Raw genomic sequence first — 57,671 nt, 5'->3', positions numbered from 1 at the left:
ACCTTCGTTAGAAAGTTTGGTTGCAATTTGGTCATGTTGCTTTTGAACCTTGTCTAAGTCTTTTTGTAGACGACCCAACTCCGCTTTAGGGTCAATTAAGCCCTTCATTGGAACGAATACAGACACATGACCGACAACACTTGATGAAGACAATGGCGGTTGTTCAGCATCGCTCAAGAACGTAATACTTTCAACCTTTGCCAATGCTTTAAACAAAGGCTCAATACGAGCAATCTGCGCTTTTTCAGCATCAGTGGTGTTTTGAAGCAGAACAGGCAACAAGCGAGCATTACCTAGACCCATCTCACCACGGATGTTACGTACCGCACCAATCAAACCTTGCAGCCATTGCATATCTGCTTCAGCTTGCTCGTTAATTAACGCTTGGTCAGCAACAGGGTACTGCGCCAACATAATGGTTTCGCCCGAAATGTTTAACTTCGGTGCAAGGGTTTGCCAGATTTCTTCCGTTAAGTAAGGCATCAACGGATGAGCCAAACGTAAAGACGCTTCCATTACCGCAAGAAGAACACGACGAACTTCAGCTTTACGCTCAACCGATACATTTTCGTCATTCAGAACAGGCTTGGTTAACTCAACATACCAGTCACAGTATTCATTCCAAATGAACTCGTAAATCGCTTGTGCAGCCAAGTCTAAACGGTAGGTTGCAAATGCGGTTTGCACCGCTTGTTCCGCTTTTTGTAGACGGCTTACGATCCACTGTTCAGGCAATTCCCAAAGGTCTTGACGTACTTCTTGACCGATGACTTGCTCTTGGCAGTTCATCATCACAAAACGAGTCGCGTTCCAGATTTTGTTGGCAAAGTTACGGTAACCTTCAACACGTTTCATGTCGAACTTAATGTCACGACCAGTGTTGGCAAGTGCACAGAACGTGAAACGAACCGCATCCGTACCGTAAGATTGAATACCTTCAGGGAATTCTTTACGCGTTGATTTTTCAATCTTCGCCGCTTGTTTCGGGTTCATCAAACCAGTGGTACGTTTTTGTACGAGGGTTTCAAGGTCAACACCGTCAATCAAGTCGAGTGGGTCAAGCACGTTACCCTTAGATTTAGACATCTTCTGACCTTCGCCATCACGTACCAAACCGTGTACATACACAGTTTTGAATGGTACTTGTGGCGTGCCATCTTCATTTTTCATGAAGTGCATCGTAAGCATGATCATACGAGCAACCCAGAAGAAGATGATGTCAAAACCTGTCACCAATACATCAGTCGGGTGGAAAGTATTTAAGAAATAGTTTTCTTTGTCTTTCGCTTCGTCACCTGTCCAACCTAAAGTTGAGAATGTCCAAAGACCAGAAGAGAACCATGTATCCAATACGTCTTCGTCTTGGTTGAGTTCAACGTCAGCAGGGATGTTGTTTTTCGCACGAACTTCCGCTTCGTCACGACCTACAAAGACATTGCCTTGTGCATCGTACCAAGCCGGGATACGGTGACCCCACCACAATTGACGCGAGATACACCAGTCTTGAATGTTGTTCATCCACGCCATGTACATGTTGCTGTACTGCTCAGGAACAAACTTGATACGACCGTCTTGAACCGCTTCAATCGCAGGTTTCGCAAGTGGCGCAATCTTTACATACCATTGGTCTGTCAATAATGGCTCAACAATCACACCTGAACGGTCACCGCGAGGTGGCTTCAATGTGTATGGTTGAATTTGATCTAACCAGCCTTCAGCTTCTGCTTGTTCAACCAGTTTTTTACGTGCTTCAAAACGCTCTAAACCAATATAGTCACTAGGCGCAGGAATGGTTTTCGAAATTTGCTCGCCGGCTTTTTCGATATATTCAAACTCAGCCAACACTTCAGCATTTTTGTTGAAGATGTTGATGATTGGAAGTTCACAGCGTTTACCCACTTCATAGTCGTTAAAGTCGTGTGCAGGGGTGATTTTTACACAGCCTGTACCGAATTCTTTGTCTACATATTCGTCTTTAACAATCGGAACCGCACGACCAGTAATTGGCAGGATGATATTTTGACCGACCAAGTGCGCATAACGTTCATCATCAAGGGCAACCGCAACCGCTGTATCACCCAACAATGTTTCAGGACGCGTGGTTGCAACCACGATGTGATCTTTACCATCGTGCGTGCGAAGTGACTTATCTTCAAAGAAATATTTGAAGTGCCAAAGTGAACCTTGTTCTTCTTTATCAGACTCAACTTCTAAGTCAGAAAGGGCAGTTTGTAATTTAGGATCCCAGTTGACCAGGCGTTTACCACGGTAAATCAAACCTTCTTCATGCAGTTTCACGAACACTTCTTTCACTGCGTTTGATAAACCTTCATCCATGGTGAAGCGTTCACGTGACCAGTCTACAGAAGAACCCAAACGACGAATTTGACGGGTAATGTTACCGCCAGACTGTTCTTTCCATTCCCAGACTTTTTCGATGAACTTTTCACGACCCAGGTCATGACGGCTAATACCTTCTGCACCCAGCTGACGCTCTACCACCATTTGCGTTGCAATACCGGCGTGGTCCGTACCCGGTTGCCAAAGCGTATTTTTGCCAGACATACGGTTGTAACGCGTCAAGGCATCCATGATGGCATTGTTAAAACCATGACCCATGTGCAAGCTACCAGTGACGTTTGGCGGCGGAATCATGATACAGAAAGACTCGCCTTTTTCAGACGGCTTAAAGTAACCACGCTCTTCCCACGTTTGGTACCATTTTTTCTCGATCTCGGTCGGATCGTAGGTTGTAGCAATATTTTGCGCTGAATCAGTCATAGTTCGAACAGATCAAAAGTGAATAAAAAATTGTATCTATTGTAGCAAAAAAAAACACAGATGAGGCAGCTAAAGAAAATGCAAAAAATAAGCATTTGGCACATACACAATTCGGTTCTATGATGAGAGTATGATAAAAACAGCGCAGATGATCGCAGAACAATTCTAAAAGGAGATAATGATTATGAGTTACTTGATTTCTTTAAAATTAAAAGCAGACACCCACCACAGATTCCGCCAGATTCACCAGCAGCTGAATGAAGGTAAAACCGAAAGCCTGGCGAAACCGCTGGGTGAAGTGCTGGCAGATATTTCCTGTGAAATTGTTGATCAGGTTTTTGGTGAAATTTCGCGTTTATCTACCTCGGGTGACAGGGAGTCAGACAAGGTGGTGCAGCAGATTTTAGATACGGTACGTAAGTATATGCCGTGGTCCGTGTCATTTTTTGGCAATGACCGCCTCATTCCAATGGTCAATTATTTGATTGAAATGGCACATGAAAAAAATGATCAGCACTATATTTCCTATCGGGTTGACCATGTGCTGGTGGTGGAACTGTTAGGTTGTGTGGAACAAGTCAAGAGTGGCAATAGCCAATATGTTTCGCCTGCCTTGAAAGCGTTTACCGAAATGGTCGATCAAGGTGTGACCTATTTGGTGCGTGAACCTAAAAAAATGTTGAAATTCAATTTGGTGGTTGATAAAACCTTAAACGGTGTAATTAGTTTGACCACACAAATGGGCTATAAACGTCTGGAAAAACTGGGTGCTTATTACGATGCACAAGAGACGCATCGTTACCTTGATCATTTTCTGATGTTTTTGAACCAGGAGCCTAAAAATGACAGATCAAACCATTCTGAAACCTAATTCAAAACAGGAACGACAACATGGCGCAGCAGGGCAGTTTAAGCAATAAAGTGGTATGGATTACCGGTGCATCTTCAGGTTTAGGCAAGGCACTTGCTCAAGAGTGTGCTTTACAGGGGGCGCAGGTGGTACTGACCGCACGCCGTGTAGATGAACTGGAAAAAGTCCGTTTAAGCTTGACCAATCCTGACCGGCATATTTGTGTCAGTGCCGATATTAGCAATGAAAATCAGGTTCGCCATGCCTATGAACAGGTGCTAAACCAGAAAGGGCGGATTGACTGGCTAATCAACAATGCCGGTTTAAGCCAGCGTGCCTTAATTGCCGACACCACCATGCAAACCGAACGTGCCATTATGGAAGTGGATTATTTCTCGCAGGTGTTTCTGACCAAAACGGTTTTGCCGACATTTCTAAAACAAAAGTCCGGTCGTATTGCCTTTGTTTCCAGCGTGGCAGGCTTGCTGGGCACTCAGTACCGTGCTTCATATTCAGCAGCAAAAGCGGCCATTCATATGTGGGCCAACAGTTTGCGGGCCGAAGTGGCACAGGACGGGGTTGATGTTTCGGTGATTTTCCCGGGCTTTGTCAAAACCAACGTGTCTTTCAATGCCTTAGATGGTGCCGGTAAACCGCAAGGACATCAGGATGAAGCGATTGAAAATGGTTTAGAGCCAGAAGTGTTTGCCAAAACAGTGGTGAGTGCGCTGCTGAACGGTGAAGAATACATTGTGGTCGGGGGAACCAAAGAAAAACTGGGTGTCTGGATGTCGCGCTTATCGCCAAGCACGCTGTATAAAATGATCCGTAAGGCTAAAGTGAAATAATTAAAGCTCCCTCCTTTTTAAAGGAAGCTTTAAAGTCCCCCTTTGCAAAAAGGGGATTTAAGGAAATTCAAACCTTATTTAATTTACTTAACCCTGAACTGCAGTCCCATATGCAAACACTTCTACCATCCCGCCTTGCATGCCCAGCTCTGTAGTACTGAGACGTAAGCCCATAATCCGGGTTGCGCCCATTTTTTCCGCTTCCAGCTTTAAGCGGACAATCGCTTCACGGCGGGCACGTTCAACTATGCTTTCATAACTGGTTAAGCGGCCACCCAAAAAGTTCTGGATATTGGCAATGACATATTTAAAGTAATCATGCGAAATGACCACATTGCTACTGATCATTTGTCCTGGCTGGGAAGACGTTTTAAAGCGGCTATTATCCAGGGTGATATAAGCCAGGCGCTGTTCATTTTCCGCCAGTGAATCCAGGTGCTTGCGTTCATTGTATCTGCCGAAACCAAAACCTATTGCAAATAAAATGGCAAAAACAACGATCTGGAGAATCAAGCCATCCATCGCTTAAACCTGCGCCTGAAATGGGTCGGGAAGTTTGGGAAGGTTTGGCTCCACCACAACTGCGGTGCCATATACAAATAGCTCAGATGCACCTTGGGCAATATTCGAGGTTGAAAAACGGATGCCAACCACGGCATTGGCACCCATAGCTTTTGCTTTCTCAATCATGCGGTTCATGGCTTCCTGACGCGACTCTTCCAGCAGCTCGGTATAAGCGGTCAGTTCACCACCGACAATGTTTTTTAAGCCTGCAAGCAGGTCACGACCCACATGTTTACTGCGCACAGTGCTGCCATAGACCACATCAATTTGTCGGCTAATAGTATGACCCGGAACGGTTTCTAAATTACTCAGCAGCATGTTTTGATATTCAAATGAAATAGGATTTATTGAAGATAGAAAATCATGTTTAAAAAAGCAATAAAAAAGCCTGCATGGCGCAGGCTTTTTTATGAATCCAGATTTATTGAGCGCTGTTTGCCGCTTTGCGTTCAGCACTAGAAGGTGCCTGTTGAACCGCATCACCGGTATTGGCTTTCAGGCCACCACCGAGGGTTTTATACAGTTCAACCTGATTGTTCATGTTGGCCTGTTCAAGCAACAATAAACCCTGTTCAGCTGCATATGAGGCACGTTGTGCATCTAGTACCGTCAGGTAGCTGTCAATACCGGCACGGAAGCGGGCATTCGACAGTCGGTAAGTGGTATTGGTTGCATCCACCAGACGGCGCTGCGCTGCCAGACGGTCACCAATATTTTGACGCACGGCCAGGGCATCATTCACTTCGCGGAAAGCGGACTGAATGGATTTTTCATAATCAGACAAGGCAATTTGCTGGTCTGTTTCTGAAATCTTGATGTTGGCCTTACGTGTACCCCAATCGAAGATTGGCAGGTCGATACTCGGGCCAATCGACCAGACAAATCCACCCGATTTAAACAGGTCGCTCAAGCTGGTCGATGCATAGCCTGCGTTGCCGGTCAAACTGATGGTCGGGAACAGGCGTGCTTTAGCTGCACCAATATTGGCACCCGCCGCAGACAATTTATATTCCGCAGCACGAATGTCGGGACGGTTATTTAACAGGTCACTTGGTAAGCCTGCAGTTAAAGCACTGCTGCTGGTAATACGTGTGATACGTTGCGCAGGCAGCAGATTCACAGGAACTGGTTGACCGACAAGCAGGTTCAGCAGGTTCTGAGCCTGGGCAATCTGGGTCTTGTAATTGGCAACATCGTTACGGGCCGTTTCGACAGAAATCTGTGCCTGACGAACAGGAACTTCACTGTCGATACCGACATCGAAACGTTTCTTGTTGAGGTTATAAGACTCAAGCTGGGCTTTCAGCGTTTGCTCGGCAAGTTTTAAATTTGCATTGGCAAACGAATAATTCAACCAGGCTTGAGCAACCTGGCCAATTAATGCAATTTGAGTCGCATCACGCGCACTTGCAGTCGCTAAATACGTATCTAGAGCATTATCTTTTAGGCTGCGTACACGGCCCCAAAAGTCCAGCTCATAGGCCGTCACACCCAGACCGACATTGTAGCTGGTCATGGCATTGCTGTTGAGCGTGTCTTGACGAAGTACACTGCCGCTGGCACCAATGGTTGGAAGCTGGTTGTTCTGGGTAATCTGATACTGTTGCTGCGCACGCTGAATGTTCAAGGTCGAAGTACGCAAATCACGGTTATTGGCCAATGCCAGATCCAGCACTTGAAGCAAGCGTGGATCGGCAAAAAAGTCTTTATAACCTTGTTCAGCAATTGAAGGTCCGGAACTTGCGGTTAAATAACCCTGTTCTGGAATATTTGCTTGAGCTACGGGCTCTGGGCCACGCATGCTTTGACATGCAGTCAAAGCAAGCGCAAGTGCAGATACCGCAATGCTACGACCTGTAATAGACCATACCTTTTGCATCACGATGCTTGCTCCTGATTATTTCGGTTTTTAGGTTTGTATTTAAAGATACTTCGAATCCAGACATAGAACACAGGAATAAAGAAGATACCCAATAAGGTTGAACTGATTACACCACCCAGTACACCATAACCGACCGAGTGTTGGCTACCTGCGCCTGCGCCTGAAGCAATGGCAAGCGGAAGTACACCAAAACCGAAGGCAAGGGTGGTCATAATGATTGGACGTAAACGCATTTTCGCTGCATGAAGTGTGGCTTCAAGTAAAGGTTCGCCTTTATCTTCCTGCAGCTCCTTGGCGAATTCGACAATCAGGATCGCATTCTTCGCGGCCAAACCAATGACCGCAATAATTGCAACCTGGAAGTAAATGTTATTCGACAAGTTTGGATCTTTCAGCACAATCATGCCGAGGAACGTTAAGCCAATTGCACCCACAATACCCAAAGGAATCACCAGCAGTACCGAGAATGGAATAGACCAGCTTTCATACAAGGCAGCCAGGCACAGGAACACGATTAACATCGAAAGTCCGTATAGACCCGCAGTTTGCGAACCCGCTTCACGTTCTTCCAAAGATAAACCTGTCCATTCATAGTCAAAACCGCTCATGCCCATTTGTGGCAGTTTGGCAATGATTTCTTCCATGGCGAGCATTGCATCACCAGAGCTGACGCCCGGTGCAGGGGTACCCTGAATGTTGACCGATGAAATACCGTTATAACGTTCAAGACGTGGCGAACCATAGGTCCATTCACCTGTGGCAAAGGCAGAGAACGGCACCATTTGTCCCAGATTGTTACGTACATACCATTTGTTCAAGTCTTCCGGCATCATACGCGCATCAGGTACGGCCTGAACATAGACTTTTTTCACGCGACCGCGGTCAATAAAGTCATTAATGTATGAACCGCCCCAGGCAATACTCATGGTGCTGTTGATTTCAGAAATGCTGACGCCCATGGCGCTGGCTTTTTCGTTATCGACATAAACCTTGTATTGCGGCGTATCTTCCTGGCCATTTGGACGTACACCGGCCAGACGCTTGTCTTGCGCCGCCATACCCAGAATCATGTTACGGGCAGTAATCAGTTTTTCGTGACCATTACCGGCAGCATCTTTCAACTGCAAGTTAAAGCCCGCAGAAACACCCAGTTCCGGCATTGCAGGAAGCTGCAACGGCATCACGTAAGAGGCATCTTTGGCAATCACGTTCAGGGCCATACCACGCTGGATGATGGCGCCGATTTGAGATTCAGGGGAGGTCCGTTCGCTCCAGTCTTTTAACTTAATAAAGGCTAGACCGGCATTCTGACCGACACCTGTGAAAGAGAAGCCCGCAACGCTGAATACAGAATCGACATTGGCTTTTTCACCTTCCATAAAGAAGCCAGTCATTTGATCAATAACTTTCTCGGTACGGTCCAGTGTGGCGTTCGGTGGCAATTGAACCAGTGTCATCACCACACCCTGGTCTTCATTCGGCAGGAATGAGCTAGGCAGGTTCTTGAACATGAACAATAGACCCGCAATCACCACAGCATAAATAACGCCGGCAATCACTTTATGAATCAGCAGTTTGCCAACCCACTTCTGGTAACCGCCTGACATGCGGTCAAAGCTATGGTTAAACCAGCGGAAGAAGCGCGCGAACACACCATTGCTTTCCGGTTTGTCTTTATCATGCTGTTTGAGCAAGGTTGCACAAAGGGCAGGGGTAAAGGTCAGGGCAATCGCCAGGGATAAAATCATCGCGGTGACAAGCGTGATCGAGAACTGGCGATAAATGACCCCGGTCGTCCCGCTAAAGAATGCCATGGGTACGAATACTGCAGTCAATACGGTGGTAATACCGACCAGGGCACCCGAAATCTGTTGCATCGACTTTTCAGTCGCGGTAACCGGATCGAGGTGTTCTTCCTGCATGACACGTTCCACGTTCTCAACCACAACAATCGCATCATCCACCAGCAGACCAATGGCCAGTACCATGGCAAACATGGTGAGCGTGTTAATCGAGAAGCCAAACAGGTTGATGATGGCAAAAGTACCCAACACTACCACAGGCACGGCCATGGTTGGAATCAGGGTGGCACGCCAGTTCTGCAAGAACAGGAACATCACCAGGAATACCAGCACGACCGCTTCAATTAAGGTGTGAACCACACTTTCAATTGAGAGTTTGATGAATGGTGTTGTATCAAACGCCAACTGGTCTTTCAGATCGGCTGGATAGTTTTTGCGCAGTTGTTGCAGGCGTTCTTCAACGGCTGTTGCCGTGTCGAGCGCGTTTGCACCGGTCGCCAGTTTAATTGCGACACCGCCAGCAGGTTTGCCGTTGAATTTAGAGGTGAACTGATAGTTGTCAGAACCCAATTCAACTTTGGCCACGTCGCCAATGGTGACTTTTGCACCCGAACCGGCATTTTTCAGGAAAATGGCACGGAACTGTTCAGGTGTCTGTAACAGGCTTTGCGCATTTACAGTGGCATTCAGTACCTGACCTTGAACAGCAGGCGCGCCACCCAATTGACCTACGGCAACCTGAGCGTTTTGAGTGCGCAGGGCAGCCACCACATCACTTGGGGTCAGCTGATAACTGCTGAGTTTTGCAGGGTCCAGCCAGATACGCATGGCATAAGATCCACCAAACACCTGTACTTCACCCACACCAGCCACACGGCTTAGCGGTTCAGAAATATTGGAGTTGACGTAGTCCTTAATGTCGGCGTCAGTCATTGAACCATTCGGTGAATAGAATGCCAAAACTTGCAGGAAGCTTGCACCCGATTTGGTCACCTTGAGGCCTTGACGCTGTACATCTTCAGGCAAAAGAGCCGTTGCGGACTGCAATTTGTTTTGCACCTGAACCTGAGCGATATCGGGATCGACCCCTTGTTCAAAGTTCAAGGCAATGGAAGCCTGACCGTTACCGGCACTATTTGATGAAATATAGCGTAAGCCGTCCAGACCATTCATTTGCTGTTCAATAATCTGGGTCACTGTATTTTCTACAGTTTCAGCAGATGCACCTGGATAGGTTGCAGCAATGGTTACCGTTGGCGGTGCAATGGTCGGATATTGTGCAATCGGCATTTTGCTGAGGGTCAAAATACCCGCCAGCATAATCACCAATGCAATCACCCAGGCAAAAATCGGGCGATGAATAAAAAAGTGAGCCATTCAGTCTACCCCTTATACATTTGAAGTAGATTTTTGTTCAGTTTTAGGTTGGGCTTGAGCGGCAGGTTGGCCTGCTTTATTTGCATCTGCTGCAGGTTGACCTGCACCTTGAGGCATAGCAGCTTGAGGCTGGTAAGGTTTGGCAACCACAGTTGCGCCTTCTTTCACCTTGGCAATACCATCCACAATCACTTTTTCACCCGTTTGCAAACCTTTGGTCACAATCCAGTCTTTGCCTTGCACGCCAGCCGTTTCTACCGGACGTGTTTCAACCACACCTTTTGCATTCACGATCATGGCAATTGCCTGGCCTGTTGGGGTACGGGTAATTGCTGCCTGAGGAATCAGCATGGCATTCGGAATCACCCCTTGTACGATTTGGGCAGTTGCATACATGCCTGGAAGCAATAAATGGTTCGGGTTCTGGAACACGGCACGCAAAGTCACGGTACCGGTTTCCGGATTCACGCTGGCATCGGAGAATGCAAGACGACCTTCAACCGGGTAATAGCTACCATCTTCAAGCTTAAGCTTCACTTTCGTATTGTTGCTGCTGCCCAAATCACCTTGACTCAACTGTTGACGTAAACGCAGCAGCTCGGCACTCGACTGGTTAATGTCCACATAGATTGGGTCTAGGCGTTGCACCGTCACCAAAGGTTCTGCCTGGCTTGCTGTAACCAGGGCACCTACAGTGACGCTTGAACGGTTGGTCTGGCCTGAAATAGGTGAACGAACAGTAGAGTAACCGAGGTTGATTTCTGCATTTTTAAGTTCAGCCTGGGTTGCCGCGACATCCGCTTCAGCCAGTTTTACTTGTGCAGCAATATCATCATATTCTTGTTTTGAAATGGCATTGGTGCCGACAAGTTGACGGTAACGTCCTTCTTTCACGCGTAATAGGCTTAAGTTGGCTTGTTGACGGTTGAGCGCAGCACGTGCACTGGCAACAGTTTCACGGTTGGTTCGCGAGTCAATTTCATACAGCGCCTGTCCTTGACGCACATAACTGCCTTCAGTGAACAGACGTTTAAGAATGACGCCACTGGTTTGTGGACGGACTTCAGAAATTTCAAATGCCGTCATACGGCCAGAAAGTTCTACCGATTGCTCGACGCTTTGTGGTTGAGCAACAATGACACCGACTTCAGCCGGTGGCATTTTTTGGGCTGCTGCAGCTTGCTGCGCATCCTTAGGATCTTTGCTACAACCAACAAGTGCAATACTTGTTGCTAATGCGCAAGCGGTAAGGGCGGGTGCCCATAGCTTTGCAGACATCATTGTTCCACCTCGATTAGATTCTTCTCTAAAAACTAATTTATTTTCTCTCTACTCAATTTGGCATACAGCAGATAAAGTAGTGTGATCCAAATAAAACTTACGCTCCAACCCGCCAAGACATCAGAGGGGAAATGCACGCCCAGATAGACTCTGGAAATTCCCATAACAGACAGCCACATAAAAGCACAGATGCAAACCAGTATGTGCTGTGGATGTTTTTGACTGAGATAAATTGCAAGACAACCCAAAGTTGCGGCATAAATGCTATGTGCACTGGGAAATGCAGCACCATAGCTTTCGACCAGATGATACATTTCAGGTGGGCGAGGTCTTGAAATTACATATTTAAGCAGCCAAACCGTGGCAGTACTTCCGAATAGTCCTATGCCAATAAAAACAACATTTGTAAATTTTTTATACCATGCCTGATGTAAACACCAGAGCATGGTTAAAAATAACACAAATGGCATACCGCCTATAGTCGAAAGCGTGATGAATATTCTATTTAGAGGCACGCTACGATGCTGGCTCAGCCATTCAACCATCACCCAGTCAAAGTGATGCAAGGATGGTGTAACCAACATTAATATGCTGAAAATAAATAAGAAAAATCCTACACCAAGCAACAGATAAGGCATGTAAGCAACCTTTTTATGTTAGCCGATTGAAGCATGACTAATGAATGGTTAAAGTGTACTCATCAGTACACTTTATTTCAAGTATGTGTAAATTATGCTTTTCTTTTTACCGATTTTTTAACGCGAAGTAAAACAAAAACAGCAAATTACTTCAGTGCCGATTTTTGCGATGCTGAAAATTCATCTACTTCTAATGGGGTTTTCGGTGGCCAAAAAAAGTCACTTGGCCGGGTCAGGAAGTGCGTGAGTACCAGTTTGGCCAACGGTTTCCATTGCTCAAAACGAACTCTGCGGGCACGCAGGGCCACAATAATGGTCAAGCTGAAACTCACAAATAAGTTAGTCAGGCCAATCAATAACACCCCTAAAAATGAAACAACAATCAGGCCAATTTCAGGACTACCGTTAATACAGATCAAACCTTGAATAAAGTTGGCTGAAGCAAAGGCGATATGGCGAATATCCAGGGGCAACCCTAAAATAAAACCGATAGTGCCCATACTGCCGAGCATGATCCCGAACAGGAAGTTCCCAGCCAAGGCCCCTAAATTCCGTTCAATATAGGCTGCGAATTTATTCAGGCGTTCTTGTCCCATTAAACGCTTTAAACGGATATGCGCCTGTAAGCGCGGACCGACTTTGCGGTACACCGCCATGTTGTCAAAATAACCGGCAATCAGGCCAGAAAAGAACAGGCACACCCCGGCAATCGCTGCATGAGGAATGGCCAGTGAAGTAAAGGGATTTAATGAATGTAAAGTTTTGGTGGCCTTGGCATGCGTTAAAAGCGGCTCATCCATGCCGTACTGCCAGAGCAGCGTAATTAACGCTGCGGTTGGAATGGCAATGGAAATATTGCCCAGAATGGCAATGAACTGGGTGCGGATAATATTAATGATCAGTGCGGCAAGTTCAGCAATCTGTGCGGTTTTAGAGCCTTTGGTCTGTTGTACTGTTGCTGCAAGCGCCGCGGCAGTCATGGCGGGCTGTTTGGTAGCAACGGTAAAATGCAAGACATGAATCAGCATAAAGCCGAACGAATAATTCATGCTAAACACCAGGGCCTGCATGATGGGTGCCATGGCCAGTCGCGCAGCCAATATTTTTAGGGTGGCCATGGTGGCAATAATGACACCGGCACCCGCAGCCGATTTATACATCGACCAGAAACCCTGCTTGTCGGTACTGACATAGTGTTCACCGGTTTTGCTGGCATTCTCGGTGACCTGTAACGCAATCAGTTCGCTATTGGCGGCTAAAAGTGACCGCACACTGCGCTCGCTATAAATGGCATGGGTGATATCGACCAGCAATAAGCCTAAAGATTCATAGCGCAGCTGGTCTTCATCCATAATCAGATTAAGCAACAGTTCAATACGGTCCAGACATTGTTCCAGTAATGACAGCAGATAGGTCAGGCTTAAACTTACGCCAATTCTTTTGGTGGCACGACGAATTTTTAATACCACATCCCGACATTGCTCAATCATCACCAAAGCTTGAGAAGCGTCCGGAGCAGCAATTAAGGCCATCGGGTCGGTGTTTTGATGCAGTGCCTTGTAATGCTGGATAAATTCATTGATTTCCCGGTTTTGTACCAGGAAAGGCGATTCATATTCGGTGAGTTCCGGATGGGCGTTAATAAATTCCGGATACAGCCCAATGCCACTAATCCGGTAAGACAAAACGGTAATGGCCTTAATCAGCTCGCTTTTAATTTTAAGCTTGTCTTGCTGATAGCTGTGACCCTGATTAATCAAGGAAAAGAGTTTTTGCCAGTCTTGATCGGCAATACTATCCAGCCAGTATTTGTCACTGCGCTGATAAAAAACACGCCGTACTAAATCTTGCAGCTGGCTTTGATCATTAATCAGGGGAAGAAAATGCGCACCCAGTCGCTGAGCGAGCTGATTCCAGAAACCATCCAGAGACAAAATGCCGGTATCGGCATATAAACTGGTTTGCTTGTACTGGTTAATGAGTTTCAGGATAAAATTCTGAAATGTAACGACTGCATGGGGCGTAAGCAGCAGCGCTTGTATGAAAGCGTGAAATTTGCTGTTGATTTCGTCGAGATTGCTGGAATCATCTGGTCGAATACGGCTCACCAGCTCGATCAGCAGTGAGTCATCAAGAACAGCCTGACTGGATTCAAGCTGCTCCTGCATTTTTAAAAATAGATCATTAAAATTTATATGCATAGGCGAGGGGTAAAACTATATTTTTCAAATCCCGTTATTGAATCCGGTTAAGGGCAAGCTGGGCCAAATTAATCAATGCCTGGCGATATTCACTCTCCGGAAGTGCATCTAATGCTTTGAGTGCAAACTGGGTTTCTTCAGTGGCACGTTGGCGGCAATAATCCAGCGCACCACAGCTTTGTACAATCTCGATCACCCGTTCCAGCTGGTTAAGACCGCCAGTGGCAATACTACGACGAACAATTTCATGTTCTTCATCGGTGGTTTTTTGCAAGGCAGAGATTAAGGGCAAAGTCGGTTTGCCTTCCATTAAATCATCACCAATATTTTTACCTAATGTTTCCGCATCGGAAGTATAGTCTAAAATATCATCAATAATCTGGAAAGCATTGCCAAAGTGACCGGCAAAGACGCGCAAGGGTTCACGGTATTGGGGTGTGCCCGATAAAATGGCAGCGCCTTCAGTGGCCAACTCAAATAGGCGCGAGGTTTTACCGTGAATAATGTCGAGATAAGTCTTTTCAGTGGTTTCTGGCTGATGCTGGGCTTGCAGCTGCAACACTTCACCTTCGGCAATTTCACAGGTACCGGTAGAAAAGTCTTTCAGCAAGGTCATATCGTTCAGGTCGACCAGCAAATCGAAAGCACGGGAAATCAGGAAATCGCCGACCAAAACCGCAGTCTGGTTATTCCATGTGGCATTGGCTGTAGGGCGACCACGGCGCAAGCCTGATTCATCCACTACATCATCATGCACCAGGGTTGCGGTATGCAGCATTTCAATAATGGCTGCCAGTTTACGCTGACGTTCGATATCGGTCGCGCCACAGGCTTTTGCCGCCAATAGGCACATAATCGGGCGCATGCGTTTACCGCCCGCTTCAACCACGTGTTTACTAACTGCCATTACCAAGGCAACTTTTGAAGTAATCCCTTCATTGATAAATGTGTCCATCGCAGCAAAGTCTGAAGCAACAGGAGCGAGAATGTCTTGCTTAAAGTCGATGGCCATATGAAGAGAAACCTCTAAAAATTGAATTGCTTATTATAGTGTAACAACTATAACTCAGATAAAGCGAAGATCTTAATATAGTTGTTTAAATCCTGACTAGGCAAATGGTTTTAAATTTAGTCGAATTATTATTATCAAACCAGATATATGTCTGAACTGGCATTGGGTATTTTATATTAGCGAATTGATTTTAAAAATCTATTACATTTACAAAATGTCAGCTCTACATCGCTCGGGAGCATTTTTTTAATGCGCCTTGATTGTTTATAAAATAAACCGCGGACAAAGTACAAAAAAACGCTGAAATGGCTTGTTGTTTGATTTATTATCACTTAATATGTTTGCCCTTATATATCCCCCCAGTGGCGTTCGTTTTAAGATCGATATATTCCTTTATCGGCACGACGACACGGGCATATTTGGAGTACATTATGTACGCAGTAATCCAAAGCGGTGGTAAACAACACCGTGTGGTTGAGGGTGAAACCCTTAAAGTAGAATTATTGAAAGCTGAAACTGGTACAACGATTACGTTTGATGACGTATTAATGCTTGTAAACGGCGAAAGCATTCAAATTGGTGCTCCAGTTGTTGCTGGTGCGACAGTAACTGCTGAAGTAGTTAGCCACGGTCGTCACGACAAAATCCGTATTGTTAAAATGCGTCGTCGTAAACATTACCGTAAACAACAAGGTCACCGTCAATGGTTTACCGAGTTGAAAATTACTGCTATTTCAGGCTAATTACGAGGATTATGAAACATGGCTACTAAAAAGGCTGGTGGATCGACACGTAACGGTCGTGACTCAAACCCTAAAATGCTAGGCGTTAAAATGTACGGTGGTCAAGCTGTGACTGCGGGTAACATTATCGTTCGTCAACGTGGTACAGAATTCCACGCTGGTGCAAACGTAGGTATGGGCCGTGACCATACTTTATTTGCTACCGCTGACGGCGTGATCAAATTCGAAGTGAAAGGTCAATTTGGCCGTCGCTACGTATCTGTTGAAACTGCATAAGTTTTAATGGTACGAAAAACCCACATTTAATGTGGGTTTTTTTATGGTTGTGAATCCATTAAAAACAATCCCGGTTCTCCATCATGATGTAGAAATGGCTACATTGGCTATTAATAACAATACAAAACTTCTTATTTTCTCAATTATTAGAAATAAAAATTGGTTTAAGATGGACGCATTGAACAAATTGCGATACCGCAAATAAAAAAGGTGATGATATGAAAATGCTTCGTAAAACCCTGTGTGCGATGACCTTGGGTGCTGCAACACTTGCACCGGTAATGAGTACAACTGTTTTTGCTGCACCTGTAGCAGCATCGGAGCAGCAAGCAACCAACAATCTGGTCAAGCAGTTAAGTAATATTCGCACATTGTCTGCTAACTTTGAACAAACCACAAAAGCGACTTCTGCTGGTAAAGCCCCGCAGAAAAAAGGCTTGACTGGACAACACATGAATCAAACCTTTAAAGGGGTGATGAAAGTTGCGCGTCCGGGTAAATTCTTCTGGGAAACCACCAGTCCATCCAAACAGACCATTGTGACTTCGGGTAAAACCGTATGGATTTATGACCCTGATTTACAACAAGCCGTCCGTCAAAGTTTAGATGAACAGGTGGCAAATACGCCTGCGTTATTATTGTCGGGGAATACCAGTCAGATTATGAAGTCTTATCGAGTGACTCAGCCCGATAAAGGCAAGACCTATTACACTTTGTACCCTAAAGTGAAAGACAGTGCATTCCAAAGCCTGACCATTAGTTTTGGCGCGAACAAGGCCCCAAGTTTGATGATTTTGCAGGATTCATTAGGGCAAACCACCTATGTGCGCTTTAATAATGTGAAATTGAATCCATCGATTGCTTCTTCAACCTTCAATTTTACACCGCCAAAAGGTACCGATATTATTGATCAATAAAAAATTGATTTATAATATTTAATTAAGGTTTTATCAATTAAGAGCAGCCCTGCGTGGCTGCTTTTTTATGGGAGATTCTGCCAAAAGTCAGGGATGCTTGGCTGAAAAAGTACGGCCATGCAAAATGATGTCAAGCCCGGCCCTAGACATTACAATCCATAATGCTTAAAGATAAGAATTTAGTAACCAGGGTTGAGTATAAACATACGCAAGATCAGCCTTGCCTAAAATAAAGAAAAATTAAAAAGGTAAAGGCTCAGGAGAATTAAAAAAGTGGAAAATATCAGTAAAGCTGCATCTTCGGTAGATTATCCGCGTTTCAGCAAACTAAAATCCAGATTTAATGGTTATCGTCAAAAAGCTATGGGGCTGGGGCTTAACTGGCTACAACGAAGATCGAGAAAGACGGCTAAAAACAAGGCGAAAAATCCTTATCTGCATGGAATATTTGGTCCTGTGGATGAGGTCGAAACGCACGAACTTCAGGTGATTGGTGAAATTCCACAGCAGTTGACTGGACTATTGTTAAGAATAGGGCCAAATCCGGTTAATGTTGAACATCAGGCAGCCTATCACTGGTTTAGCGGTGACGGAATGCTGCACGCTTTAAAAATTGAACAGGGTCAAGCCACGTGGTTCAAAAGCCGCTATATCGCCACGGATTCCATTCAAAAGCAAAAGTACCAGCCTGTTAAAGCCGGTTTTCGCCGAGGTCCGGGAGATGTGGTCAATACCAACGCTTTTTATCATGCCAATCAAATCTGGGCGAGTGTTGAGGCAGGTGCGCTGCCGGCACGTCTAGATATGGAGCTGAACACAAAGGAACACCGCCTTTTTAATACCGATGCAGACCTGCCTTTTACTGCTCATCCACATAAAGACAAGCATACCGGGCATTTGCATGCAGTTTGCTATGATGCGCTGGATATGAAACATGCCTATTATGAAGTGATTGATGAGCAGGGGCATTTAGTGCATTGGGCTAAAATTCCTGTGCAGCATGGTCCCATGATTCATGATTGTGCCATTACTGAACAGGATGTCTTAATTTTTGATTTACCAGTCACGTTCTCTTTCAAGCAACTCATGAAGGGGAATCCTTTGCCTTATGAATGGAATGAAAAGCATAAGGCACGAATTGGCATTTTGCCTAAGTATGGGCATGCTGATGAAGTACAGTGGATTCCTATACAACCTTGTTTTATTTTCCATGCCGCAAATGCTTACCGAAATGGGCAACAGCAGATTGTGCTAGATGTCGTGGTACATCAAAGCATGTTTAAAAAATCCTATCAGGGCCCCTTTGAACAGCAAAATACACGACTGGAAAGATGGCAGATTGACCTGCAGCACAAAACGGTAGATCGTAAGGTAATTGATGAACAGGCGCAGGAGTTTCCAAGAATCGATGAGCGCTATACTGGTGAAAAGCAGCGTTATATTTATAGTGTCAGTTTTGATCCATTGGTCATGACCCAAGCCAATCATTTGATTTGTCATGATATGCATACTCTGGAAAAAACCAGCTATGATTTTGGAGAGCAATGGGTAACGGGAGAAGTGGTGTTTATTCCTGAATCAGTTGAAGCGGCTGAAGGTGAGGGCTATCTATTATCTTATGTGCATCATATCCATAAACAATCTTCCAAAGTGGTGATTCTGAAAGCGCAAGGACTCAATGTTCAGCCTCAAGCCGAAATTATTCTGGGCGTACATGTGCCCCTGGGCTTTCATGGCAATTGGGTGGACCTGTCTTAAAGCAGGCATTTTTATACGAATGCTTCATTATTCAGCTAAACATGCTTAAAGATACATATTTTAAATTTTATTCAGTCACTTGGCTTTGTATAGTGCAGGAGCATTCTAAGGGTCTCAGGTTGTAAAAAAAATGGAAACACGCACGAATAAACAATGGCTATGGGCACTTCCTGTTTCTTTGGCAGCACTCGTCATCACGGGTTGTCAGGAGCGACCAGCCCCGAAAACGGAACAGGCAAGTACTGCAAAACAGGAAAACGTTCAGACAATTCCATTAATTCAAGCCAAGGTTGTTCCTGTGAAACTGAGCAAACCGGAAGCATGTGATGCGGAAGGTTGTACCCAGTATGAGATTCAAACGGTAAAAACCAATCTGAAATGGGTAGATGACTATTTTCTTGATCGGGTGAAAAAAGCCGATCCGATTGCATTTTCTACAGCGCCTAATCAAAAGATCAATACTGCCGAAGGCGCGAATCCCAATCTAAGTCAAAGCTCGACCTATATCCGTTTTGTCAGTCAGCAGTATGATCGGGCAACCTTTGCCATTCAGACCTATACCTATTCATCTGGTGCTGCGCATGGCATGTATCATCAGGAATTTGTCAATTTCGATTTGAAAAACAAAAAGCGTCTGGCGCTGCAAGATATTATGGTCAAAGGCACAGAGCAGCAATTGTTGAATACTTTGTATGATTCAAACAGCATCTGGCTGGAGCAGCACAGTATCGACAGGGAAAAACTGAAATTAAGTGATAATTTTTACTATGGTGCCAATGGTATTGTCTTTGTTTATCCCTTGTATGAGCTGGCTTCCTATGCAGAAGGCATGACCGAGCTGACCTTGCCTTATTCGGCACTGGGCAAACTGATTAAAGCGGAATATCTGCCAGGTTTGCCCAAGTATCCATCGTCCTAATTTCAGCTTAATTCGGGTAAATTTGCTCTAATAAGCCACAGCTGTCCGCTCGATCACTGTCTTTTTTAGTGTTTAGCGCTTACACTATAGCCAGTTTTTTTCTTTGCAAAAGATTGGCTATGATCGACCCGAAATTAATCAGAAATAATATTGAGGCTGTAAATTTAGCCTTGGCAAAACGTGGTGTACAGCTTAATGTTGAAGAGTGGGCTTCCCTTGAAGCTCGCCGTAAAGAGCTTCAATCGAAAACTGAAGCTTTGCAAGCAGAGCGTAATTCGGGTGCAAAACAAGTTGGCCAAATTAAAAAATCTGGTGGTGATGCATCTGAAATCATGGCGCGTATGGCAGCCATTGGTGATGAAATTAAAGCCGCTGAAGTTGCACTTGCAGAATTGCAAACTGAAATTGAAACCAAGTCTTTAAGCATTCCAAACATGCCGCATGAATCTGTACCTGAGGGTAAAGATGAAGACGACAACGTTGAAATTTTAAAATGGGGCACTCCGCGTCAATTTGATTTTGAAATCAAGGATCATACTGACCTGGGTGAATGGATGGGCGGTTTGGAGTTTGAAACTGCAACCAAATTGACCGGTACACGTTTCAGTGTTCTGAAAGGTCCATTGGCGCGTTTACAGCGTGCGCTGACCCAGTTCATGCTGGACACCCATACCCTGAAAAATGGTTATACCGAAGCTTATGTGCCTTATCTGGTGAATGCTGATTCTTTACGTGGTACAGGTCAATTGCCTAAATTTGAAGAAGATTTATTCAAATTGCAGGGTGAAAAAGAATATTACCTGATTCCAACCGCTGAAGTGCCAGTGACCAATTTCGTGCGTGACGAAATTATTGATCCTGAACGTTTGCCATTGAAATATGCCGCACATACGCCATGTTTCCGCAGCGAAGCAGGTTCCTATGGCCGTGATACCCGTGGCCTGATTCGTCAACATCAGTTCGACAAAGTCGAGATGGTGCAAATTGTAAAACCTGAAGATTCGATGCAGGCTTTGGAAGAACTGACCGGGCATGCTGAAGGTATTTTGCAGGCACTTGGTCTGCCATACCGTAAAATCATCCTGTGCGGTGGCGATATGGGCTTTGGTTCAACCAAGACCTATGACCTTGAAGTCTGGGTACCGAGCCAAAATACCTACCGTGAAATCTCTTCATGTTCAAACATGGGCGATTTCCAGGCCCGCCGTATGAAAGCACGTTACCGTGTTGACCAGAAGAAAACCGAATTTGTGCATACCCTGAACGGTTCAGGTTTGGCTGTTGGCCGTACCTTGCTTGCGGTGATGGAAAACTATCAACGTGCAGACGGTTCGATTGAGGTTCCTGAAGTGCTTCGTCCTTATATGGGCGGTGCGGAATTTATTGATTGATCTTCGGATTGATCAATAAATTTATGAATAGCACAATTTTGTGCATGAAAATTGCTTAAGACAGTCAGATTTAAAATATTGAGGTCATTCGTGGATATCTTTCCAATCTCTTTAAAGTTGCAGCAGCAACCTTGTCTGATTGTCGGTGGTGGGCGCATTGCTTACCGTAAGGCCGTACTTTTGGCAAAAGCAGGGGCAGTCATTGATGTGATTGCGCCTGAAATCGAAAATGATTTACTTGAGATTGTTCGTGCCAGCCAAGGACAATATGTCCAAGCGCCTTTTAGTCCAGATATTCCGTTGCGTGATTACCGTCTGGTGATTGCGGCAACCAATGATAAAGCCACCAATGTTCAGGTTTTTGAAGCTTGCGAAGCTGAAAAAATTCTGGTGAATAGTGTCGATGATCTACCGCATTGCCGTTTTATGGTGCCTGCCATTATCGACCGTTCTCCTTTAGTGGTTTCAATTGCCACCAATGGCAAATCACCAGTTTTATCCCGTCAAATCCGTACCCAGCTGGAAGCGAGCATTCCGCATGGCATGGGCAAACTTGCCGATTTTTCAGGTAAGTGGCGTGCAGCGGTGAAAGCGAAAATTACTAATCCGGATGAACGCCGCATTTTTTGGGAAGACTTGTATGCCAGTCCCCTCAAAGAACAGGTGTTTAATGACAATCTTGCTGAAGCAGACCGTTTGATTGAACAGGCCTTAATGGAATGGAAAGCGCCGAAAGGTGAAGTCTATCTGGTGGGTGCGGGGCCAGGCGATCCTGAACTGTTGACCTTAAAAGCATTGCGTTTGATGCAACAGGCAGATGTTGTTATTTACGACCGTCTAGTGTCGCCTGCGATTATGGACTTGTGCCGCCGTGATGCGGAAAAGGTCTATGTGGGTAAAGCCCGTTCCAATCATAGTGTGCCGCAAGAAGGCATTAATGCGTTATTGGTGGAATACGCTGCTCAAGGTAAGCGCGTCTGCCGTTTAAAAGGCGGTGATCCGTTTATTTTTGGCCGTGGTGGCGAAGAGATTCAGGAACTGTTTGCTGCAGGCGTGGCTTTTCAGGTGGTACCTGGAATTACTGCAGCTTCGGGCTGTTCCGCTTATGCCGGTATTCCTTTAACCCATCGTGATTATGCTCAAAGTGTGCGCTTCTTGACCGGGCATTTAAAGGAAGGCTCGCCAGAGTTGCCATGGAATGAGCTGGTGTATGAAAACCAGACCCTAGTATTGTATATGGGCTTGGTGGGGCTGGAAAAAATCTGTGCCCAGCTGATTGCCCATGGCCAGCGTCCAGACATGCCGGTTGCCCTGATTTCCAAAGGGACTACACCTGACCAGAAAGTGGTGGTGGGAACCTTAGCCGATATCGCATCGAAAGTGACGGAGCATCACATTCAAGCGCCGACGCTCACCATTATTGGTGAAGTGGTAAAATTGCGTGAACAATTGCAGTGGGCATGAGCGAGAATAAGCAACACTTCGTGTTGCCCGAGTGCAAGATGAAGGCTGTGCCTGAGTAAAGAGGATAAGCAGCGAATTTTTGGTGTTGTTCAATTGCAAACGGAACGCGGTACTTGGCCAAGAAATCCTCTATCGAGTTCCCGGCTTGATCAGTAAAGTCCAAACATTGCCTAAATAAAATTAGAGTGAGTAAAAAGTGATCCACGTTGTTTTGTACGAGCCAGAAATTCCTGCCAACACCGGGAATATCATCCGTTTATGTGCCAATACCGGTGCGCAACTTCATTTGGTTAAACCGCTGGGTTTTGAGCTCGACGATAAAAAGCTGCGACGTGCAGGTCTGGATTATCATGAATGGGCACACATGAAAGTGTGGGAAAACTTTGCAGAATGCTTAGCTCATTTAGAAGAGCAAGGCATTGATCAGGATGCTATTTATCCTTTAACCACCAAAGGTTCTGAAACTCCGCATACCTCAAATTTAAACCGTCCTGTGGCTTTATTGATGGGCCCTGAAACACGCGGTCTGCCTGAAAATGTACGCATGATGTTCCCGGAAAAACACTGGATTCGTTTACCCATGGCAGCAAACTCTCGTAGTTTGAACCTGTCTAATGCTACAGCAGTTATTCTGTATGAAGCATGGCGTCAGCAAGGTTTTAAAGAACTGGTCTAATTTCAGATCATAAAAAAAGACGCATTGAGCGTCTTTTTTTATGCATGGAATCATGGCATTAATGCGTATCATCAAACTCGTTGTGCTGTGGAGCAGGGTGTTTGAAACCTTTGGTTTTATAACCCAGGTACAAAATACCGAACATTGCCCACCATAAACCGAATTTCAATGCGGTATCTTCAATTTCTAGCCACATGGCAAAAATACTTAAGAAGCCGAGTAAAGGAATGACGACAAAGCTAATAATGTCTTTGATATTTTTGGTACGGCCATCACGTAATGCATAACGTGAAATTACAGACAGATTCACAAAGGTAAAAGCAGTGAGGGCACCGAAACTGATCATTGAAATCACGATGTCCAGATCCATGAAACCAGCAGTTAAAGCCACGCCACCGACAATCAGAATGTTGTAAACCGGTGTGTAGCTTTTCGGACTGATATGACCAAAAATCTTTTTGTTGATCACGCCATCACGGCCCATCACATACATTAGGCGTGAAACGCCCGCATGTGCAGAAATACCGGATGCCATCACCGTAACGATTGCGAAATAAAGCACCACAGTTTTGAATGCTACTCCACCAACGGCTTGAAGAATGTCCGGCTGGGTTGCAGCAACATCTTCAAAATATGTCTTCGGATCATTTGGAAAGTAGATTTGCATGAAGTAGGTGCTAATAATAAAGATGACACCTGCAATAAGTGCAGTCAGGAAAATCGCTTTGGGTAAGGTCTTTTCAGTATCTTTAGTTTCTTCTGCCAGTGAACTGAGTGAGTCAAAACCGGTAAAAGAGAAACAAAGCAATGTTGCACCGGTAATTAAAGGGCCTAAAGCTGTCATTTCATTCCAGAACGGATCCAGGCTCCACAACTGGTATTTGGCATTTGCCAATGTCCCATCGGCATTGACCCCACCTGCAAGTAGAGAATAAACCATCCAGGTGAAGTACCCGATGACTGCCAGCTGAACCAATACAATCAGGCCGTTGAAGTTGGCAACGAATCTGGCACCCCGCAAGTTTACCCCGGTCATAAATGCGGTCAGTACAACGACCCAAACCCAATGGTTCACGCCAGGGAAAAGGGCTTCCAGATAAATGACGGCCAAAATGATGTTGACCATTGGTGACAGTAGATAATCGAGCCATGATGACCAGCCCACCATAAAACCGACATTAGGGTGAATCGATTTTTGAGCATAGGTATATGCCGACCCTGATGAGGGATAACGACGGATCATGTGTCCATAACTAATAGAAGTAAACAGAATTGCAATGAGGGCAATAATGTATGAAGTTGGCACGTGATAATGGCTTTCTTCGGAAACCAGACCGAATGTATCAAATAATGTCATTGGCTGAATATAAGCTAAACCAATAATAATGATGTGCCACAGTCCAAGCGTTTTTTGCAGTTTAGCTGCCGATTGAGTCCCAGAGATATTTGTCAACGGCGTTATCCTCTTATCGTTGATCAAGGATCAGTCATGTTTACAAGGATCGTTTGAGACGAACGATCCCCCCTAAATGAATAAAACAAAAGTGCGCCAATCTACTCCAGTTTGGTACCTTTTGCCAATATCTTTATGAATTTTTAATGCAGTAAATATGCCATTTGATATAAAAGATTCGCTTTAATTTTCCATAAAGTAAAAGCCTGATGCTCAAAAAAACATCAGGCTTATTTTTGGCTATATTCACTTATTTTTCAATATTTACCAAGCTTTTTCTAAAATCGCTTTTAAATCACTCAGGGTGGCTTCTTTCGGATTGTAAATAATAGAACCGTCATTTAATGCTTTGTCTGCGACTTCATTCAATTGCGCTTCTGAAACCTTGCCGGTTTCACGTAAAGTACGTGGCAATTTAGTCAGTGCATATAAACGATCACGCATGGTCAGAATTGTAGCAATCGCTTTATCGGCACGTAAATGTGCTGGGGTTTGCGCATAAATGTCTGGGCCAGCTAAAGGGAGTAACAATTCGGCAATTTTATCGCCATTCACTTCCTTGTTGTACTCCAGCACATAAGGCAGGAACAGGTTCATGCATAGGCCATGGGGCAGGTGGGCAACCGCACCTAGGGCATGTCCTAATGAATGCACTAAACCAACCATTGAATTGGAAAATGCAATCCCGGCCATGGTAGAAGCTTGGGCCAGTTCCAGGCGGCCAAACTCATCTGTCGGGTTGTCCAGAACATTGAACAGGCTGTTGCTGACTTTTTTGATCGCAGCAGTTGCATAAGCATCGCTGATCGGATTGGCTGCCATGCAGGTATAGGCTTCAACCGCATGCGTCAGCGCGTCCATAGCTGTCATGGCAGTTAAATGCGGCGGCAAGGTCTGGGTCATACGCGGATCAAGAATGGCAGCATGCGGCATCAGGTAATAAGAGGCAAATGGCATTTTGACATTTTTTTCCAGATCAGACACCACAGCCACCATGGTCACTTCTGAACCGGTACCTGATGTGGTTGGGATCACGAAAAATGGTTTTAACGGTTTTGGCAGGTTATGTGCACCTGAATATTTAAGCAGGTCATCGCCGCCTTCGGTCACCAGGATATTGGTTGCCTTTGAAGTATCAATGACTGAACCGCCACCCACGGCGATAATCGCATCACAATTATGATCACGATAAGCTTTTGCTGCATTTCGAACGGTTTGTACGCTTGAATCTGGTGGAACATCATCAAAAATATGGCCAATTACCGCATCGGTAGATTCAAAGGCAGCCTCAATAGGAGCGAGCAGATTGTTGCTGCGTACGCCTTTGTCGGTAATGATGAGCGGGCGTTTTGCACCTAAAGTAGCAAGTTCAAACGGAATATGTTCTAAGGCGGCATGACCTGCGATGACTTTGACTGGACAGAAAAATTCGTAATAAGGCTTAGCCATGTTATGCACTCCGTTTAAAATAGGATTGAGCTACTTTCAAATAAATATTTGCAGCTCCCATCAGTTTTTCTTTTAGGCTCAATTCGGTTGGGTATTGTTTTACAGCAAGCTCGGCGAGGAGTTTAGGTAAAATCAGCGCTTCCATTTTGTTTAAGCAGCGTACCAGACGAATGGCAAATGAAATATCTCCATCGGCTATCATACGGTCGTGGGCAAAAGCCTGTGCAGTACTTTCCTGAAAAGAAAACACTAAAAAAGCATGGCTTAAATGCTTAAAAGTAATGGTGAGGTCAGGTTTGCGGTCTACAGATTGCAGTAATTGTAATTGATGGTCTTCCGTGACTTTTGCAATAAAAGCTGGGCCATTCGGAAATACTTTCATCGATAGCACAAAACCGACAGGAAATTTTGCAACTTCCTGTTTGACTTCGGCATCGACTTGACTCGCCATGACTAAACCTCTGCCAATCACATCCATCATGAGTTTGACATAGGTCAGTTGTAAAGCGGGCTTAACGGATTTGGTTGAAATCACTCGCGTATCCCTTATCTAAAAAATATTTTATTAGTTTAGAGTAAATACTCTAATTTATTTTTATGTCAAAAGCAAAGTTATTGTTGCATGATTTGAACTTCACTAAAGTAACCGCTGCTGTTTAAAGTTTCAATGATATCTATGCATAAGTTCTCGAATTTTGGGTAATCTGGAACCAGGTCCTGAATACGGACCATCTCTAAACCTGCATAACCACATGGGTTAATGGTGTGGAAACCAGACAGGTCACAGTCAATATTCAGGGCCAGTCCATGATAGCTGCGTCCTTTGCGGATTTTAAAACCCAGCGAACCAATTTTACGCTCATTGACATAAACGCCCGGTGCATCCGGTTTGGCATAGGCTGCAATGCCATATTTTTTCAGCAGTGCAATCATTAAATTCTCAGCATAAGACACCAGCGTGCGTACATTCCAGCCCAAGCGGTTTAAATCAAACATGAAATAGGCAACCAGCTGACCCGGACCATGCCAGGTCACTTGTCCACCGCGATCCGTTTGTACCACCGGTATATTGCTGGACATAAGAATGTGTTCAGGCTTGCCGGCTTGGCCTTGGGTCAGCACATCATGATGCTGCAAAATCCACAGTTCATCTGGGGTATTCTCATCACGGTTTTCAGTCAGGTTTTTCATATCCTGAAAGCGGTCGAGATAGGGAGTGAGCTGGTTAAATTGGCGAATAATCAGTTTAGGTTTTAGAACAGCATCAGTCACGTGAAGTGCGTCCTTAAAAGTTTTTAAGAGGATGCAAGAATTATAATGAAATCATGCCAAGATGGGGATGATCGCTGCACGATTTAAACTTTTTTGTAGTATTAATAATATTTTTATTGTCCTATAAATAAAAAAAACACGCATGAAGCGTGTTTTTTTTATTCTTAAAGCGCAGTTTTAATCAATGGGCAGGCTGCCAGGTCAGCATATAAAGCATGTACCTGTTCCAGTTCGACAAAAACAATTCGAGCAGTCAAAGAATGATATTTCCCGGTACGTGAAGGTTGTACCTTGATGCTGTTACCGTCAAAGTCTGGGAAATGTTTTACCAAAATGTCTACAACAGCAATATGTAACTCTTCGCAGGCTTCACCAATCAGTTTGATTGGATAATCCATAGGAAAGACCCAAAGATGTTCTTGAAGTTCACGAGATGGTGTACGGTCTAACATGGTCATAGTAGTCCCACTTATATATCAAACGCCTGCGTAGTGCAGGCGTTATGTGTTGCTGAATACTAGATGGGGCTATTGGACAACTTTTCAACCCCCATCGGTATTACTATGGCTTAGTCATTTTCCAGGAATGAACGCAAGTGTTCAGAACGGGAAGGATGACGTAATTTGCGTAATGCCTTGGCTTCAATCTGACGGATACGTTCACGGGTAACGTCAAACTGTTTACCGACTTCTTCCAGTGTATGGTCGGTTGGCATATCAATACCAAAACGCATTTTCAAGACTTTCGCTTCACGTTCAGTCAAGTTTTCCAGCACTTCTCGAGTCGCTTCTTTCAGGCCTTCTGAAGTTGCTGCATCTACCGGAGAGGTGATGTTGCCATCTTCAATGAAATCGCCAAGATGTGAATCTTCATCATCACCAATTGGCGTTTCCATAGAAATCGGCTCTTTGGCAATTTTAAGCACTTTGCGGACTTTAACTTCGTCCATTTCTAGACGTTCACCCAATTCTTCAGGCGTTGGTTCACGACCCATTTCTTGAAGCAATTGACGTGATACACGGTTGATCTTGTTAATCGTTTCAATCATGTGTACCGGGATACGAATAGTACGCGCCTGATCGGCAATTGAACGGGTAATTGCCTGACGAATCCACCAGGTAGCATAGGTTGAGAATTTATAGCCGCGACGGTATTCAAACTTGTCTACGGCTTTCATCAAGCCGATGTTACCTTCCTGAATCAGGTCAAGGAATTGCAAACCGCGGTTGGTATATTTTTTCGCAATCGAAATAACCAGACGCAAGTTAGCTTCCACCATTTCTTTCTTCGCACGACGGGCTTTGGCTTCACCCACTGCCATACGTTTAGAAATGTCTTTAATTTCCTTAACATTCAAGCCTAACTCTTTTTCGATGTCGGCAATCTTTTGCTGGAATGCCAGTACATCTGGACGTACTTTTTCCAGGTAAGCCTTCTGCTCGGCAGGTGCTTTGGCAATTTGTTCATCTAACCAGGCTGGATTAGATTCCTGACCCGGGAAAGAGGTACGGAACTGGGTACGGTCCATACGGCCACGGCGTACCGCATAACGCATCACTTCACGCTCAGATGTACGAATCTGTTCATGTGTGCCACGAATCATTTCAGAAATGATGTCAAATAGACGTGGAGTGAACTTGAACATCATAAACACGGTGGCAAGTGCCTGAAGCGCTTCATCTGCCTGTTTACTGTTGCGACCGTGCTTTTCAATTGCAGCTTTGGTTGTTTTCCAGGCTTCTTCCAGTTCAGCAAAACGTACGCGTGCAATTTCTGGATCAGGACCTGACTCACCTTCAGAATCATCTTCACTTTCAGATTCTTCTTCGTCATCATCGTCCAGTTTTACATCTTTGGTCGATTTAGAGGTTGATTCTTCCTCGTCATCAATGTCCGCTTCATCTTCTAAAACTTCTGGAATTTCTTCATCAGATTCCGGGTCTAAATAGCCCGATAAAATATCAGCAAGACGACGTTCACCTTCAATGACATCGTTATATTCTTTTAATACAACTTCAACGGCATTCGGCCAGTAGGCAATCGAGTGCAGAACGTCACGAATACCTTCTTCAATGCGTTTAGCAATGCTAATTTCGCCTTCACGCGTTAATAGTTCAACCGTGCCCATTTCACGCATGTACATGCGTACGGGATCTGTGGTACGACCAGGTTCGTTTTCAACAGAAGCAAGTACGGCTGCCGCTTCTTCTTCGGCAACTTCATCGGCAGCTTCAGCATTTGAGCCATCGAACATGGCGTCATCAGATTCAGGCGCACGTTCATGAACTGGAATACCCACGTCCTGAAGCATCTGAATGATGTCTTCAATCTGTTCGCTTTCCGTGATCGAGTCCGGGAGATGATCGTTAACCTCAGCGTAAGTTAAGTAACCTTGCTCTTTGCCTCGGCTAATCAGAGCCGCTACTTGCGAAGTAGGGGAAGTCATATCGCTCATCTTTGCTTACTCTTCGTTGAATCTGTGGCAGTGAAAAACCGTGCATGATAGCACAATTTGCTTAAAATTGTTTTGAATATTGATTGCTCAAGTCTCATTTAAAAATATGAATTTGATTTAACAATTGTTTTCAATATTGGGCTGGAATTTTTTTTTTCAAGTCCATAGGGTGGAACACTCAAAATATACTGAGTTTTGAACTGGCCAGGCTGAAAATTCTAGGTACTAATAAATACACAATTTTTAGGGGGAAAAACAAGATTAAACCAGGTTTGTGAGAGAAAAAAATAAAAATACTTGACAAGAATATAGAAGCAGGATAAATAGCGCCTAGACCCATTCACTTTTTTTCACCATGAGGTAGTTTTAGTGTCTTCTACAGATTTTGAACTAGATGATAGCTACAGTGATGATGATGTTAGTTTTGATGAAGTATCAAGCAAAATTAGTGCTAAAGAGTCGTTAGAAAAACGTCGCCTCATTGATGACCTTCTCGCACAACGTCGTTTAGAGCGCGAGCTGAAAGATTTTGATTATGATCTGGATGATGACGACGATTTTGATGACGAAGAAGACTAAAATTGGATTCTGTATAGCGGGCTAAAATGCTATGCTATGCCGTAGTTATTTTACAAACTGGATTTTAAATGAGTGCTTTAGATTTAGACCTTTTGAGCGAATATCTAGATGGCGACCAAAATGAATATGGTCTAGATTTCCCGGCTACTCATGGCTTTTTATGTGCAATTGCGGTTGGTCCGAAATTCGATAAATGGCTGGACGAACTTTTTGACAACAATCAAAAGAAAGTGCCTGCAGAAATTATTGCACAAGTAAAAGCATGGTTAGAATCAATTCGTCAAAGCTTGGCCAATGAAGAAGGAATCGAGTTTCCTTTTGAAATTGAAGAAGCAGATGTGGATTCAAGTTTAGGTGACTGGAGCGTTGGCTTTGTCGATGCGATGTTCTTAAACGAAGATGCCTGGTTTACGCCTGAACATGAAGAGCAATTGGTTGACTTAACTTTGCCAATGATGGTGTTCAGTGGTGTGGACGAAGAAGATCCGCAAATGGAATCTTTCCGTCGCAATGGCCAGCTCATGGATGAAATTGCTGAAGAAATTCCAGATAATTTGAATGAATTATATTTAATGTACCACACACCAGCCTGATGGTACGCCTTGCACTGTAATAATTACAGTTCATGTATTCATATCAAATTAATTCCTTAAATAAAAAAAGCACCATAAGGTGCTTTTTTTAGGCGTGTTCTTTTATAGGAGGTGGGGTATGCATCATGATTAAAAACTATTTGAATTTATTTAATGTATATCGGGCATAGCCATTGTAAGCAATATAAAAGATCAGCCCATGTAAGGCAATCGCAGCTGCGACCAACCATGAATTTCGGGCTCTCCCAGCATAATTCATCGTGATTAGAATTTCCTCAGTTCGCGGATGCATAAAAATTGAGATAAACATCACGATAAAACCAATGGTCATGGCAATCACTGTTGATCCCCAAACCAGTGTATTTTTTTCCTTGGCATTGGGTAAACGTTGTTCTTTTTTGACAAAATGTCTGGCACTTAGAAAAGCGGAAGCGATCAGCCCAGGCAGCACGGTTATGGCATTCAGCTTTAAAACAAAAATCAAGAGGCTGACCAAAAGAATCAAGACCATACTATAAACAACTACAAAATATTTAAGATAATGCGATATTGCCTTAGCCTCCCGAGGATAACCTTGATTCAGGATGGACGATTTTTACGCTGCTGTCTACGGTATACAACCCAACCAATAATGATGACTACAATGGACATAATCACATAACTGACTTTACTGAAAATTTGCTGCATTAAATGCTGGTTTTCTCCAAAATAAAAACCGACACACGCGAGGAATGTAGTCCAGATAATAGTACCTAAGCCACTGTAAAACATAAACTTCCAAAATGGCATTCGACTCATGCCTGCGGGAATACTAATGAGCGAGCGTACAGCAGGAATCATGCGGCCAAAGAATACGATGCGATGTCCATAGTGTTCAAACCAGTCCAGTGACTTTTTAACATCGCTCGATTTGATAAATAGATATCTGCCATAGCGGTCGACAAAACGAAAGATGCTGTCATGGTTAAACTTATAGCCAATCCAGTACAGTAAAGCAGCTGCAAGCAATGAACCGAAACAGCCGGAAATGATGACGCCAAACAAAGTTAGCTGGCCTTGCGATGCAGAATAGCCAGCGGAAGGCATGATGATTTCAGAAGGAATGGGAGGAAATACATTGTCAAGAAACATCAGCAGGGCAATACCGAGATAGCCCAATTGTTCCATAATGGAAATAATCCACTCTGTCAGATTCATAAAGTGATAAAAATATTAGTGATATTTACCCATCCTAAATTTAATTTGTTGCAGGGTAAAGCATAGCCAAGCAATCCCTTTGGATTATTCCTGGCTATGAATCAGTGTATGGATATAAACTTTTCTTAAACTATAGGCAAGTGCAAATGGAATCACACCGAGCAAGGCATATTCCAGCAAATTAGGTGTGAGATGATAGGCAATAAACAGGGAGAAAATACTGCCAATCACTGCTCCCATCATTACAATAAACAGATGGGATTCTTGCTCTAAAGTTTGTTTAATATGTTCTACTTTTTGCAGATTTTTTTCGCGTACCAGGTAAAAGCGTCGAGTATAATGGGCTGAGCGACTAATTGTTCTTGACATAATTTAACTCCTTTTTCACGTTACTTTTTAGGTTATATGTTAAATATTTCGCGTTAAAAATTAATGGTTTATAAGTTTGTTGTAATTTTTATTTCAGATTAACAGATTATTTGTGACTTGACACACATTAATGGTAAAACTTGGTGATCTTTTTTTATTTATTGTTGTTTTTAGGTAAATAATCAAAGCCCTCTTATGAGGGCTTTGATTCAGGACATCAATTATAGGCGTTTGCGTTTCGCTGCTGCAATTTGTGACTGACGCATACGGAAACCGGCTTTTTGTTTTTCGCTGGTTTTGTCGATGCAGTATTTGCAAGACACGCCATGTTCATAGCTTGGAAGTTGCACTTCTTCGGGAAGCAAAGGCCAGCCACAAGCATGACACTTAATGTTTTGACCTTCTTCTACACCATGAGTCACAGCAGTACGGCCATCAAAGACGAAACATTCACCTTCCCACATGCTTTCTTCGGCAGATGTTTCTTCCAGATATTTTAAAATACCGCCTTTCAAGTGATAGACCTCATTAAAACCTTCTTGAAGCAATAATGAAGTGGATTTTTCGCAGCGAATACCGCCGGTACAGAACATGGCAATTTTCTTGTCTTTATGCTGCTCCAGTTCTTTTTTGACATATTCCGGGAATTCACGGAAGGTTTCAGTTTTAGGGTCAATCGCGCCTTTAAAGGTTCCGGCTTTATATTCGTAGTCGTTACGCGTATCAATCAAAATTACGTCGTCACGTGCAATCAGTTCATTCCATTCTTTTGGATCAAGATAGTGCCCGACTAAATCGCGCGGTTTGACTTCAACGCCTAAAGTTACAATTTCTTTTTTCAGTTTGATTTTCATTTTACGGAATGGCTTGTCAGAGCTGTGAGACTCTTTATATTCCATTGCGTTAAAACCTTCATTCAAAAGGAATTGATGAATGGTATCGATTGCTGCACGGTCACCCGCTACAGTACCGTTAATGCCTTCTCCTGCAACAATGAGAGTTCCACAAAGATTGATGGTTTTTACCAAATCAAGAAGACGTTGCTGCAGATCGGCCGGATCTTGAACTTCTTTAAATTGATATAGTGCCGCAACAACCCAGTCAGTGGTCGCTTGCTGTTCTACAGGTGCAAGCTGTTCTACAGTAGCGTTCATGGAAAACTCCAAATGTATTTAGGTAAGACAAAATTTAAGGCGCATATTCTAACGTGAATTGGCACAATTAGCGATAAAACCGAGTATGAAATATGGTTTTTAATTTGCTGTTTGGGGATGTATGATGCCTGTGCTCATTGCATCTTAAATCAGAAAAATGGTCTGAATTTGCCAGATCTGAATGTTGTTGAATTTCGGAGTTTATTTTGAATACTGATCGTCAAATGGCCTCTTTGACTCCATGTGCAGGGCGTTGCTCTACGGTGTTTGGTGATTCGGTCTGTCGGGGGTGTCGTCGTTTTAATCATGAAGTGATTAAGTGGAATACCTATACAGCAGAGCAGCATACGGCCATTTGGCGTCGATTGGATTCACAGCTGGATCAGATTTTGATTCCGATGTTGCCCATGGCGGATATCGCCCATGTTGAAGGTTTTGTTTTATCCAAGCGTGTACGTTTGCGTCCGGATGCGAGTAAAGGTCGCAAGCTGTACCATGCGTTAAAGTTGTGTGAGAAAAATCGTCATTTTACTGATGAGAGTGGTTTAGGCATTCACTATAAAGAAGTGCGTCCTTTGTGGGATGAATTTGAGCGACGTGTCTTGGCACTTGCCACGGCCAGTTATGATTTGGCCTTTTTACGGGCTGATGGTATCAGTATGCATTTGCTGCAAAGTATGCAAGAAGAGGACTAGGTTCTTTTTTAACTTAAAATTTATAAATAAGATTCCTTCATTTTGGGTGCATTGAAATAGTCTGGATTTCAAAAAGTCATCAGGCTAAATGATCCAGCCTGATGACTTTTATTTTTTGTAGAAAGCTATGTGGCGTGGTTTAGAGATTGTGCTGCAAACGGTACTGTACAAGTTCTTCAATGGTAATCACGGTTAAATGATGAGTCTGTGCATAAGACAGAACCTGAATGCCAGATGCCATCGTACCGTCAGGATTGGTCAGTTCACACAAAACACCAGCGGGCTTCAAGCCAGCCAAACGTGCCAGATCAATGGTGCCTTCGGTATGGCCGCGTCGAGTCAAAACACCGCCTTCGCGTGCACGCAAGGGAAACACATGACCCGGCCGATTCAGGTCACTGGCCACGGCACCATCCTGAATTGCGGCTTTAATGGTGGTAGTACGGTCTTTTGCCGAAACTCCTGTAGTTACCCCTTGTGCGGCTTCAATGGTCACGGTAAAGGCGGTTTTAAACTGGCTGGAGTTGTCAGTCACCATGGGTGGGAGTTCTAAATGATTGGCCAGTTCATCGGTCAGGCAAAGACAAACAATGCCGGAGCCATCACGAATCATGCGAGCCATCGTTTCCACAGTTAAGGTTTCTGCCGCCACAATCAGGTCGGCTTCATTTTCACGCTCAAAGTCATCCATCACCAAAACCGGTTTGCCTTGGCGGATATCTTCTAAAGCTTTTTGAATACGTTGTTCAGCTGGGGGGAGGGCTGAAAAGAAAATTTCGGGTTGAATCAAACTAGACATTGAAACGCTCTCGTAAAATAAACATACGGTTGAACATTTCAGGACTGATGCAGAAATGGGGTCGCAGCGATATATCACATATAAATATCGGTTACGTCGTCTTCTTTCATCCGGACTATACCGTCGGCTTTGGTTTTTCACCAAATCTGCGAGTAAACCCTGTTCGGTTTACAGGCTCGTGGGCTGATTAAATCCTATAGAAATATAGTTTTAAATTACCACCGGTGGGGAATTGCACCCCGCCCTGAAGCGATGTGCCATAAGTATAGACCTGTTTTGCAGGCAGGGCGCAAATTTCTATAGATCAATCAGTCATATGGATAGTAATTATGTGAATAATAAAACGAAATTAACAGACAATAAAAAAGCCCGCATATTGCGAGCTTTTCATGTCTTTCAATCTTAAGCCACTTGAACAGGAATACAGTTGGCTGTGTGGTTCACTGTATTGTCCGGATTTGCATAAACCAGGCGAGGTTTATGGGCATTGGCTTCAGCTTCAGTGAAATCACCAAATGTGGCGATAATCATTAAATCGCCCACATCTGCTTGCAGGGCAGCGCCGCCATTGACTGAAATGATGCCTGAATTTTCTTCACCACGGATGGCATAAGTGGTAAAACGCTTACCATTAGTCACGTTCCACATATGAATTTCTTCATATTCACGGATACCGGCTAAATCCATTAACACGCCGTCAATTGCACAAGAACCTTCATAATGTAATTCTGCTTGTGTCACGACACAACGGTGAATTTTAGCTTTTAATAAACGAGAAAGCATGGCTAGCGTCTCCTTAGTTGACCTAAGATTTTATCTTAGTTAAATCAAATCACTTCTTACTGGATCAGTAATCCGCAGAAAGCGCATTTTGCTCCGAAAAAAGCAACATGGCAAGAAGGAAAATTCAATTATTTGTAGAATGATCAGTTCGGTTTGTAGGCATTAATTTGATTCATGGCTGGCTGTATGTCACCGTTCACCAGCAATTTAATGCGAGATAAAGCATGTGCAATAGCGTCATCCATTAAACCTTGTTCGCTGCTTGGAGCTTTGCTCAGGACATGACCCGATACGCGTTCTTTAGAACCCGGGTGCCCAATACCGATACGCAAGCGATGGAAATTAGGGCCTGTATGCGGAACGATATCACGTAAACCGTTATGTCCACCGTGACCACCCCCTGTTTTCAGGCGAATGACACCAGGGTCCATATCCAGTTCATCATGTGCAATCAGCATTGATTCAGGAGCAACTTGATAGAATTTGGCGAAGGGTACAACACTTTTGCCAGAGGCATTCATAAAGGTTGTGGGTAACAGCAGACGAACGTCCTGACCTTCGATATTACCTCGACCACTGATTCCGTAGAATTTAGGATCGGCTTTGAGAGAGATGCCATATTGTTCTGCAAGGCGTTCAACGAACCAGAAGCCTGCATTATGGCGGGTTTGGGCGTATTCCTTACCAGGATTGCCCAAACCAACAATTAGCGAAAGTTTTGACACTAATTTACACCGTTAACACTTATGCGCGTTTGAAGTCAGCGTGCAATGGAGTGTTTTTAGCTGGGTGGCGTTGTAAAGCTTGGATTTTAACGCTTTCAACTTTGTCGCCAACTTTAATTTCAACAACTTCTTCAAAGAAAGCGTTGCTTTCAAGCGCTTTAACAAGCTCACGAAGCTCTAAAGTAACTGCTACAGGTTCAGCAGCACCACCGTAGATGATTGCTGGTACTTTGTTTTGAAGACGAAGGCGGCGGCTCGAACCTTTCCCTTGTACTGCTTCTTCACGTGCTGCTGCGTTTAATACGAAGTTTGCCATGATAGACATTCCTATTTAAGTTTAATTAAGCTGAGTTTTCGACCAGCTCAGCGATAGAAAACCCTGCTTGAGGCAGGGTTTTGAAAATTTAGCGCTATATTATAGATAAGAATCAAACATTGCGCTAATAGATTCTTCGTTGTTAATACGACGAATTGTTTCAGCAACCATGCTGGCGACTGAAACCTGGCGAATCTTACCAAGTTCTTGGGCTTCTTGAGACAGAGGAATGGTATCTGTGACAACGAGTTCGTCGATTACAGAATTCTTCAGGTTCTCAATTGCTTTACCAGAAAGTACCGGGTGAGTTGCATAAGCAACTACACGGCGCGCACCAAACTGTTTAAGTGCATCAGCAGCTTTACATAAGGTACCTGCTGTATCCACCATGTCATCCACGATAACGCAGTCACGATCTTTAACATCACCAATCAAATGCATCACTTGTGATTCATTGGCTTTTTGACGACGTTTATCGATGATTGCAAGATCGATATCACCCATTTGTTTTGCTACAGCACGGGCACGAACTACACCGCCAACGTCTGGAGAAACAACCATGAGGTTATGGTGTTGCTGTTGACGAAGGTCAGCAAGTAATGCAGGAGTACCGTAGATGTTGTCTACAGGGATATCGAAGAAACCTTGAATCTGGTCAGCATGAAGGTCGATCATTACTACGCGGTCAATACCCACAGTTGTCAGCATGTCTGCGACAACTTTTGCAGTGATTGGTACGCGGCTTGAACGAGGACGACGGTCTTGACGAGCATATCCGAAGTAAGGGATGACAGCAGTGATACGACCTGCACTTGCACGGCGCAAAGCGTCAGCCATAACGAGGACTTCCATCAGGTTGTCATTCGTTGGGGCGCAAGTAGGTTGTACCAGGAATACGTCTTTACCACGGACATTTTCAGTAATTTCGACAGCGATTTCACCGTCAGAAAATTGACCTACAGATGCTGCACCTAAAGGGATGTGCAGATGGCTTACGACTTTTTGGGCGAATTGTGGATGTGCAGTTCCACTAAAAACGACAAGATTGGGCATGAAGCACCCTTGGCGGTTGGAATGTTTGAAAATAGATGGCAGGGGCGGCTGGATTCGAACCAACGGATGCCGAGATCAAAACCCGGTGCCTTACCACTTGGCGACGCCCCTAATGCGGCAGAACTTTAATATTTTTGCTGTTCTGTGTCAAGGTGAATTAACAAATGAACATGCAAATACTGTACTGTCTTTTTTGAGAAAAATGGCAGGGGCGGCTGGATTCGAACCAACGGATGCCGAGATCAAAACCCGGTGCCTTACCACTTGGCGACGCCCCTAAATTTGATTGCTATATTGTGATTTAAACCATAAGTTTAAATGGCAGGGGCGGCTGGATTCGAACCAACGGATGCCGAGATCAAAACCCGGTGCCTTACCACTTGGCGACGCCCCTAATACAGTAATCTACAGATGAATATGATGGCAGGGGCGGCTGGATTCGAACCAACGGATGCCGAGATCAAAACCCGGTGCCTTACCACTTGGCGACGCCCCTATCATATAACCTCGAAATGACGTAATGGTGATTCATTTAAACTATTGACCAAGTAAGCTTTACATGGTGAATGAGCTAAAATCTCATCAATATTCATATCGGCAGTTACTTCAGTAAAAACACAAGCACCTGTACCTGTAAGTTTTGCAATACCGAACTGGTCTAAATACTGCATCGCTTTATCAACTTCAGGATATAGGCTTCTTGCCAAAGGCTCAAAGTTATTTCCAAAGTTAAATGGCTTTAACTGATAGGCGCAAAATTTAGTAGGCTTCGTGTCTCTTGTCAACGTTTTTTGTGAAAAAAGCAGTTGAGTGCTGATAAAACAATCAGGTTTTAACACAATGTATTGTTTTTGATCTAAGTCTATGAATGTTAAGTGTTCACCAATGCCTTCTGCCCAGGCATTCCGGCCATGAACAAAAATGGGCACATCGGCACCGAGTTTTAGCCCCAGTTCGGCCAGCTGCTCAATGTTTAAGCCACATTGCCATAACTGATTGACCACAATGAGCGTGGTCGCTGCATTTGAAGAGCCACCGCCAAGTCCTGCACCCATGGGAATGTTTTTTTCAATGCGGATGTTTAAGCCCGAAAATGCTTTTGCATACGGCTTTAAAATCTGTGTTGCCTTGAAAATCAGGTTGTGCTCTAAATCGACGCTGCTTAATCCATCAATACTAATTTCAGGACTTGCTGTTTGGCTAAATTCCAGCCAGTCATACAGGTCAATCAGCTGAAAAATACTTTGCAATTCATGATAGCCGTCCTCGCGACGACCGGTGATATGCAAAAAAAGATTAAGCTTGGCAGGAGAAGGAACACGAATCATAGAATTTTGAACTTTTGGATAGGCTTAACGGTTTTGAATGAGCATTGTAATACGGTTTTCCTGACCGGACTCAAGGAGTTGTTTGAGAATTAGCTTGTTTGGCAGCTGCGCCTGCTCGTTATAACTCAGGTCAACGGTCCAGCCATCTTCCAGAAACTGAATGGGACGGTTTTGCTCATCTTTACTGATTTTTGCCTGTGTAGTTGCCGGTTTGGCCTGAACCCAATCGACTAGGTGGGTAATAGGGGCTTGCCAGCCAGTGGCACGCTGCAATAATTCTTCAGGTGTGTCGGCTTGAATCAAACCTGTTTTGGCGCTGTTGAGGGTAACATTACCGGGTTGGCCTGAAATCTGGGTTTTACCCACGCCCAAAATTCCGCTGAGCTCGATGTCAAATTCATCTTGCTGTTGTACCCAGGTGAAGAATGCACTACCAGACTGTCCCGGTGTTCTTACTCCAATTTTACCTTGCAGATTAAAATTTTTTGCCGCTTCAGGAATCTGGGCAACATTCGGTGTTTGAGGTTGGGTGTATTGTTGGCAACCGCTCAGGATTAGCGTGCTTGCTGCAATCAGGCTTAAACTGAATTTAGAAAAAATGTGCATACAGATAGTTAACTCTTTTTCATGGGTTGCGGTAACAGTAACGATTTCAATTGTTCTAATTGCGGATCATTCGGATGATTTTTTTGTAATTGTTGTAACACTTTACTAAATTTTGTCAGCTCACCTTGCATGTATAAAGATTTTGCATAACGCACTCCAATTTTCACGTTTTGACTTAATTTATAAGCTTGCTCTAACACTTGAGCCGAGGTTTTAAAGTCGTTTTGTAAAAAGGTGATATAGCCTAACGTATCTAAAATAGAGGCTTGTTCGGGAGCAAATTCCAGGGCGTGTTCGACATACTGGCGGGCTTCATCTAAACGCCGGTTTTGCAGTGCCAGCGTATAGGCATAGGCATTCAGGTAAGTCGGGCTATGGGGCTCTATTTCCAGCAATTTTTTCAATAATCTATCAAGTTTTTCCCGGTCTTGAAAAGGATCGAGCAATAACACTTCAGAGTAAATCAGTTCCGGATCATCCGGAATGTTTTTAATGGCTTCATCGAGCAGGCGTATCGCTGCTTTTTTATTGTCCATGCGTTTTAAAATATCGGCCTGTGCCTGATAGAGAAAACTGGCATATTGAGGGTAATTGACCCGTTCTTGGGTCAGGAAGCGCAGTGCATCGGTAGGCTGGTTCTGGGCGGAAAAAATATTGATCATGCTGCGGCGCGAAACTGTGTATAGGCTGCCATCCACTAGACGATAATAGGCTTTTGCCGTTTCAAAATGTTGCTTTCTTTCGGCATTGACTGCCAGATAGTAATAGGCTTCATTTTGATATTGAGTAGAATAACGTAACTCGACTAAATACTTTTCAGCTTTTTCATATTGTTGCAAGTCAATACTGGTCAAACCGGCAATAAACAGCGCTTCTTCTTCATGGGGCCATTTTTTTAGCAAATTTTCGAGTTTATTGAGTGCCTCTTCTGATTTATCTAGCTTAATCAAATATTTAATTTCAGCTAAGCGAACCTCTATATTATTTTTATGTTTGCGGCTGGCTTTATTATACCATTTTAGGGTTTCTTCATCATTTCCCAGGGCACTGAGCAAATTGGCCTTCATTAAAATAAAGCCGGTCACATTGGCACGCTTTTTTAATGCACGACTGATGGTGGTCAGCGCTTGTTCCAGCTGTCCGTTTTGTGCTTCTAAACCTGCAATGAGCACCAGTACCGAAGGATTGTCCCGCTCTTTGCTTTTACGCAAGGCATCAATTAAATAATCGCGATCTTCAGGATCTTCCGGCGCAATGCCGACCAGAATTTTTTCCAGGTCTGCATTAGGGTCAATCTTTAAAATCTTGTCCAGCGTTTCTGCGGCCAGTTCATATTCATGGGCTTTTAAGGCAATATGTGAAAGATAAAATAAAGCCGGTACGTCGCTTGGTTCCTGTACCACCCAATGGGTGGCAATATCCAGGGCCGCTTTCAGGTCATCCTGTTCAATTGCAACATTTAAGGCGCGTTGTTTAACCGTGGTGGAATTGCTTTTAATTGCAAGCACGGTGTAGTTGTGTAATGCTGTGGGAATGTCATGATAGGTCAGTGCAAATTCAGCAATCATGCTTTGTTTTATGGCATTATAGTTTGAATTGGCATGATAAATTTCTCCAGATGCTCTAATATGAGCACTGGAAGCCATGCTACCCACAAGTAAGAATGTGGTAGAATATTGCTTAATTGTCGTGCCGTTTATCCGGCTATTTGTTTGACGCAATTTTTCTTGATCCAAGTAATGCTTTTTATGACACCAATACCGCACAATAGCATAAATTTAGCGAAATGATGATCTGATATGTCTTTCTTTGCATTGGGTGTCAACCATCAAACCGCCTCTGTAGAACTGCGTGAGCAGATTGCATTTAATCCTGAAAAATTAATGCACTTGCTTGCCCAGCAAAGCCAAAACCATGACCTGAATGATATGGTAGTGGTCTCTACATGTAACCGCACCGAAGTTTATGCCATGTCTGAAAATGCAGACATGGTAATGAATTGGCTCGCCGAAGCAAATGGCCTAGATGTTAAACAATTGTTTAATCATGTATATCGTTATGAAAATGCGCAGGCAGTGACCCATTTAATGCGGGTGGCCAGCGGTCTGGATTCACTGATGCTGGGTGAACCGCAAATTTTGGGACAGGTAAAATCTGCATTGTCTCTGGCTAAAGATGCACATACCGTTTCGCCGGATTTAAACCGGATTTTTGAATATGCCTTTTATGCAGCCAAACGTGTGCGCTCGGAAACCGCAGTGGGGAGTCATGCGGTTTCGATGGGCTATGCCGTTGCCCAGCTGGCCCTGCAGGTTTTTAGCAAACCTGAAAAACTGACCGTGATGGTGGTCGCTGCAGGGGAAATGAACAGTCTGGTAGCGAAGCATTTAGCGGAAATGGGTGTGGGAAAAATCCTGATTTGTAACCGGACCCGTGCGCGTGCAGAAAATCTGGCACAGGAAATTGCCCATCGTGTTGATGTGGAAATTATCGAGTTTTCCGAACTGGCGGTAAATTTGCACCGGGCAGATGTCATTTCAAGCTGTACCGGAAGTTTGCATCAGGTTATTTCCTATCAAGATGTTAAAACAGCGTTGAAAAAGCGTCGTTATCAGCAAATGCTGTTGGTGGATTTGGCCGTTCCGCGCGATATTGATCCCAAAGTAGAATCCCTGGATGGCGTGTATCTTTATGGCGTCGATGATTTACAGAGCGTGATTGATGACAATCTTGCCCAACGCCGCCAGGCGGCGGTTGAAGCCGAGGTGATGGTCAACCAGTTGGCTACGGATTTGCTCACGCAGCAAAAAATTAAAAATGCTGGCAGTACCATTCAGGCTTATCGTGCACAGGGTGAAGTACTCAGGCAAGAAGAACTGACTTTGGCAATGTCCCGTATAGCCAAGGGTGACAATCCGGAGCAGGTTTTGCAGGAATTTTCGCACCGGCTGACACAAAAATTACTGCATCCGACTTCTATCTTGTTGCGACAGGCAGCCAAGGCGGAAGATCCGGGATGTTTTGAATCGATGCGTGAACAGTTAGAAGAAGTATTTGCCAAACGGCGTAATACCAAACACGAATTTTAAGCTGTAAATGACTGCCGCTCGCTTAGTCTTCCAGCAGGGTGAGCGAGCGTTTTTTATCAATCTCATAAATTTTCTGTTTCAGATTGCGCATTTCGGCAATGCTAGCAAATTTCTTCGATTTAAGTTTTTGTTGCAGGCACTGGTATTGCAGTTTAATGGAAAAATCTTCCGCCAGTTTATCGGCTTGTTCAGGTGAAGAAGTGTAATCACTGACATTGGCATGTAGCAAAATATTTTGCAGATCATGGTGATAAGCTGCACAAGCCCCTAAAACATAATATTGCGATAGCTCGGTATCATCAGGTAAATCATCAAAAATGATATTGAAGATATTTAAAATTTTAAACAGCAGTTGATCCTGCGCAATTAAGGCTCGTAGCGGTTCAAAATGAATATACAGATAGGGATGGTTCATTAATATCGCAATGACATATTCTTCGGCATCAATCTTGGTACTGAAGCTTAAGGATGCGTCATTGTTGACTTGCGGTTGCCATTTGCGGCTAAAACCCAATTTCTCCCTAAAGAACTGCTGCAATAAATAACGATAGGAACCCTGTTTAGGCAACAGTTCGGTCAGTTGGCGTAATTCACCCATGACCTGACTTTTGCCTTCAGGCTTGGTCACATCATGATTCTGGGTGAGATGGGCAAAAACGAAATCGGAGAGTAACGGCGCTTGCTGTAACAGGCGATGGAAGTTTTCAATGCCTTCACGGCGAATCAGAGAATCCGGATCATGATCATTAGGGAGCACAAAAAACTTGAGTTCGCGGCCATCATTCAGCAGCGGCAGGGCAATCTCGAGTGTACGGCGGGCAGCTTTTTGTCCGGCAGCATCACCATCGAAAGCAATGGTAATACGGTTGTTTTGTTTGAATAAAATATTCAGGTGTTCGGTGTTACTCGCTGTTCCCAGGGTTGCTACAGCACCGGAGATGCCATATTGCTGCAAGGCAATCACATCCATATAGCCTTCAACCATCAGCCAGTCTTGGGCTTTCTGTTTGCGGCCTTCATATAAACCATAGAGCAACTGGTTTTTATGAAATACTTCAGAGTCAGGCGAGTTGATATACTTGGGCTTGATTTCGTCATTTAAGGCCCGACCACCAAAACCAACCACACGGCCTTTGGCGTCACGGATCGGGAAAATGACCCGGTCGCGCAGCAAGTCAAAATCACGGCCATTGTCGCTGGTGCGGATTAGACCCAGCAGTTTTAAACCTTCAATATCCTGTGGAAAGGCTTTTTCCAGGTGTTGCCAATCTTCCGGCGCATAGCCTAAGCGCCAATAGTCAATAGTCTCTGTACTTAAGCCACGCTGTTTAAAATATTGCTGTGCACTGGCACTTTGCGGTAACTGGCGTTGGTAATACTGGGCAATATTTTCCAGCAGATCAAACAGGTTGCCGTCTTGTACGGTTTCTTCCATTGGCATCTGTTCAAAGGATGCAAAGGGGTCGCCATAGTAGTCGTTTTCTTGGGCCTGAAATTCTGCAAAAGGATCAAAATGTGCGTCAAGTGCTGCATTCGGTGCTTGATCGGTGGTGTTTTTCGGTTGTTCTTGATGCTGTGCCGTGGGAGCAGGTTTTACTGCTTCACGTTTATATTTAATTTTATTGCTGTCGTTATTGTCTTTCGGCAGTTCAATCCCGGTACGGCTAGACAGGTCTTTCATTACGTCGATAAAGTTGCGACCGTCAATGTCCATTAAAAAGCGGATGGCATTGCCGTTGGCCTGACAGCCAAAACAATGAAAATATTGCTTGTCGCGATAGACGTGGAAAGATGGCGATTTTTCCTGATGAAAAGGGCAGCAACCTGAATAGGTACGACCGGTTTTCTTGAGTTTCACGCGCTGACCAATCAGATCGACAATATCGGTACGATCCAGGATTTGATCAATCGTGTGTTGAGGAATAGCCATAGGTATGCAATCGGGTTGTAATCTATTTAAATGAGTGACCAATAAGCCGTCAGAATATACGCAAGTAAAAATTGCGTGATTCGGTTAAAAGTAATTTGTATACCTTTTGCGCAAAATGATCAATATGATGCATTGAAATCTCAAAAGGGCAAGTATGATAACTTGCCCTTCAGGAAAATGCGAACAATAAGCCGGGCTTATTCTGCCCCGGGTGCTGGTGTCGGCGTTTCTGCTTGAGGCTGTTGCTCTGGTGCAGCAGGAATACTGCTTTCAGTTTTAGGGCGATCCAGCAAGCCAAAACTTAAACGGTTGGTGAGACTGCGCTTTTCAGACTGTTCTGAAATTTGCTGTTGCTCTGCCTCGGTAGAGGTTTTTGCTTCACGGCCAAAAATACCTAAAGTGGTGCGGTTAACCCAGCTACCTTCATTATGCGCGGCACGCATATTCACGCTACCGTCTGCTTTGACCAGATGCGGATAATTCAGCTTTAACACTTCAATGTACTGCTGTGAAGTCTGCTGATCACCCAATTTGTCATAACCATAAGCCATGGTGGCTAAAGCTTCAGGTACTTGCGGGGTTTGTGGATAGTGTTCCACCACCCATTGTGAGCGCTCGATGGCAGCCAGCCATGCTTTACGCTTAATGTTAAAACGTGCCGCGTTCATTTCGCTTTCAGCCAGTTCCGTGCCGATGAATTTCATGCGCTGTGCCGCATCGACAGCATAAGTGCTCGATGGGAAGCGGCGGATGAAATCGACAAAGTTCTGATAAGCCACTTTTAAATAGCTGACATCACGGTGCGACTGTTTTAACGAGGTATAGCGGAGCAGACCGTCATAGTTTTGTTCCATGTTCGCTACACCACGAACATAGTAGGCATAATCCACATTCGGATGCTGCGGATTTAAGCGGATAAAACGCTCAGCCAGGGCAACTGCGCCCTCATAATCTTTTTGTTGAAACTTAACGTATAACAATTCCAGTTGTGCCTGCTGTGCATAGTCACCTGTTGGATAGTAGGTATCTATGGCTTCAAGATGTTTGGCCGCATCGGTATATTGTCCGCGCTCAAGCGCTTTTTCTGCTTTTTGGATATACACTTGCTCGCTAGACTGCGGTCCTGTGTCCACAACTTCTTTCTTTGGATTACTGCTACAGCCCACTATTGCCGACGCAACGCCTAAAGATAAAGCAAGCATTGTCATTTTATAACGTGGTAACGACATAAAAATTCCTCTGTTAATACTGGCAATGAGCTACAATTGCGCTATTAAACCACTTTTGTCTGAATGAGCAAATGAGTCAAGCACAATCTTCTAATTCTAATTTCCCTGAAACTGATTTCAATTTACTTGAAGATTCTGAGGATGCAGATAACCATACTTCAGACTCTACTGCAACACGTTTATCGTTGCAATTTCAATTGGATGAAAGTTATTTGGGGCAACGTATCGATCAGGTGGCGGCACTCATCTGGAATGAATTTTCCCGTGAAAAATTGAAGCAGTGGCTGAAAGATGGCCATTTGTTGGTAAATGGTAACACTGTCAAACCCAAGTATAAATGCGAAGGCAATGAGCTGCTCACGCTGGATGTCGAGCTTGAAGTACAAACCAAAAGTTTGCCGGAAAATATTCCCCTCAATGTGGTGTATGAAGATGATGATATTATTGTCATTAACAAGCCGGTGGGTATGGTGGTCCATCCGGGTGCGGGAAATACGACCGGTACACTGGTGAACGCCTTGCTATATCATTATCCAAAATCTGCCGAATTGGCCCGTGCCGGCCTGGTACACCGTATTGATAAAGACACCAGCGGTTTGCTGGTGGTGGCGAAAAATCTGGAAGCCCAGTTTTCTTTAAGCAAGCAATTAGCGAAGAAATCGGTATACCGTCTTTACGATCTGGTGGTATACGGCAACATTATTGCCGGTGGCACGATTGATGAGCCAATCAAGCGCCATCCGGTCGATCGCGTGAAAATGGCTGTATTGCCAGGCGGTCGCGATGCAGTGACCCATTACAACGTGAAAGAACGCTTTCAGCATTTCACCCGTGTGCAGGCACGTCTGGAAACCGGCCGTACCCATCAGATTCGTGTACATTTTAGTTATCTGGGCTTTGGTCTGGTCGGCGATCAGGTCTATATGAATCGTGTCCGTGTACCGGCAGGTGCTTCAGAATTACTGGCCGACACTTTACGCGGCTTTAAACGTCAGGCCTTGCATGCAGCAAAACTTGGGCTGATTCACCCACGTAGCGGTGAAGAAATGATGTTTGAAGCACCATGGGCAGAGGATTTTGCGCAGTTGATTGAGGTGTTGCGCAGTGAAAATAAAGCCTACTAAGCGGTTTTATGGCTGGGTATGAATCATAAGGAAAAGCACAAGGAAATTGACATGCAATTTGTTCAAGGGCTTCCATCAGGTGTGTGGGTTGGGCAGACGCGAGTGCATCATGAAAAAACTCAGCCTTCTGCACAAGCTGAATTGGCAGGATTTAATCTGGCCTTGCATGTGGGTGATGATGCAAAACGTGTACAGCAGCACCGTATGGCCTTGCTGCAACAGTTTGCCGAATTCGGGGTAGATAAAGTCACCTGGATGACGCAAACGCATAGCACCATCTGCCATACCATCAATGAAGAAATTCCTTTTCAGGCCCTGGAAGGGGATGGAGTGGTGACTCAGCGTAAAGCACATGCCTTAATGATGATGACTGCGGATTGTTTGCCGGTGGTACTGGGTAATGCCGATGGAACGGAGATAGCGAATTTGCATGCCGGCTGGCGCGGTCTGGCCCATGGTATTGTGGAAAATACCATTGCAGCCATGCAGACCCAGCCGACCTGGGCATGGTTGGGCGCAGCCATTAGCCAGCCTTGTTTTGAAATTGGCGAAGAAGTTAAAACAGCTTTCTGTTCCAAATATCCTGAACTGGACAGCACTTTTAAGGCGGGTGAAAAAGCAGGCAAGTTTTTTGCTGACTTATATGCCATTGCACGATTTATCTTAAAGCAACATGGGGTTGAAGTTGTGCTAGGCGGCGATCAATGCTCCTATACACAGACAGATGAATATTTTTCATATCGCCGTGCAGCCAAAACCGGGCGTATGGCGACATTCGTGTTTATGGCCTGAAACTGTTAAACTTGATTAAAATCTATTGTTTTTATTGATATGTCTTTATCTTCTAAATCTCTTGCCATCGTTTATCACAGCCCCTATGGCCATACCGCAAAGGTTGCTTCTTTTATTGCTCAAGGGGCCAAGCAAACCGGTATTCAGGTACATTGCATGAACATCGAGCAGGTGGATTGGGAGGTTCTGGATCGGGCTGATGCCATCATGTTGGGTTGTCCGACTTATATGGGCAGCATTACCTCTGCCTTGAAGTTATTTATGGAGCAGTCTTCCAAACGCTGGCTGGCACGGACCTGGCAAGGCAAGATTGCAGCAGGATTTACCAATGGTGGCGGATTGAGTGGTGACAAGCTGGCGGTATTGCAGCAGATTAACCTGTTTGCCATGCAGCACGGCATGCTATGGGCAGGTTTGCCGCTGATGCCGACTGGACGTGGTTCGCAGGACCTGAACCGGATGTCGGGCTTTTTAGGGCTTATGACCCAGTCGGATAATGCCCCGGTAGAGGTCACACCACCACAAGGGGATCTGGATACGGCCATCTGGTTTGGTGAATACATTGCATTGTTGTTAAATAAATTCAAATAATCATTTTTAAATATCAAAAAACCTCCGGCTGGAGGTTTTTTTGTGCAAAATTACTTGTGGAAAATCCGGGCCTTGTCGCGTTGCCAGTCACGGTCTTTTTCTGTGGCGCGTTTGTCGTGCAACTGTTTACCTTTCACCAAAGCAATTTCCAGTTTGGCCAATGGACCTTTCCAGTAACAGGCCAAGGGTACGCAGGCATAACCTTTCTGATTCACCGCACCTAGCAGCTTTTCAATTTCACGACGCGAAAGCAACAATTTACGTGTGCGGGTGGCTTCAGGCACCACGTGTGTCGAAGCCGATAACAGGGGTTGGATTTGCGCACCAAACAAAAACGCTTCATTGTTTTTAAAAAGAATATAACTTTCGGTAATGGTCATCCGCCCCGCACGCAAGGACTTGACTTCCCAACCTTGTAAGGACAGACCGGCTTCGAATTTCTCTTCAATAAAATAATCATGGCGAGCACGCTTGTTCTGCGCAATGGTGCCACCAGTATTTTTTTTAACTACGATTGATTTCGACATAATACGCATATTCCAATATTGACTCTATTTTGCCTCAAACTCGCGCTGAGGTGAAGTTTTTTCAAAATTAAGGAGATTGTTCACTAAAAAAATAAGTTTTTGTTAAAATAGGGCTCTACTAAAAACTAGAGTAAAAATGGATGACTAAATCTCGCGTCATTTATCCAGGCACTTTCGATCCAATTACCAATGGACATATCGACTTAGTGTCACGTGCAGCGAAAATGTTTGATGAAGTTGTAGTGGCGATTGCCATCGGTCATCATAAAAATCCAGTCTTTAGTTTGGAAGAGCGAGTGGAGTTGGCGAAGAAATCGCTCAGTCATTTGCCTAATGTAGAATTTGTGGGTTTTGATGGTCTGTTAGTCAATTTTTTCCGTGAACAGAAAGCAACAGCTGTGCTGCGTGGATTACGTGCCGTATCGGATTTTGAGTACGAATTTCAACTGGCCAACATGAACCGCCGCCTGGATTCAGGTTTTGAAGCGGTATTTTTAACCCCTTCAGAGCAATATTCTTTTATTTCATCTACTTTGGTACGTGAAATTGCCCGCTTAAATGGTGATGTGGCACAGTTTGTCCCTCAAGCTGTGGTGGAGGCCTTTAAGCGGAAACAACAGCAAGGTTGGTAGCGTGTCTTTATATATTACCGATGAATGCATCAATTGTGATGTGTGTGAGCCGGTGTGCCCGAATGAGGCGATATACATGGGTGAAGTCATTTATGAAATTCACCCGGACTTATGTACCGAATGTGTGGGGCACTTTGATGAACCGCAGTGTCAATTGTTCTGTCCAGTCGACTGTATTCCGCATGATCCCAAGCATGTGGAATCGGCAGATGAACTGATGGAAAAATATAAAAAGCTGATTGCACAAAAAAGCACCAGTAATTAGTGCTGAAATTTGTTAGCATACGCCCCGAAGTGAGCCAGACGATCGCTGCTGTGGAGATCTCCGTGATTGAAGCAGGGGAGGAAAGTCCGGGCTTCGTAGGGCAGGGTGCCAGGTAACGCCTGGGCGGTGAAAGCCGACGGCAAGTGCAGCAGAGAGTAGACCGCCATCTTTGCAATCTCCTTTCGGGGAGACCAAGAGAGATGGTAAGGGTGAAAGGGTGCGGTAAGAGCGCACCGCGTGTCTGGTAACAGTTCACGGCAAGGTAAACCCCACCAGAAGCAAGACCAAATAGGAATCCTTCAGGCACGGCCCGTGCTGGATTCGGGTAGGTCGCTTGAGCGTATGAGTGATTGTACGCCTAGAGGAATGATCGTTCACGACAGAACCCGGCTTATCGGCTCACTTCACTAATTTTTTTACAATTATTGCGTGATATTTCTTGACATCAAGCTGCCTGAAATAGATAATACGCGCACAGTTTTGGCTATGTAGCTCAGTTGGTTAGAGCACCGCACTCATAATGCGGGGGTCACAGGTTCAAGTCCCGTCATAGCCACCATTTTCATAGACCACGCTTCTAAAAGCGTGGTCTTTTTTTATGGGTAAAATTTGTCTTTAAAATAGATTATTCACATTGAATTGCACTGGCATCGAGTTTTACTTTAGGAAATTCTTCAGCGTATTTTTGCAAAATAGCGACTTTTTCATTTTCCCCCAAAATAATGTTTTGCAACTGACTGATTTTATTTTCAGTAAGATGTAACCGGGCACAATGTAGGGCAATCTGGTTTTGCGTGGCAATGGCTAATTTCTGGTCTTGCGGAATCTGTTCAATTCGATAAAGTTTTTGTTGTGCTTTGCTGAGCTGGGCAAGGCTACGCTTTTGCTGCATGCTCAAAAGCTGTTGATTGTTGATCCATCGTGCCACATCCATGCGAACCCCATTATAGTCAACGAATATGGGTGAAATCAGCTGGCACGAGCTACTCAGGAGTGTCATTAAGCCGATAGCGAGGAATTTGAATGGATGCATTTTATCTCAATATTTCAGTACCTTAATTTTAAGCTTAAAACAGAAAAGAGCCTGAATAAATAGCCGTTTTGTTTAAATATTAACTGAAAAAAAATAAAACGCTCAAACTCTGAACACTCGTAAAATAAAGGGCTTGACGCTAGTTGTCGAAATTTAGATAATGCGCACACAGTTTACGGCTATGTAGCTCAGTTGGTTAGAGCACCGCACTCATAATGCGGGGGTCACAGGTTCAAGTCCCGTCATAGCCACCATTTTTATAGACCATGCTCTCAGCATGGTCTCTTTTTTTGTGGATCAAAAAAGTCAGACTGAGTTTCAGAAGCAAAAAAGTCTGTTGACCTCCATTTATAAAATGCCAACAGACCTGTATAAAAAATTAAACCTTTTCTTGAAGATATTGATTAATGAATTGATGGGTAGTTTCACTTGAGTAGAAGGGTGAAATCAATTCCTCAATAATGCCATCCAATAAACCTTGCTGTTCCAAGACCTGAAGGGTGTAGGGCAGGAAGCGTCGTGCTTCTTGATGTAAATCTGCTTCATTCAGTCCTACAGATTGCAACAGTTCCTGTAAGTTGTAGTTGGTAAAATAATTATAGAAACCGGCAACCACGTCCAAAACCACCTGTTGCAAGTATTCAGACTGCCTTAACTGACGCCAGGTTTCGTAAACTAGAATAAAAAAGTCTTCAAAGTCGATCGCTTGGAACTGTGAGTAGGTTTCTTTAAGCGATCTTTTCTTTACATCTTCCCACAAATGCAGCGCAATATCGGCAATTTCTTCATTAGGAAGCAAGATGATATGACCAAGTTGTTTGACCAGTGCCTGAGCGAGTTGCTGTTCAAGTTTAAGTTCAATATGCTGCTGCTGGTCTTGAATAAAACCCAGAATTTTAGAACCCAAACCATGCTGATGGGTATTCAGCTTGCGCAGATGATCCAGCCATGGGGTATTGCTTTCAAGAATCTGGTTTGCTAGCTGTAAACTGACATGTTTGACTTGCGGATTGTGCTGCAAGTTGTCATGGATGTAATGACGTAATTGATCCAGTTCGAGGATTTTATACATCCATAATTCAAATGATTCATCAGACAGTAGCTCATTAATTTGAGTGTGGCTGTTAATAGCAAAATGATGAATTCTCTGTGAAACCACCCCGATGAATTCTAAAATTTCGGCGCCTAAATTCAGTTCAAAGGCATATTTTTGAACGACATCTTGTAGCGCTTCAAGTTGAATAATCTGTTTTAAAAGAATCTGATCTGAAGAGGTATAAATATGATGAACAAATTTTTCGATATAGGGATTATGTTGTTCTGCTAATAATTGTTTTTTAATAAAGCGGGTTTGCTCAAGCATAAGCGCTTGAGCAAACTGTTGGGCCAAGTCCTGCTTAGACACCTGGTGCCCATCCATTCATGATTGGATAACGACGTTCACGGGTAAAGGCACGTGAACTGATACGCGGGCCAATCGCGCCTTGACGGCGTTTATATTCATTGCGATCTACCAGACGAATGACTTTTTCAACCACTGCTTTATCAAAGCCTTTGGCGATAATGTCATCCTGACTCATATCTTCTTCAATATAAGCATACAGAATCGCATCCAGTACTTCATAGGCAGGTAAAGAGTCCTGGTCTTTCTGATCTGGACGCAGTTCTGCAGAAGGTGGGCGGGTAATGACACGCTCTGGAATGACCGGAGTTTCTGAAATGCTGTTACGGTATTTCGCCAGTTCAAACACAATGGTTTTATACACGTCTTTCAGCACGGCATAACCGCCAACCATATCGCCATACAGGGTGCAGTAACCTACAGAAAGTTCAGACTTGTTGCCGGTAGATAAAACCAGATTACCGAACTTGTTCGACAAGCCCATCAGTAAGGTACCGCGAGCACGGGCTTGCAGGTTTTCTTCAGTGGCATCTGCAGGACTGTTGCCGAAGAATGGATACAGGGTTTGCATGAAGCTGTTCACGATTGGATTGATTTCAGCAATACCAAAAGTTACACCCATGGTTTTGGCTTGTGCGGCCGCATCTTCTACACTGATTTGCGCGGTGTAGGTATAAGGCATCATCACTGCCTGGACTTTATCTGCACCAATGGCATCAACTGCGATTGCCAGTGTTAACGCCGAGTCAATGCCACCCGATAAGCCCAGAATTACGCCAGGAAAACCAGAGCGTTGAACATAATCGCGAGTCGCTAAAACCAGACCCTGATAGATTTCAGCCAGTGTATCTAAAGCAGGAATCACTGTTCCGACTTTATAGGCTTTTTGTTCCGCTTCATATTCGGCGTAATAAAGATCTTCTTTAAAGCTTGCTGCCTGTACAGCAATGCCGCCATCTTTATTGATCACAAAACTGGTGCCATCAAAAATCAGGTCATCTTGACCACCGATCTGGTTGGTATACACCAGATTAATATTCAACTGTTTCGCCAGTTCACTCATGGTGGTGACACGATGTTGCGGTTTGCCCACTTCATAAGGTGAAGCATTTAACACCAAAGCAGTTTCAACATTCAGTTGTGATAATTGATGAACGGTATTAAGTGACCAGATATCTTCACAAATCAGCACGCCAAATTTATGACCTAAATATTCAAAAACAAGGTGTTGATGGCCTTCGCTGAAATAACGCTTTTCATCAAATACACTATAATTTGGCAAGTTCTGTTTATTGTAAACGCCCAACACTTGTCCATCTTTCATTACGGCTGCAGCGTTATAACGCTGACCATCTTCGGTTTGATTGACAAAACCAAAGACCATCACAATATCTTTGACTTGGCTGAGCTGCTCAAATGCTTTCTGTGTGCGTTTTGCCAAGCTAGGACGGAGTAATAAATCTTCAGCAGGGTAGCCTACAGTGGAAAGCTCCGGGAAGAGAATTAAATCAGCTTTTTGTTTTTTGGCTTCATTTATCTGTTCAAGCATCTTTTGAGTGTTTGCTTCGATATTGCCAATATGCGGAGAGAATTGTGCAAGGGCAATTTTAAAACTTTTCATTCCAACTTAATCCTATTACCTATAGGGATGTATACACAGACCTAGATTTATTATGGTTATGGGTTCAATGCTGTGTACGTGACGACAAATAAAATAGAAGTATTAATCAATAATTAGCAATTCGATACTATATACGAATTGCATCGTTTGTAGAGAAAAAAACAAAAAAAAATCTGAATTTAGACAAAAAAATACAGCATGGCTGCAAAAATGGCCATGTTACTAATGAATTAGCATGATTGAATGAAATGATTCTGGAGTGAAATTCTTTTTAAATGTTCTAAATCAATTAATTGAAGTAAAACTTATATCTTGACTACGGGGGTAACTGCCAGGCGGTTTAAGGCTGGATAGGTAGATGTGGCTAAGAGTTATACACAAAATTATACATATTAAAGCTTGTAGAGGGGTGGCTAAAAATCAGGCTATTCACCTCAAGTCGTTATGAATACCCAGCAATTTCGTAAATAGCTTTTAGTTGGATCAAATAGCGCTATAACCCGACATTTTTAGAGATCATGATCTCGCTCGTTCTTAAAGCAATCAGCTGGCTGGACGATGAAATTACCTCCTTAGAAAATCAAACAAGATGATGGGTGCGATGAGAGGTGCAAAGAAGGATAAAATGAGTAATCAAATATATAAATATAAAAAGATTAAAAGTTGAGCAGAAAAAATCAATGCATTATGTGCTGATTATTTAAAATAATGTTAGGAATATTCTTAAAAAATATGTCTCTTGCAATTTCGCCCTGTTGTTCAATGTTATAGGTATGAAATGGTTTAGTTTCAATAAAGTCATATTGATAAGGATTATATTTTTTAAAACTCAAAAAATATCCGGACTGTAATAGAGCACCTTGCAAGAGAACATTGATATTGGACTGGTATTGATAAACGTGAGTCATCTCATGTATGAACAGACCTTGCATTGCTTTGGATCGCTGGGAAAAGTCTTCACAAAAATTTTCGTTGTTCATAAAGATATTGCCATTCGGTGCCATATACATGTTTACGGGTTGCCAGGGAAGATATTTGATATTAAATATTTTAACGTCATTGTAATTGATTAAATTACCGAAAACTTGACGTGCAAGATTGATCTCACCCGTGGTCAAATTCCGAAAACGAAAGTTATAAATATCAAACATTAAAGAAAGTTTGAACCATAACAAGAGTCTAAATTTCTGGAACATAATATTTTGCTTTGCCGTTTATATTTAGAATTCTATTCACAAAATAAAGCTTGAGTAAATGTGAAGGGGGAAAAATTTTGAATCTGTTAATTCAATATTGTAACGATGCTTAAGAAAAGAAGCTTTAATTTATCTCCTCAATATAACAAGAACACATGTTTAATTTTTCTTTGCATGGTTTTCATTAAGTTGGAATTTAAAATACTTCTTGAATGTATATATTTAATTTTTTTAAAAAGAGTTCTTTCTTAATCTTAAAAATTCAGAAGCTAAACATGAATTTCCTGTAGGTAAGATATGCCTTATATTTTAGAAAAATCTATAAAGCATCAGATAGAATTTCATTGCCTGGTTATTATGCCTTTTATATTTTGCTGTATTTATTTTTGTCAAACTTTAAAGAATAAATGTTAAGCACGTAACATTCTTCTAATATAGATCAACCACATAAAATAAAAGGATTTACATTGAAGAGAATTGAAACAGATATAAGCTTGGTCAGTGAAATATAAAGAGTAGAGTGAATAAAGCTGTAGGTGTGCAGTAATTCAGACCATAGGAGATAAATAAAATGGCTACACAAGAAAATACTCAAAAGATTCAGCATAAACAACAGAATCAGTAAGTTAAAAATCCGCAAAGACCACAGAAATAAGACTTGGATTTTCTGATCGGAGTATTGATTAATACTCAGGTAGTGTTCTTTGTGAAAAGTTTTTCCAGATTTATAGTCTCATTATTTCTATTCATCCACATTAATCAAAAGTGAAGAATAATATGAACTCAAAAGATGTGAAAATCATAATCGCTGTAATTGTCATGGTCATCATTGCAGTCATTCTTTATTCCATATATGAAAGAAATAAAGATGAAAATATGGGAAATTTAAAGAATGAGCAAGGTAGTACATGGGTGAGTCATGTGCATAAGATAAGCTCAAACGTCTAGATCAATACCCCAATACCAATGATGATCGTGATTAAAGAACCGAACCTGGACGTTTTTTTAAATAGAAACACTCTAGGTGAAAATGGCTATAACCAGCTTATTTTCCTCAATACCCTATTGTTATAAGGAGAAAAAAATGGCCGATCCAAATGATGTAAGAAAGGATGTAGATAATGATCCAGATACAGATGAATCACATCCAGTAGGAACAGGTGTAGGTGCTGCGGGTGCTGCTGCCGCAGGTGCCGCAATCGGTAGTGCAGGTGGTCCAATCGGAGCTATTGTCGGAGGAACAGTGGGTGCAATTGTTGGCGGTGTGGCCGGCCATGCAGTAGGCGAGGCGATTGATCCCACTGTTGAAGATGCGTATTGGCGTGAAAACAGTGTTAATCAACCTTATTATAAGTCCAGCCAAAATACTTATCCTGATTTGGACTATGATCGGGATTATCATCACGCCTATCGGGTAGGTTATGAAGATGTATCTGCGTATGATTCAAGCAAGCGGTTTGAAGACGTAGAGCCGGATCTTCGTGCCAAGTGGGAAGGATCAAAAGCGCAGTCCCGTCTAACCTGGGAAGAGGCTAAACATGCCTCACGTGATGCCTGGAACCGTTTACGTCCTTAGCTTAACTCCATCATCTCAATAGCTTTAAACCAATCTTTTTAATTTTAAAAGGATTGGTTTTTTGTTTTGCATGGTTCAAAAGCGATACCATTTTTCTTGTCTTTTAATTCTTGTCATTTAAGGGGAAGAAATTTTTTAGGGTTCTTCTTGTATTTTTATTGTTTGCATAAAAAAGCGTAGATTAATCTACGCTTGATAGGATGTGATTGAATTAGAATTATATTTATTTGAGTTGTTAAGTTTTCTTAAATGAAGCAGGTCGCGATTAGCCAGATGTAAATCGGCCATATTCATCGCGTCTTTGCGTAGTATTTCTACTACGACCACTGCCTGAACGGCCACCGCGATCATCATCGTCATCATAACGGCTACGACCACGGCCTGAGCGACCGCCACGATCATCATCATCGTCATAACGGCTTCGGCCTGAGCGACCGCCGCGATCATCATCGTCATCA

General features: G+C 43.8%; 54 protein-coding genes, 6 tRNA genes, 1 other RNA gene, 1 pseudogene and 1 riboswitch (1 of these 63 running past the window's edge). Of the genes and pseudogenes, 23 read left to right on the top strand and 39 right to left on the bottom strand.

The features are described from left to right. Positions 1–2,781, bottom strand: partial view of a valine--tRNA ligase gene (locus E0H88_RS10385; RefSeq protein WP_131274103.1) — the 5' portion only. The gene continues 114 nt to the left of window position 1, outside the view; 2,781 of the gene's 2,895 nt are visible here — the first part of the coding sequence; it begins with the start codon at positions 2,779–2,781; the stop codon falls past the left edge of the window. Between the two features lie 184 nt (positions 2,782–2,965). Between E0H88_RS10385 and E0H88_RS10380 the strand changes: the two genes are divergently transcribed. Both E0H88_RS10380 and E0H88_RS10375 read left to right on the top strand, forming a co-directional pair. Next, entirely contained in the window at positions 2,966–3,652 is a 687-nt protein-coding gene (locus tag E0H88_RS10380) for a hypothetical protein (RefSeq protein WP_092819757.1), read from the top strand. A 20-nt stretch (positions 3,653–3,672) separates the two neighbouring features. After that, on the top strand, positions 3,673–4,479 hold the full coding sequence (locus E0H88_RS10375) for an SDR family oxidoreductase (RefSeq protein WP_092819756.1): 807 nt from the start codon (positions 3,673–3,675) through the stop codon (positions 4,477–4,479). Positions 4,480–4,566: 87 nt separating this feature from the next. Here the strand turns inward: E0H88_RS10375 and E0H88_RS10370 are convergent, their stop codons facing one another. The 8 genes from E0H88_RS10370 to sdsA form a co-directional block, all read right to left on the bottom strand. Then, on the bottom strand, positions 4,567–5,001 hold the full coding sequence (locus tag E0H88_RS10370; protein WP_092819755.1) for a YbjQ family protein: 435 nt from the start codon (positions 4,999–5,001) through the stop codon (positions 4,567–4,569). A gap of 3 nt (positions 5,002–5,004) precedes the next feature. Continuing rightward, the gene (locus tag E0H88_RS10365; protein WP_092819859.1) at positions 5,005–5,361 is read right to left on the bottom strand and encodes a YbjQ family protein; all 357 of its coding nucleotides are present in this window, start codon (positions 5,359–5,361) and stop codon (positions 5,005–5,007) included. A gap of 103 nt (positions 5,362–5,464) precedes the next feature. Then, on the bottom strand, positions 5,465–6,922 hold the full coding sequence (gene adeK, locus E0H88_RS10360) for a multidrug efflux RND transporter AdeIJK outer membrane channel subunit AdeK (RefSeq protein WP_092819754.1): 1,458 nt from the start codon (positions 6,920–6,922) through the stop codon (positions 5,465–5,467). Beyond that, positions 6,922–10,104: an efflux RND transporter permease subunit gene (locus E0H88_RS10355; protein WP_131274102.1), complete on the bottom strand. Its 3,183-nt coding sequence runs from the start codon at positions 10,102–10,104 to the stop codon at positions 6,922–6,924. Before E0H88_RS10355 ends, adeK begins: the two co-directional genes overlap by 1 nt. Positions 10,105–10,116: 12 nt before the next feature. Then, positions 10,117–11,385 (bottom strand): efflux RND transporter periplasmic adaptor subunit, encoded by a 1,269-nt coding sequence (locus E0H88_RS10350; protein ID WP_092819752.1) that lies wholly within the window; start codon positions 11,383–11,385, stop codon positions 10,117–10,119. Between the two features lie 32 nt (positions 11,386–11,417). Then, a complete protein-coding gene (locus E0H88_RS10345; protein WP_131274101.1) occupies positions 11,418–12,023 on the bottom strand; it encodes a phosphatase PAP2 family protein in 606 nt (201 codons plus the stop codon). Between the two features lie 146 nt (positions 12,024–12,169). Then, complete coding sequence (locus E0H88_RS10340) at positions 12,170–14,224, bottom strand: site-specific recombinase (protein WP_131274100.1); 2,055 nt, start codon at positions 14,222–14,224, stop codon at positions 12,170–12,172. Between the two features lie 34 nt (positions 14,225–14,258). Next, positions 14,259–15,236 carry an All-trans-nonaprenyl-diphosphate synthase gene (gene sdsA, locus E0H88_RS10335; protein WP_092819749.1) on the bottom strand — a complete coding sequence of 326 codons (978 nt, stop codon included), beginning with the start codon at positions 15,234–15,236 and terminating at the stop codon, positions 14,259–14,261. A 431-nt stretch (positions 15,237–15,667) separates the two neighbouring features. Between sdsA and rplU the strand changes: the two genes are divergently transcribed. The 8 genes from rplU to E0H88_RS10295 all read left to right on the top strand — a co-directional run bounded on the left by rplU (position 15,668) and on the right by E0H88_RS10295 (position 23,380). Then, positions 15,668–15,979: a 50S ribosomal protein L21 gene (gene rplU, locus E0H88_RS10330; protein ID WP_086196864.1), complete on the top strand. Its 312-nt coding sequence runs from the start codon at positions 15,668–15,670 to the stop codon at positions 15,977–15,979. Positions 15,980–15,997: 18 nt separating this feature from the next. Continuing rightward, positions 15,998–16,255 carry a 50S ribosomal protein L27 gene (gene rpmA, locus E0H88_RS10325; protein ID WP_092819748.1) on the top strand — a complete coding sequence of 86 codons (258 nt, stop codon included), beginning with the start codon at positions 15,998–16,000 and terminating at the stop codon, positions 16,253–16,255. 218 nt (positions 16,256–16,473) lie between these two features. Further along, positions 16,474–17,172 (top strand): outer membrane lipoprotein periplasmic chaperone LolA, encoded by a 699-nt coding sequence (gene lolA / locus E0H88_RS10320; protein ID WP_131274099.1) that lies wholly within the window; start codon positions 16,474–16,476, stop codon positions 17,170–17,172. Between the two features lie 273 nt (positions 17,173–17,445). Further along, on the top strand, positions 17,446–18,930 hold the full coding sequence (locus tag E0H88_RS10315) for a carotenoid oxygenase family protein (protein WP_252152013.1): 1,485 nt from the start codon (positions 17,446–17,448) through the stop codon (positions 18,928–18,930). Between the two features lie 130 nt (positions 18,931–19,060). Next, on the top strand, positions 19,061–19,849 hold the full coding sequence (locus E0H88_RS10310; protein WP_131274098.1) for a DUF3298 domain-containing protein: 789 nt from the start codon (positions 19,061–19,063) through the stop codon (positions 19,847–19,849). Positions 19,850–19,968: 119 nt separating this feature from the next. Then, positions 19,969–21,240 carry a serine--tRNA ligase gene (gene serS, locus E0H88_RS10305; protein WP_092819745.1) on the top strand — a complete coding sequence of 424 codons (1,272 nt, stop codon included), beginning with the start codon at positions 19,969–19,971 and terminating at the stop codon, positions 21,238–21,240. Positions 21,241–21,330: 90 nt separating this feature from the next. After that, positions 21,331–22,704 carry a siroheme synthase CysG gene (gene cysG, locus E0H88_RS10300; protein ID WP_131274097.1) on the top strand — a complete coding sequence of 458 codons (1,374 nt, stop codon included), beginning with the start codon at positions 21,331–21,333 and terminating at the stop codon, positions 22,702–22,704. 196 nt (positions 22,705–22,900) lie between these two features. Continuing rightward, positions 22,901–23,380, top strand: coding sequence for a tRNA (cytidine(34)-2'-O)-methyltransferase (locus tag E0H88_RS10295; RefSeq protein WP_131274096.1), 480 nt, complete (start codon positions 22,901–22,903; stop codon positions 23,378–23,380). A gap of 58 nt (positions 23,381–23,438) precedes the next feature. Here the strand turns inward: E0H88_RS10295 and E0H88_RS10290 are convergent, their stop codons facing one another. The 6 genes from E0H88_RS10290 to rpoD all read right to left on the bottom strand — a co-directional run bounded on the left by E0H88_RS10290 (position 23,439) and on the right by rpoD (position 30,009). Continuing rightward, positions 23,439–24,833 (bottom strand): APC family permease, encoded by a 1,395-nt coding sequence (locus E0H88_RS10290; RefSeq protein ID WP_092819742.1) that lies wholly within the window; start codon positions 24,831–24,833, stop codon positions 23,439–23,441. A gap of 264 nt (positions 24,834–25,097) precedes the next feature. Beyond that, positions 25,098–26,282: an iron-containing alcohol dehydrogenase gene (locus tag E0H88_RS10285; RefSeq protein ID WP_092819741.1), complete on the bottom strand. Its 1,185-nt coding sequence runs from the start codon at positions 26,280–26,282 to the stop codon at positions 25,098–25,100. A gap of 1 nt (position 26,283) precedes the next feature. Then, positions 26,284–26,817: a hypothetical protein gene (locus E0H88_RS10280; protein ID WP_131274095.1), complete on the bottom strand. Its 534-nt coding sequence runs from the start codon at positions 26,815–26,817 to the stop codon at positions 26,284–26,286. 77 nt (positions 26,818–26,894) lie between these two features. After that, the gene (lipB, locus tag E0H88_RS10275) at positions 26,895–27,554 is read right to left on the bottom strand and encodes a lipoyl(octanoyl) transferase LipB (protein ID WP_131274094.1); all 660 of its coding nucleotides are present in this window, start codon (positions 27,552–27,554) and stop codon (positions 26,895–26,897) included. Between the two features lie 164 nt (positions 27,555–27,718). Beyond that, entirely contained in the window at positions 27,719–28,006 is a 288-nt protein-coding gene (locus E0H88_RS10270) for a YbeD family protein (RefSeq protein WP_092819857.1), read from the bottom strand. A 116-nt stretch (positions 28,007–28,122) separates the two neighbouring features. Then, complete coding sequence (gene rpoD / locus E0H88_RS10265; protein ID WP_131274093.1) at positions 28,123–30,009, bottom strand: RNA polymerase sigma factor RpoD; 1,887 nt, start codon at positions 30,007–30,009, stop codon at positions 28,123–28,125. Between the two features lie 369 nt (positions 30,010–30,378). Between rpoD and E0H88_RS10260 the strand changes: the two genes are divergently transcribed. Together E0H88_RS10260 and E0H88_RS10255 are read left to right on the top strand one after the other, a co-directional pair. Beyond that, entirely contained in the window at positions 30,379–30,588 is a 210-nt protein-coding gene (locus E0H88_RS10260) for a PA3496 family putative envelope integrity protein (protein WP_086176283.1), read from the top strand. 68 nt (positions 30,589–30,656) lie between these two features. Next, positions 30,657–31,181: a YecA/YgfB family protein gene (locus E0H88_RS10255; protein ID WP_092819737.1), complete on the top strand. Its 525-nt coding sequence runs from the start codon at positions 30,657–30,659 to the stop codon at positions 31,179–31,181. 136 nt (positions 31,182–31,317) lie between these two features. Here E0H88_RS10255 and E0H88_RS10250 read toward each other — a convergent pair whose 3' ends face one another. From E0H88_RS10250 to trhO, 4 genes are all read right to left on the bottom strand, one after another. Continuing rightward, positions 31,318–31,731, bottom strand: coding sequence for an ABZJ_00895 family protein (locus E0H88_RS10250; RefSeq protein WP_131274092.1), 414 nt, complete (start codon positions 31,729–31,731; stop codon positions 31,318–31,320). Positions 31,732–31,760: 29 nt separating this feature from the next. After that, on the bottom strand, positions 31,761–32,378 hold the full coding sequence (locus tag E0H88_RS10245) for a DedA family protein (protein ID WP_131274091.1): 618 nt from the start codon (positions 32,376–32,378) through the stop codon (positions 31,761–31,763). An 84-nt stretch (positions 32,379–32,462) separates the two neighbouring features. Continuing rightward, positions 32,463–32,747, bottom strand: a complete 285-nt coding sequence (locus E0H88_RS10240) for an FUSC family protein (RefSeq protein ID WP_131274090.1) — start codon at positions 32,745–32,747, stop codon at positions 32,463–32,465. A 221-nt stretch (positions 32,748–32,968) separates the two neighbouring features. Next, on the bottom strand, positions 32,969–33,901 hold the full coding sequence (gene trhO / locus E0H88_RS10235) for an oxygen-dependent tRNA uridine(34) hydroxylase TrhO (RefSeq protein ID WP_131274089.1): 933 nt from the start codon (positions 33,899–33,901) through the stop codon (positions 32,969–32,971). Positions 33,902–34,125: 224 nt separating this feature from the next. On the opposite strand from trhO, the gene E0H88_RS10230 reads away from it, so the two are divergent. Further along, positions 34,126–34,596, top strand: a complete 471-nt coding sequence (locus E0H88_RS10230) for a DUF1289 domain-containing protein (RefSeq protein WP_502699730.1) — start codon at positions 34,126–34,128, stop codon at positions 34,594–34,596. Between the two features lie 139 nt (positions 34,597–34,735). Here the strand turns inward: E0H88_RS10230 and ribB are convergent, their stop codons facing one another. The 12 genes from ribB to E0H88_RS10170 all read right to left on the bottom strand — a co-directional run bounded on the left by ribB (position 34,736) and on the right by E0H88_RS10170 (position 41,927). Beyond that, positions 34,736–35,395, bottom strand: coding sequence for a 3,4-dihydroxy-2-butanone-4-phosphate synthase (ribB, locus tag E0H88_RS10225; RefSeq protein ID WP_131274087.1), 660 nt, complete (start codon positions 35,393–35,395; stop codon positions 34,736–34,738). Between the two features lie 94 nt (positions 35,396–35,489). After that, positions 35,490–35,650, bottom strand: a riboswitch (FMN riboswitch). 147 nt (positions 35,651–35,797) lie between these two features. After that, complete coding sequence (gene panD, locus E0H88_RS10220) at positions 35,798–36,178, bottom strand: aspartate 1-decarboxylase (protein ID WP_086196843.1); 381 nt, start codon at positions 36,176–36,178, stop codon at positions 35,798–35,800. Between the two features lie 143 nt (positions 36,179–36,321). Next, positions 36,322–36,903, bottom strand: coding sequence for an aminoacyl-tRNA hydrolase (gene pth / locus E0H88_RS10215; protein WP_131274086.1), 582 nt, complete (start codon positions 36,901–36,903; stop codon positions 36,322–36,324). Positions 36,904–36,922: 19 nt separating this feature from the next. Further along, positions 36,923–37,219, bottom strand: a complete 297-nt coding sequence (gene rplY, locus E0H88_RS10210) for a 50S ribosomal protein L25 (RefSeq protein ID WP_131274085.1) — start codon at positions 37,217–37,219, stop codon at positions 36,923–36,925. A 99-nt stretch (positions 37,220–37,318) separates the two neighbouring features. Further along, positions 37,319–38,272: a ribose-phosphate pyrophosphokinase gene (locus E0H88_RS10205; protein ID WP_086196840.1), complete on the bottom strand. Its 954-nt coding sequence runs from the start codon at positions 38,270–38,272 to the stop codon at positions 37,319–37,321. Between the two features lie 36 nt (positions 38,273–38,308). Beyond that, a tRNA-Gln gene (locus E0H88_RS10200) sits at positions 38,309–38,383 on the bottom strand. A 92-nt stretch (positions 38,384–38,475) separates the two neighbouring features. Then, positions 38,476–38,550, bottom strand: a tRNA-Gln gene (locus E0H88_RS10195). A gap of 41 nt (positions 38,551–38,591) precedes the next feature. Continuing rightward, a tRNA-Gln gene (locus E0H88_RS10190) sits at positions 38,592–38,666 on the bottom strand. A 27-nt stretch (positions 38,667–38,693) separates the two neighbouring features. Further along, positions 38,694–38,768, bottom strand: a tRNA-Gln gene (locus tag E0H88_RS10185). A 1-nt stretch (position 38,769) separates the two neighbouring features. After that, positions 38,770–39,600, bottom strand: a complete 831-nt coding sequence (ispE, locus tag E0H88_RS10180) for a 4-(cytidine 5'-diphospho)-2-C-methyl-D-erythritol kinase (protein ID WP_131274084.1) — start codon at positions 39,598–39,600, stop codon at positions 38,770–38,772. 24 nt (positions 39,601–39,624) lie between these two features. After that, the gene (gene lolB / locus E0H88_RS10175; RefSeq protein ID WP_092819727.1) at positions 39,625–40,206 is read right to left on the bottom strand and encodes a lipoprotein insertase outer membrane protein LolB; all 582 of its coding nucleotides are present in this window, start codon (positions 40,204–40,206) and stop codon (positions 39,625–39,627) included. 8 nt (positions 40,207–40,214) lie between these two features. Beyond that, complete coding sequence (locus E0H88_RS10170; protein ID WP_131274083.1) at positions 40,215–41,927, bottom strand: tetratricopeptide repeat protein; 1,713 nt, start codon at positions 41,925–41,927, stop codon at positions 40,215–40,217. A 78-nt stretch (positions 41,928–42,005) separates the two neighbouring features. Between E0H88_RS10170 and hemA the strand changes: the two genes are divergently transcribed. After that, positions 42,006–43,295: a glutamyl-tRNA reductase gene (gene hemA, locus E0H88_RS10165; protein ID WP_092819726.1), complete on the top strand. Its 1,290-nt coding sequence runs from the start codon at positions 42,006–42,008 to the stop codon at positions 43,293–43,295. A gap of 22 nt (positions 43,296–43,317) precedes the next feature. On the opposite strand, the gene E0H88_RS10160 is transcribed toward hemA, so the two are convergent. Together E0H88_RS10160 and E0H88_RS10155 are read right to left on the bottom strand one after the other, a co-directional pair. Beyond that, positions 43,318–45,225 carry a DNA primase gene (locus tag E0H88_RS10160; protein ID WP_131274082.1) on the bottom strand — a complete coding sequence of 636 codons (1,908 nt, stop codon included), beginning with the start codon at positions 45,223–45,225 and terminating at the stop codon, positions 43,318–43,320. 197 nt (positions 45,226–45,422) lie between these two features. After that, complete coding sequence (locus tag E0H88_RS10155) at positions 45,423–46,454, bottom strand: outer membrane protein assembly factor BamD (protein ID WP_131274081.1); 1,032 nt, start codon at positions 46,452–46,454, stop codon at positions 45,423–45,425. Positions 46,455–46,525: 71 nt separating this feature from the next. On the opposite strand from E0H88_RS10155, the gene rluD reads away from it, so the two are divergent. From rluD to E0H88_RS10140, 3 genes are read left to right on the top strand one after another with little or no spacing between them, the layout of a single operon-like run. Then, positions 46,526–47,578 (top strand): 23S rRNA pseudouridine(1911/1915/1917) synthase RluD, encoded by a 1,053-nt coding sequence (gene rluD / locus E0H88_RS10150; RefSeq protein WP_131274080.1) that lies wholly within the window; start codon positions 46,526–46,528, stop codon positions 47,576–47,578. 51 nt (positions 47,579–47,629) lie between these two features. Next, positions 47,630–48,370, top strand: a complete 741-nt coding sequence (gene pgeF / locus E0H88_RS10145; protein WP_131274079.1) for a peptidoglycan editing factor PgeF — start codon at positions 47,630–47,632, stop codon at positions 48,368–48,370. Positions 48,371–48,409: 39 nt separating this feature from the next. Beyond that, positions 48,410–48,961, top strand: coding sequence for a flavodoxin family protein (locus E0H88_RS10140; protein WP_092819721.1), 552 nt, complete (start codon positions 48,410–48,412; stop codon positions 48,959–48,961). A 50-nt stretch (positions 48,962–49,011) separates the two neighbouring features. On the opposite strand, the gene smpB is transcribed toward E0H88_RS10140, so the two are convergent. Further along, complete coding sequence (gene smpB / locus E0H88_RS10135; protein WP_092819720.1) at positions 49,012–49,488, bottom strand: SsrA-binding protein SmpB; 477 nt, start codon at positions 49,486–49,488, stop codon at positions 49,012–49,014. Between the two features lie 140 nt (positions 49,489–49,628). On the opposite strand from smpB, the gene coaD reads away from it, so the two are divergent. From coaD to E0H88_RS10115, 4 genes are all read left to right on the top strand, one after another. Continuing rightward, positions 49,629–50,120, top strand: coding sequence for a pantetheine-phosphate adenylyltransferase (coaD, locus tag E0H88_RS10130; RefSeq protein ID WP_092819719.1), 492 nt, complete (start codon positions 49,629–49,631; stop codon positions 50,118–50,120). Position 50,121: 1 nt separating this feature from the next. After that, entirely contained in the window at positions 50,122–50,385 is a 264-nt protein-coding gene (locus E0H88_RS10125; protein ID WP_131274078.1) for a YfhL family 4Fe-4S dicluster ferredoxin, read from the top strand. Between the two features lie 26 nt (positions 50,386–50,411). Then, an RNA gene (gene rnpB / locus E0H88_RS10120) (RNase P RNA component class A) lies at positions 50,412–50,795 on the top strand. 72 nt (positions 50,796–50,867) lie between these two features. Further along, positions 50,868–50,944 (top strand) — tRNA-Met (locus E0H88_RS10115). 66 nt (positions 50,945–51,010) lie between these two features. Here the strand turns inward: E0H88_RS10115 and E0H88_RS10110 are convergent. Then, positions 51,011–51,418, bottom strand: coding sequence for a hypothetical protein (locus tag E0H88_RS10110; protein ID WP_131274077.1), 408 nt, complete (start codon positions 51,416–51,418; stop codon positions 51,011–51,013). A gap of 177 nt (positions 51,419–51,595) precedes the next feature. Here E0H88_RS10110 and E0H88_RS10105 point away from each other — a divergent pair. Continuing rightward, a tRNA-Met gene (locus E0H88_RS10105) sits at positions 51,596–51,672 on the top strand. 125 nt (positions 51,673–51,797) lie between these two features. Here E0H88_RS10105 and E0H88_RS10100 read toward each other — a convergent pair. From E0H88_RS10100 to E0H88_RS10090, 3 genes are all read right to left on the bottom strand, one after another. Further along, on the bottom strand, positions 51,798–52,823 hold the full coding sequence (locus tag E0H88_RS10100; RefSeq protein WP_252152012.1) for a hypothetical protein: 1,026 nt from the start codon (positions 52,821–52,823) through the stop codon (positions 51,798–51,800). Next, on the bottom strand, positions 52,816–54,441 hold the full coding sequence (locus E0H88_RS10095; RefSeq protein ID WP_131274075.1) for an NAD+ synthase: 1,626 nt from the start codon (positions 54,439–54,441) through the stop codon (positions 52,816–52,818). Before E0H88_RS10095 ends, E0H88_RS10100 begins: the two co-directional genes overlap by 8 nt. Positions 54,442–55,118: 677 nt before the next feature. Then, on the bottom strand, positions 55,119–55,637 hold the full coding sequence (locus E0H88_RS10090) for a hypothetical protein (RefSeq protein WP_131274074.1): 519 nt from the start codon (positions 55,635–55,637) through the stop codon (positions 55,119–55,121). Between the two features lie 1,084 nt (positions 55,638–56,721). Here E0H88_RS10090 and E0H88_RS10085 point away from each other — a divergent pair. After that, on the top strand, positions 56,722–57,213 hold the full coding sequence (locus E0H88_RS10085; RefSeq protein ID WP_092819715.1) for a hypothetical protein: 492 nt from the start codon (positions 56,722–56,724) through the stop codon (positions 57,211–57,213). Between the two features lie 265 nt (positions 57,214–57,478). On the opposite strand, the pseudogene E0H88_RS10080 reads toward E0H88_RS10085, so the two are convergent. Next, a pseudogene (locus tag E0H88_RS10080) lies at positions 57,479–57,671 on the bottom strand (KGG domain-containing protein); the annotation flags it as partial.

The organism is Acinetobacter sp. ANC 4216, from assembly GCF_004331195.1.
Classification (GTDB): domain Bacteria; phylum Pseudomonadota; class Gammaproteobacteria; order Pseudomonadales; family Moraxellaceae; genus Acinetobacter; species Acinetobacter kookii.
The sequence above is the reverse complement of the archived record's forward strand: the minus strand, read 5'-3'. Positions and strand labels throughout refer to the sequence as shown.

Excerpts from the sequence above, each read along its gene's own strand:
- E0H88_RS10245 (WP_131274091.1), bottom strand. The coding sequence starts at position 32,378 with ATGAATCTGACAGAGTGGATTATTTCCATTATGGAACAATTGGGCTAT.
- E0H88_RS10270 (WP_092819857.1), bottom strand. The coding sequence starts at position 28,006 with ATGTTAGACCGTACACCATCTCGTGAACTTCAAGAACATCTTTGGGTC.
- ribB (WP_131274087.1), bottom strand. The coding sequence starts at position 35,395 with ATGTCTAGTTTGATTCAACCCGAAATTTTCTTTTCAGCCCTCCCCCCA.
- E0H88_RS10140 (WP_092819721.1), top strand. The coding sequence starts at position 48,410 with ATGTCTTTATCTTCTAAATCTCTTGCCATCGTTTATCACAGCCCCTAT.
- coaD (WP_092819719.1), top strand. The coding sequence starts at position 49,629 with ATGACTAAATCTCGCGTCATTTATCCAGGCACTTTCGATCCAATTACC.
- adeK (WP_092819754.1), bottom strand. The coding sequence starts at position 6,922 with ATGCAAAAGGTATGGTCTATTACAGGTCGTAGCATTGCGGTATCTGCA.
- E0H88_RS10380 (WP_092819757.1), top strand. The coding sequence starts at position 2,966 with ATGAGTTACTTGATTTCTTTAAAATTAAAAGCAGACACCCACCACAGA.
- trhO (WP_131274089.1), bottom strand. The coding sequence starts at position 33,901 with ATGAACGCTACTGTAGAACAGCTTGCACCTGTAGAACAGCAAGCGACC.
- rluD (WP_131274080.1), top strand. The coding sequence starts at position 46,526 with ATGAGTCAAGCACAATCTTCTAATTCTAATTTCCCTGAAACTGATTTC.
- E0H88_RS10160 (WP_131274082.1), bottom strand. The coding sequence starts at position 45,225 with ATGGCTATTCCTCAACACACGATTGATCAAATCCTGGATCGTACCGAT.
- lolB (WP_092819727.1), bottom strand. The coding sequence starts at position 40,206 with ATGCACATTTTTTCTAAATTCAGTTTAAGCCTGATTGCAGCAAGCACG.
- E0H88_RS10085 (WP_092819715.1), top strand. The coding sequence starts at position 56,722 with ATGGCCGATCCAAATGATGTAAGAAAGGATGTAGATAATGATCCAGAT.
- E0H88_RS10255 (WP_092819737.1), top strand. The coding sequence starts at position 30,657 with ATGAGTGCTTTAGATTTAGACCTTTTGAGCGAATATCTAGATGGCGAC.
- E0H88_RS10240 (WP_131274090.1), bottom strand. The coding sequence starts at position 32,747 with ATGTCAAGAACAATTAGTCGCTCAGCCCATTATACTCGACGCTTTTAC.
- E0H88_RS10155 (WP_131274081.1), bottom strand. The coding sequence starts at position 46,454 with ATGTCGTTACCACGTTATAAAATGACAATGCTTGCTTTATCTTTAGGC.
- E0H88_RS10310 (WP_131274098.1), top strand. The coding sequence starts at position 19,061 with ATGGAAACACGCACGAATAAACAATGGCTATGGGCACTTCCTGTTTCT.
- smpB (WP_092819720.1), bottom strand. The coding sequence starts at position 49,488 with ATGTCGAAATCAATCGTAGTTAAAAAAAATACTGGTGGCACCATTGCG.
- panD (WP_086196843.1), bottom strand. The coding sequence starts at position 36,178 with ATGCTTTCTCGTTTATTAAAAGCTAAAATTCACCGTTGTGTCGTGACA.
- rpmA (WP_092819748.1), top strand. The coding sequence starts at position 15,998 with ATGGCTACTAAAAAGGCTGGTGGATCGACACGTAACGGTCGTGACTCA.
- E0H88_RS10350 (WP_092819752.1), bottom strand. The coding sequence starts at position 11,385 with ATGATGTCTGCAAAGCTATGGGCACCCGCCCTTACCGCTTGCGCATTA.
- serS (WP_092819745.1), top strand. The coding sequence starts at position 19,969 with ATGATCGACCCGAAATTAATCAGAAATAATATTGAGGCTGTAAATTTA.
- E0H88_RS10110 (WP_131274077.1), bottom strand. The coding sequence starts at position 51,418 with ATGCATCCATTCAAATTCCTCGCTATCGGCTTAATGACACTCCTGAGT.
- E0H88_RS10285 (WP_092819741.1), bottom strand. The coding sequence starts at position 26,282 with ATGGCTAAGCCTTATTACGAATTTTTCTGTCCAGTCAAAGTCATCGCA.
- rplU (WP_086196864.1), top strand. The coding sequence starts at position 15,668 with ATGTACGCAGTAATCCAAAGCGGTGGTAAACAACACCGTGTGGTTGAG.
- E0H88_RS10375 (WP_092819756.1), top strand. The coding sequence starts at position 3,673 with ATGGCGCAGCAGGGCAGTTTAAGCAATAAAGTGGTATGGATTACCGGT.
- pgeF (WP_131274079.1), top strand. The coding sequence starts at position 47,630 with ATGCAATTTGTTCAAGGGCTTCCATCAGGTGTGTGGGTTGGGCAGACG.
- rpoD (WP_131274093.1), bottom strand. The coding sequence starts at position 30,009 with ATGAGCGATATGACTTCCCCTACTTCGCAAGTAGCGGCTCTGATTAGC.
- E0H88_RS10230 (WP_502699730.1), top strand. The coding sequence starts at position 34,126 with ATGGCCTCTTTGACTCCATGTGCAGGGCGTTGCTCTACGGTGTTTGGT.
- sdsA (WP_092819749.1), bottom strand. The coding sequence starts at position 15,236 with ATGGCCATCGACTTTAAGCAAGACATTCTCGCTCCTGTTGCTTCAGAC.
- E0H88_RS10365 (WP_092819859.1), bottom strand. The coding sequence starts at position 5,361 with ATGCTGCTGAGTAATTTAGAAACCGTTCCGGGTCATACTATTAGCCGA.
- rplY (WP_131274085.1), bottom strand. The coding sequence starts at position 37,219 with ATGGCAAACTTCGTATTAAACGCAGCAGCACGTGAAGAAGCAGTACAA.
- lolA (WP_131274099.1), top strand. The coding sequence starts at position 16,474 with ATGAAAATGCTTCGTAAAACCCTGTGTGCGATGACCTTGGGTGCTGCA.
- E0H88_RS10355 (WP_131274102.1), bottom strand. The coding sequence starts at position 10,104 with ATGGCTCACTTTTTTATTCATCGCCCGATTTTTGCCTGGGTGATTGCA.
- hemA (WP_092819726.1), top strand. The coding sequence starts at position 42,006 with ATGTCTTTCTTTGCATTGGGTGTCAACCATCAAACCGCCTCTGTAGAA.
- E0H88_RS10090 (WP_131274074.1), bottom strand. The coding sequence starts at position 55,637 with ATGTTCCAGAAATTTAGACTCTTGTTATGGTTCAAACTTTCTTTAATG.
- ispE (WP_131274084.1), bottom strand. The coding sequence starts at position 39,600 with ATGATTCGTGTTCCTTCTCCTGCCAAGCTTAATCTTTTTTTGCATATC.
- E0H88_RS10340 (WP_131274100.1), bottom strand. The coding sequence starts at position 14,224 with ATGCATATAAATTTTAATGATCTATTTTTAAAAATGCAGGAGCAGCTT.
- E0H88_RS10095 (WP_131274075.1), bottom strand. The coding sequence starts at position 54,441 with ATGAAAAGTTTTAAAATTGCCCTTGCACAATTCTCTCCGCATATTGGC.
- E0H88_RS10205 (WP_086196840.1), bottom strand. The coding sequence starts at position 38,272 with ATGCCCAATCTTGTCGTTTTTAGTGGAACTGCACATCCACAATTCGCC.
- E0H88_RS10345 (WP_131274101.1), bottom strand. The coding sequence starts at position 12,023 with ATGCCTTATCTGTTGCTTGGTGTAGGATTTTTCTTATTTATTTTCAGC.
- E0H88_RS10370 (WP_092819755.1), bottom strand. The coding sequence starts at position 5,001 with ATGGATGGCTTGATTCTCCAGATCGTTGTTTTTGCCATTTTATTTGCA.